Source organism: Synechococcus sp. M16.1, from assembly GCF_014279895.1.
In the GTDB taxonomy this organism is placed as follows: Bacteria; Cyanobacteriota; Cyanobacteriia; order PCC-6307; family Cyanobiaceae; genus Parasynechococcus.
The window spans coordinates 1-55243 of the sequence record NZ_CP047954.1; the positions used below are offsets into that span (position 1 = coordinate 1).

A 55243-nucleotide genomic window follows, 5' to 3' on the forward strand; every position below is an offset into this window, starting at 1 on the left:
CTGAGCTCCTTTCCCCCTTTTCCCCAGGCCCTACGACGGCTGTTTTTGTTTTTTATTTTTTAAATCCATAAGAACCAAACAGCCGAACAAAGGCTCCCGAAGCGTTGGCCATTGCACTTCCCCTCAGCCTGTGAAACCGTGGGACACCTCAGCGCGCTCAGGTCTTTAGGACGATGAAGGTGGTCTGTTCACAGTCCGAACTGAATAGCGCTCTGCAATTGGTGAGCCGTGCAGTCGCCACACGCCCCACGCACCCGGTTTTGGCCAATGTGTTGCTCACCGCCGATGCCGGCAGCAACCGCCTCAGCCTGACCGGTTTTGATCTGAGCCTGGGAATTCAGACCTCCCTCGCAGCCAGTGTGGAAACCAGCGGTGCCATCACACTGCCGGCCCGGCTGCTGGGAGAGATCGTGTCCCGCTTGTCCAGCGATTCTCCAGTCACCCTCGCCGTAGACGATTCCGGTGAGCAGGTTCAGCTCACCAGCCTCAGCGGCAGCTATCAGATGCGCGGCATGAGCGCTGACGACTACCCCGATCTTCCGATGGTGGAGAGCGGCATGACGCTCAAGCTGCAACCTGAAAGGTTGGTGCAGGCGCTCAAAGGCACCCTGTTTGCCAGCAGTGCTGATGAAGCGAAGCAACTGCTCACCGGCGTGCATCTCAAGTTCAACCAGCGAGCTCTGGAAGCGGCTGCCACCGATGGTCACCGCCTTGCCGTGCTCAATGTTGAAGATGCCCTGCAGGATGCGGCCGTGACCGATGCGGTGGACGACGAGGGGTTCGCCGTGACGCTTCCATCGCGCTCACTGCGGGAGGTGGAGAGGCTGATGGCGTCCTGGCGGTCCGATGAACCGGTCAGTTTGTTCTGTGATCGAGGCCAGGTGGTGTTTCTTGCGGCCGATCAAATGGTCACCAGCCGCACCTTGGAAGGCACCTATCCCAATTACGGCCAGCTGATCCCCGATGGTTTCACCCGCACCTTTGGAATGGACCGTCGCGCCCTGATCGCTGCTTTGGAGCGGATTGCTGTTCTCGCTGATCAACACAACAACGTTGTGAAATTCAGCAGTCAGCCTGAGGACGGTGTTGTCCAGATCAGTGCCGATGCGCAGGATGTGGGCAGTGGCTCTGAATCGCTTTCCTCCAACTTGGAGGGTGACGCCATGCAGATCGCCTTCAATGTTCGCTATCTGCTGGATGGCCTGAAAGCCATGGGCTCTGATCGGATTGTTCTGCACTGCAACGCGCCCACCACGCCGGCTGTGCTCCGTTCCGAGGAAGCGTCCGAAGCCTTCACCTATCTGGTGATGCCTGTTCAGATTCGTTCCTGATGTGTCGCTACCGGATCAGCTGCTTCTCAGTGATCTTCTGAGTCATACGGTTCGTTGTGATCTGGGTCTGGATCACGGGCCTGGGGTCATGGCCTGGATGCATCCGCCGGTGCATCGTCTTCTGGGCTGGGTCAGCCGTCCATCAGCCCTGCGCATGTCACGGGATGTCTGGCGTTTGAACCAGTGTTGTGGTTTGAGCGATCAACAGGTGTTTGTCCGTGGCGAGCCGGCGGTCACCGATCAGGTGACCCTGGAGCGCTTGCCCACGCTGATGGATGCAGCCTTGCTGGATCGTGACGGTGAGCGGATCGGCAGCGTTGTGGACCTTGATTTTCGACCTGCCGATGGCGCGATTCTTCACTACCTGATCGCCCGCAGCGACCCGCGGTTGCCGGGGAGTTCCCGATGGCGTTTGGCTCCCGATCGCATCCTTGATCAACAACCGGGTCAGATCCAAACCGGGCTGATGGGATTGGACGATCTGCCCATGGCCCGCGCCAGCGTTCGGCACGATCTGCTCCAACGCACCCAACACTGGCGGGACCAGTTGCGTTCCATGGGTGATCGGGCCAGCGATCGCCTGGAGGGTTGGTTGGACGACTCGCCCATCGATGAGCTGCGATCGGAAAGCGTGCGCTTCAGATCCGACGACGAGGACGAACCAAGAGAGGTGTCTGGACCTGAAGTCTGGGACGACGAAAGCTGGGATGAGCCCCCCTCTCGCCACCGTCGCGACGACGAAGATCCCTGGGTCTGACGGGCGGTCGGCAACACTGGGGGGAGGTGCTCCGCGATTCGTGGTTTCCTCCCCTGCGTACGACATAGCTGCAGCCCTGAAGCAGGAAGGGCTCAAGCCCAGTGACTGGGATGAGATCTGTCGGCGTCTCGGCCGCGAGCCGAATCGAGCCGAACTGGGCATGTTCGGTGTGATGTGGTCCGAACACTGCTGTTATCGCAATTCCCGGCCTTTGCTGAGTGGCTTCCCCACGGAGGGACCACGCATCCTTGTGGGACCCGGCGAAAACGCTGGTGTGGTGGATCTCGGTGGGGGCCATCGGTTGGCCTTCAAGATCGAAAGCCATAACCACCCCTCCGCCGTCGAACCCTTTCAGGGGGCAGCCACAGGGGTGGGCGGCATCCTGCGTGACATCTTCACGATGGGGGCCCGTCCGATCGCGCTGCTGAACGCTCTGCGCTTCGGCCCTCTTGAGGATCCCGCCAACGTTGGCTTGATGGAAGGCGTTGTGGCCGGCATTGCCCATTACGGCAACTGCGTTGGTGTCCCGACGGTGGGTGGCGAGGTGGCTTTTGATCCCTCCTATTCCGGCAATCCGTTAGTAAATGCCATGGCCCTTGGCCTGATGGAGACCGAGGAGATCGTCAAATCCGGTGCGATCGGCGTCGGCAATCCTGTGGTGTACGTGGGCAGCACCACCGGTCGGGACGGCATGGGGGGAGCCAGCTTTGCCAGTGCTGAGCTCAGTGCCGATTCCCTCGATGATCGCCCCGCCGTTCAGGTGGGTGATCCGTTTCTGGAGAAAGGGCTGATCGAAGCCTGCCTTGATGCCTTCGCCAGTGGTGATGTGGTGGCTGCTCAGGACATGGGCGCCGCTGGTCTCACCTGCAGCTGTTCGGAAATGGCTGCCAAAGGGGGCCTGGGGGTGGAACTGGATCTCGACCGTGTTCCGGCCCGTGAAACCGGGATGACGGCTTACGAGTTCCTGTTGTCGGAATCCCAGGAACGGATGTTGTTCGTGGTGAAGGCCGGCCGGGAGGACGCCTTGATGCAGCGCTTCCGTCGCTGGGGCCTGCAGGCGGCGGTTGTGGGCAAGGTGCTCCAGGAACCGATTGTGCGGGTGTTGCATCACGGTGCCGTCGCCGCTGAGGTGCCGGCCACGGCTCTTGCCGATGACACTCCAATCGAAAAACATGCCCTGTTGCAGGAGCCCCCGGCAGACCTTCAGGCGCTCTGGAGCTGGACCGAGCAGGAGCTTCCGGAGCTGAGTGATGCAGCGGCAGCCCTGCTTCAGCTTCTGGATGACCCCACCATTGCGAGTAAGCAGTGGGTTCACCGTCAGTACGACCAGCAGGTGCTGGCCAACACGGTGGTCTCGTCTGGAGCCGCTGATGCCGCCGTGGTGCGGTTGAGACCTCAGCAAGGCGATGGATCCATGGCCGGATCCAATCGTGGTGTTGCTGCCACGGTGGACTGCCCCAACCGTTGGGTTGCCCTGGATCCCGAACGCGGCGCTCAGGCGGCCGTTGCCGAAGCGGCACGCAACCTGAGTTGTGTGGGGGCGGAGCCCCTGGCGGTGACCGACAACCTCAATTTCCCGTCACCGGAAACACCCAAGGGCTTCTGGCAGCTGGCCATGGCCTGTCGCGGGATCTCCGATGCCTGCCGTGCCCTCAACACTCCCGTCACTGGAGGCAATGTCTCGCTCTACAACGAGACCAAACAGGACGACGGCACGATGCAACCGATCCACCCCACGCCGGTGATCGGCATGGTTGGTGGTGTGGATGACATCAGCCGTGTGACTGGCTTGGCCTGGCAACAGCCTGGCGATGCGATCTTCCTCATCGGTGTTCCCCCGGAGGATGGTGCCGATCCCAGCCTTGGTTTGGCCGGCAGTGCCTATCAGCAGCAGACCCTTGGCTCCTTGGCCGGACGACCGCCCAAGCCCGATCTTGCCCTCGAAGCAGCGGTGGGGCATTTGGTGCGTGAGGCCATTGCTCAAGGTTTGTTGGCCTCCGCCCACGATTGCAGTGATGGCGGCTTGGCCGTGGCGTTGGCCGAATCCTGCATCGCTTCTGATCTTGGCATCAGCGTGACCTTGTCCACAGGCTCAGCGCGCCTTGAGCGGGTTCTGTTCGCCGAAGGTGGCAGCCGGGTGATTGTGTCGGTGAATGCAGCATCCCTCCCTGCATGGGAGCAGTTGATCGGATCCAAGCCAGCGCTTTGCGTCACCCAGCTGGGCAGCGTGACTGCGGAGCCTCGATTGGTGATCCGATCCGAATCAGCCGTTCAGCTTGATCTTGAGGTGCAACGCTGTGCTGCTGTTTTCCGTGATGCGTTGCCCCGACGGATGCATTCGGAGTGATTGAGTCAGGCGTTGCCTGACGGTCGTTTCTCTTCCTTATCTCTCTGACTTCGGATTCATCATGTGCGGCATTATCGGAATGTTCTGTGTTGACTCGGTCAACCAACAGATCTACGACAATCTGCTTCTGCTTCAGCACCGCGGTCAGGACTCGGCAGGGATTGTCACGATGGACAATCACACCTTCCACGTGCACAAACAAAGGGGACGTGTGCGTGAAGCCTTTCGCACAAGAGACATGCGAAAGCTGCTGGGTAATGCTGGGATCGGTCACGTTCGTTATGCCACCCGTGGAGCTGCTGCGTCAGAAGAGGAAGTTCAGCCGTTCTATGTGAATGCCCCCTATGGCATCACTTTCGTTCACAATGGCAATCTCACCAACACCCTTCAGCTTGAGCAGGATCTGTTCAAGATTGATCGTCGTCACACCAATTCCACCAGCGATACGGAGATGCTGGTCAATGTGTTGGCCACGGAGATTCAATCCCAACTCACAGGACGTGATCTCACACCGGATCAGTTGTTTGATGCGGTGGCGTCACTTCATCACCGCGTTCAGGGCTCCTACGCGGCGATTGCTTTGATTGCGGGCCACGGAATGCTGGCCTTCCGGGATCCCTATGGAATTCGTCCCCTGATTCTCGGCAGGCGGTTGTCCGACCAGGGTCGTGAGGAGTGGATTGTCGCCAGCGAATCGCTTGTGATTGAAAACAGTGGTTACGAGATCGTTCGCGATGTTGATCCCGGCGAGGCGGTGTTCATCGACGCTGATTCGAACTTGCACCAGCGTCAGTGTGCTGAATCTCCTCGTTTGATTCCCTGTGCTTTTGAGTACGTGTATTTGGCGCGGCCGGATTCCGTTATGAACGGCATATCGGTGTACGAGTCGCGTCTACGGATGGGTGATCGTCTGGCTAAGACCATCGCTGAAACATTGCCGGCTGGTGATATTGATGTTGTGATGCCGATTCCTGATTCAGCCAGACCCTCGGCGATGCAGGTGGCCAAACAATTGGGTCTTGAGTATCGAGAAGGGTTTTATAAAAACCGCTATGTCGGCCGCACCTTCATCATGCCGGGTCAAGCTGAAAGGAAGAAGTCAGTGCGGCAGAAGCTCAATGCTCTCGGAACTGAATTCGCCGGGAAGAATGTTCTGATTGTCGACGATTCGATTGTTCGTGGAACAACATCCCGCGAGATTGTTCAGATGGCACGCAGCGCTGGTGCCAACAAGGTGACGTTCACTTCGGCTGCTCCACCGGTTCGCTATCCCAATGTTTATGGGATCAACATGCCAACCCGGGCGGAGCTCCTTGCCCACGGCCGAACCAGTGAGCAGATCTCAGATGTTCTCGGGGCTGATCATGTTGTTTATCAGACCGTTGAGAACCTGCTGGAAAGCATTGTGGAGAACACTGAGATCAAGGATCTCGAGATGTCTTGTTTTGATGGCCACTATGTGACCGGTGGAATCGACGAAGATTATTTCCAGTGGTTGGAGCAGAATTGCCGCTCCTGATCGGGGCTTAGGGATTCGGTTGAATGGCGTTGATCACATCAACGATGGTCTCTCCCATCTGAAGAGACGCCTGCTCCGTGGGTTTGTCTCTGGGTTTTGAGACGTTGATGTTGTCCGGATCCAAGCGCCCGTGACGATCCTTGCTGGTACGCACACCCACAAGACCGGGTCCAGTGCTGATGCCCACCAGGCGATCAGATTCCGCATCAATCTGCACCGCCATGCTGCCGAGATCGCCCCGCTGGTTGTAGCGCAGGCCTGAGCAGTCGATTCGCACGATTACTCCCTGCCTGGTGATCAGCATCAGTGGGGTCTGTTCCGTGCAGACGGCTCCAACGATCTGTTCCCCGGGGAGCAATCGCATGGTCATGGGTCCCTGTGCCAATCGACCCATCAACGGAAGTGAATCTTCAGTGACTCGCAGTCGCAGCAGGCGACCGATGTCGCTGATCAGCACCAGTGTTCCTTTATCGCGGCAGATCACTGCACTGTTGAGCTCGACTCCCTCTTTCAACTTGAGAACGCTGGTGGCCCGACCGGAAAGGTCCACTACTTCGCTGAGGGGGAGCCGCTTAAAGCGTCCATCGCTGCTGAGCAAGCCCAGACTCAGGTCGTCGATGTTTTGGCTGGGAAGCGACAGCAGCGAAACGATGGGGTCCCCGTCGAGGCCCGTGGGCAGGAATCGGTCAATCGGGCCGGGTTGCTGTCCAGCAAATTCCCAGCGCACCTGGGCGATGCGTCCCCCCGCACTTACTGCCAACAGTCGTGGTGGTGGCTCGATCGGCAGGATCACCCGTGCCGGAGATGGTGCATCACCAATGGGGCAAGGATCATTGAGGTGCAGTCGGCCCAGCACCTGGGGGGTGACGATCTTCACTTGGCCATCGGCCTGGATCAGTACCCGACCATCTCCGGGCAGTGCAGCTAGGGCCTGCTGACGCAGAAGTTCCGTGTTCGGCCGTTGGCTGGCCGCCCGTTCGGCCATCAGGGCATCACCGCCCTCCACCAGGCGGGTTCGCCGCGGGGTGCTGAAGCGTTTTTTCAACGCTTTGAGCTCTGTCACCATCGCGTCCAGCAGCTGATCCCGGTTGTCCAGGAGCAACTTCAGGCGTTGACGTTCCGCTCGAAGCTCATCCAGCTCCTGGCGCAGGCTTTCCTGCTCGAGTCCGGTCAGGCGCCTCAGGGGCATGGCCAACACCGCATCCGCCTGCCGCTCGCTGAGGTCGAGACGCACCATCAGGCTGGCGCGGGCTGAGGCGGCGTCATTCGCCTCCTGAATCATGGCGATCACAGCTTGAAGGTTGCTCAGGGCTGTGATCAGTCCTTCCACCACCTCAAGCCGGTCTTCGGTCTTGCGCAGGGCATGGCTGGTGCGCCGGATCAGGGTCAGTTCCCTGAAATCGAGGAAGGTCTGCAGCAGTTGGCGCAGCGACAGTTGCTGGGGTTGTCCATCCACCAAGGCGAGAAGGATGGCTCCGAAGTTGCTCTGCAGTGCCGTTCGCCGTTGCAGATCCTTCAGCACCTTCTCGGGATCTGCATCGCGACGAAGCTCCACCACCACACGCATGCCTTCGCGATCGCTTTCATCGCGGATGTCTGCAATTCCGCCGATTTTTCCGTCATTGACGGACTCCGCCAGTTTTTCGATCCAGCCGGCCTTGCTGAGCTGGTACGGCAGTTCGGTGACGACCACGGCATTGCGTTTGTGGCGCCCTTTGCCCGGTTGCACCTCTTCGGTGTGGGCCACGCCTCGCATCGGGATGCTGCCGCGTCCATGCAGGTAGGTGTCCCGCATGCCTGAGCTGATCAGCACTTCACCGCCTGTGGGGAAGTCGGGCCCTGGGATCAGCTCCAGCAGTTTTTCGTCACTCAGTTCCGGTTTGCGGATCAGGGCGATCAGGCCATCCACCACCTCTCCCAGGTTGTGCGGGGGAATGCTGGTGGCCATGCCAACGGCGATGCCGGAGCAGCCGTTCAGCAGCAGGAAGGGAAGCTGGGCTGGAAGAACGGTGGGTTCCTGTTGGGACCCATCGAAGTTCGGTGCGAAATCAACCGTGTCTTCACCGATCTCCTCCAGCATCGCCTGGTGAGAGATCGGCGCCAGGCGGGTTTCGGTGTACCGCATGGCCGCCGGTGGGTCGTCATCCACCGAGCCGAAATTGCCATGGCCGTCGAGCAGTGGATGACGGCTGGAGAAGCTCTGAACAAGCCGCACCAAGGCGTCGTAAACGGCCTGATCACCGTGGGGGTGGTATTTGCCGAGGACGTCACCGACAACCCTCGCGCATTTCCGATAGGGACGGTCTGGGGTGAGCCCCAGTTCCTGCATCGCGTACAGAATCCGCCTCTGGACGGGTTTGAGACCATCGCGGGCATCGGGCAACGCCCGACCCACGATCACGCTCATCGCGTATTCGAGGTAGGAGCGCTGCATCTCCTGATGCAGGGCGATCGGTTCAACGCGCTCCTCAGCCATTCGGTCTGTCGCTCTCCGACCGGAAGGCGCTCAGCCTACAGATGATCACTGGCTTTTCTTCCACGTTGCGTTGGCTTGGGCTCGTTCCACGCTGTTGGTGAGCTGCGGCTCGCTAAGCAATTCTGCCGTCGCCTCACGGATGCGCACACCCCAAAGCTGTTCGGCTTGATGCAGGGGCAGGACGTAGTTGGGGTTCTTGGCCAATGCTGTGGATGCCAGCTGGATCGCCTCGGTCTGCTCACCCTGTTGATGCAGCGCTGCGGCCAGGGCCAGCATCGGTTCTGCGTTGGTCTCCAGCTTCAACACCCGGCGCCAACGCCGCACGGCTTCCTGCCGCTGGCCCATCTCAAAAAGCACTAGGGCCTGGTTGTTCAGGGCTTCCCAGAACTCCGGCTTCAGGGCTGTGGCTTGTTCGAACGACTTCAGGGCCAGAGGGAGTTCGCCCTGCATGATCCTGGCGTTGCCGAGCTCGAAATAGGCCGAAGCGTCGTTCGGATCCAATTGGAGTCCGCGGGTAATCAAGGGAACGGCATCGTCCGGTCGCTCCGCCCGCAGGGCGATCGCTGCTTCGGCGAACCACAGGCCGGCTTTTTCAGGATTCAGCTGCTTGGCTCGGGCCAGAGATCGGCTTGCGTCCTTGAGGTCGTTGTTGCGCAGTTGAGCCTCCGCAAGGATCGACCAGAACCGTTCGTCATTGGGGTTGAGCCGCACCGCCAGAGCCGCCAGTCGTGCTGCGTCCTTGGCTTGCCCCAGCTGAAGCAGCTGTGCAGCAGTCCGACCGATGCCGATTGATGAGCCCTTGAGTTCCGCTTCGGTGGGCAGATAGACGTAGGGGATCAGGGCGTTGGCTGCTGGGGCGCCGAACCAACCCCCCAGAACGACCAGTGCAGCCGCCAGCGTTCGACGCAAGCCAATTCGACGCAGCACTGGAGCGAGGGTGGAGTCGCTAAAGCGTAGGTGTGGGATCCGGTTGTGCTGCAGCGGCGTTGCGACGCCACATCCAGGGTTTGATCCGTCGCAACGCCGATCCCCGCAGGTTTTGGTCCCAGACGCTGTCGTCCCAGCTCTGGATCTGCTCCTTCTGCAGATTCAGCAGCCATGGGCGTGGCTGCACCTCGGGATCACTGCTTTGGGGCAAGCTTCGGTGGTTCCAGGGGCAGACGTCCTGGCAGATGTCACAGCCCGCCACCCACGGTCCAAGGGCGGCGCGAATGTTTTCCGGTAAGTCGTCCTCACGGTTTTCGATCGTGTGAAAGGCCAGGCATCGCCTTGCATCCACCACAAAAGGTTCACGGATCGCATGCGTGGGGCAGGCATCGATGCAGGCGCTGCAGCGTCCACAGAGGCTGCGGGCTGGTGGGTCGGCGTTCAAGGGCTCCGTTGTCAGCAGATGGCCGATCACCATCCAGGAGCCCCGTTCGGGGTGAATCAGGTTGCTGTGCTTGCCGATCCAGCCCAGGCCGGCTTCCTCAGCCCAGGCCTTGTCCAGCAGCGGTGTGGCGTCAACACAGGCGCGCCAACCGCAGTCGGGCCGTTGTTCCGAAAGCCAACGACCGATCCGTCGCAGCCGTTGATCCACAACCCGGTGATAGTCACGCCCCCAGCCATAGCGGGCGACTTTGAGGGAGCCGGGGGAGGGTTCAGCGTCGACGTAATAGTTGAGGCCGACGGCGAGAAGGCTCTTGGCTCCGTCCAACAGCAGCCTGGGGTCTCGCCGACGGGGGGCGGCCATCCAGGCCATGTCAGCTTGATGACCATGGTCCAACCAGCGCTGCAGAGCTTTGGTGCGCAGCTGCAGCCGAGGACTTCCCGGGATTCTGGCAATGCCAACGGGATTGAACCCTTCCTCAGCGGCGCGGCGCTTCAGAGCCTCGCTTAAACGAGTTTGTTGATCGGTGACATGCCCTTGCATCGACCTTAAGGTTGGGCGCTTATCAGCATCTTCTCTGTGACCGGCACTGAGACAGGACGGCTTGCTCCCTTGCTGCGCTGGCTTGGTTTGACCCTCGTGGTGATCCTCGTCCTGCAGATGCTGGCTGTTCTTGTCGGTGTCGACTGGGGTGCGGATGCTCCACGCCCGCAGGTCACCGGACCGCTGGTGGCCCTTGCTCCTCTGGGATTTGGCGGTTTGTTGATCTGCCTGATCGGATCACGGCTGGATCACCCCCATCAGCAGCGCACTCCTTTGCGTCTGCTGATCGCCGTCCTTTCAGCGCTGTTGGCCCTCGGCATGGTGATTGCCGTGCCCATGTCCCTGGATGGGGGTGCGGGTGACGTGGCCCGTCAGCGCAATCTGGATCAGGGCCGCGAAGCGCTGAAGGATGCTCGAGCCTTCCGAGCCGATGCAGCGCAAGTCACCTCCCTTGGTGAGCAGCTGGCCCAGGCCGGTCAACTCGCTGCCGATGCTACCGAGGACGACAAGCTGCGGGCTGCACAAAAGATGGTGGACGATCAGATCGCCCAGATGGAGGCCCAGCTCAAGACCGTTGAGGCTGGCCAGGCCCGTGAATCCCAGCAGCGGTTCATCGGTGGAACCATCACGGCTGTGGTTCTTGCGATTGCCTTTGCGCTCCTTGCGTTCACGGCAGTGCTCTGACCGCTGGTTAGGTTGGTCAGACTTCACTCAAAGCTGGGCGCAGTAGCTCCTTGGTCCAGTCCAATCCCAGACCTGATCTGCCGCTGTCCGCAAGGCTTCGGCAGGATCTGAAAAACGACCTGATTGCAGGGTTGCTGGTGGTCATCCCGCTGGCGACAACGATTTGGCTGTCAACGATCGTCAGTCGCTTTGTTCTGGCGTTCCTGACCTCGATACCAAAGCAGTTCAATCCGTTCATCACCCTGAATCCACTGCTTCAGGATCTGATCAATCTGGCTCTCGGTCTCACGGTGCCTCTGATGGGCATCCTTCTGATCGGCCTGATGGCCCGAAACATCGTGGGTCGCTGGCTGTTGGAGTTCGGTGAAGGCACCTTGAGCCGGATTCCCCTGGCTGGATCGGTTTACAAGACGCTGAAGCAGCTGCTTGAGACCTTTTTCCGCGACAACTCCTCCCGCTTCCGTCGTGTTGTTCTCGTTGAGTACCCACGGGAGGGGTTGTTCAGCGTTGGTTTTGTCACCGGGGAGGTGGGGCCTTCACTTCAATCCGATCTGAAGGAGCCCCTGTTGAGTGTCTTCATTCCCACTGCTCCGAATCCCACCACCGGTTGGTACACCCTTGTTCCAGCTGGATCCGTCCGAGAGCTTGAGATCAGCGTTGAAGAAGCTTTCCGAACGATTATTTCGGCCGGCATCGTCAACCCCGATGATCGTGAAGCTCCTGTGAATCGGAGTTTCTCCAGCCTCATGGCCCAGTTACGGGCTTCTGCATCTCCTTCCAGCTGAGTCATGGCCACACGATCCCTTACACGCGAGCTGGCCTTGCTGGTGCTTGGTCAGGTGCCGGAACAGAAGTCAGCCTCAGTTGCTGACCTGGCCCTTGATTCGATCCTGGACCAGGCCCTCGACACCCTCACCCAGCACTGGCGTGAGTCCCTTGATGCCAGTGCTGCAGAGCTCGATCAGGCGCAGCAGTCCCTGCTGGACAGCGAGCTACAGCAGGGCGAACCAGGAACCCATGACACCGTCCGCACCCATCTGCGCGCCTCTTTGAGTTCCGCTGAACAGGTGCTGAATGGTTTGTCAGCCAGCCTTGAGTTGCCTCGGCTGTTGCTGCTTGGCGACCAGGAGCAGATTCGCCGCGGCGCCATGGAGCGGGTTCAGAAGGTGCTCACCCAGCGCGAGGGCATCGACAAACGGTTGGATCAGGTGATGGAGGGCTGGAGACTGACCCGGCTTCCGCGGATCGATCGAGACATCCTCCGGTTGGCTGTCGTTGACTTGGAAAGCCTGCGTACTCCCGCTCCGGTGGCGTTCAACGAGGCGGTTGAGCTGGCCAACCGTTACAGCGATGAGCAGGGTCGCCGGATGATCAATGGTGTGTTGCGTCGCTTCCATGACGCTCAATCGAAAGCATCGGCCTGATGGTGTTCAACTGGTTCGAACGACAGGCAGAGGAGTCACCGACGCCGGAGCCGACGCCCACCCCCGCGCCGACGCCTGAACCGATGGCTGGTGGGACTGATGCCCCCGTTTCAGCGGCGCCGGAGCCGACTCCAGCCCCTGCAGCCAGTGAGGAAGAGGATGAGGCTCTGGTTTGGGCCCGTGAGGCTTATGCCCGGCTGAAGGCTCAACAACAGGCCGCGGCCTCTGTCGCCAAAGCGGCCCCCCAGCCCACCCCTGCGCCCAGTCCAGAACCAGCGCCTACACCTTCACCAACCCCAACTCCAGGACCGGCACCGTTACCCACGCCGTCTCCATCACCTCTACCCACGCCGTCTCCAGCACCAGCCCCTGGACTGTCGCTGTTGGAGCAGGCCGCGGCTCAACGCCAGCAGCGTCAGCAGGATCTGGATGAAAGGGCTCTTGAGGCTCCCCCTGCACCCACGCCGGCTCCCACCCCTGCGCCAGCTGTCGACTCAGAAGAGCCGCAGTTGGGTGACTTTGATCAGGATTTCACCTGGTCTGCCGAAGTGCTTGCAGCCCAGGGCCGTCGCGTCGATCAGGTTTCCCTCGAGGAAATCGATTGGTTGGGTCGGCTTCGCCGCGGTCTTGAAAAGACCCGTCAGGGTTTTGTCACCAGCCTTCTGGAGAATCTCGGTGACGACCCGCTGACGCCGGAGGTTCTCGACGATCTCGAAACCCTCCTGCTGAGGGCGGACGCTGGCGTCCAGGCCACCGATCAGGTGCTGGATGCCCTGCGACAGCGGATGAATGAGGAGGTGGTGGATCCTGCGGAGGGGATTCGCTTCCTCAAGGATCAACTGCGTGGCCTGCTGGATGCCCCGATCCAGGCCAGTGGTGTTCCTCTTCTGGCGCCCGAACGGGATCGCCTCAACATCTGGTTGATGGTGGGGGTGAATGGGGTTGGTAAGACCACCACCCTTGGAAAACTTGCCAACCTTGCTGTTCGCAGCGGCTATTCAGCTCTGATCGCGGCCGCCGACACCTTCCGGGCTGCAGCTGTCCAGCAGGTTGAGGTCTGGGGAGAGCGCAGTGATGTTCCAGTGGTGTCCAACCCCAGCAGCAACGCCGACCCCGCTGCCGTTGTCTTCGATGCGATTGGTGCCGCTCGCTCGCGCAACTCTGATCTGCTGTTGGTGGACACCGCCGGACGCTTGCAGACCAAGCACAACCTGATGGAGGAACTCCAAAAAGTCAGAAAGATCATCGACCGTTTGGCGCCGGAGGCGAAGGTTGAATCCCTGCTGGTTCTTGATGCCAGCCAGGGTCAGAACGGGCTTCGCCAGGCCATGGCCTTTGCCCAGGCGGCAGGTCTTACCGGCGTTGTGATCACCAAACTCGATGGCACGGCCCGTGGCGGCGTCGCGCTGGCGGTGTCGTCTGAGGCTGGATTGCCGATTCGTTTCATCGGCGCTGGGGAAGGGATTCGCGATTTGCGCCCCTTCAACAGTTTTGAATTCGTTGAGGCTCTGCTGGCTGGACGCTGAAGCGTTGCTACCTTGCGGACCCTGGGGGTGCGAGGTTGAGCAGCAAGCCGCCCGGACGTCATCCCAGCTCTGCGCAGCGGACCGGGAACCCCTCGCCCGAGGCGATGGCCTCGTTGCGTCAGCTGTTTGACAGCCTCAGCAGCGAACAGCGCCGCAATCAGGATCTGTTGGTCTCCCTAGGGTTTGCCCTCCGCAGCTTCACCAACCTCCAGCGCTTTCTTGAGCTTGTGCCTGTGGTGGCCTCGCGTCTGGTGGGTGTTGAGGGGGCCTTGCTTGTTCCGTTTCAGTCGGATGGTCGCCTCTGGCGTGATCAGCTGCAGGGGACTCCAGCTGAGTCGTCCCAGGATCTGCTGCGGCGTTTGGCAGCCTTTGAACCCGGCTCTGCCGTGGGCTTCGGTAGCGACGATCAGCAGCTGCTGGCGCTCGACCGGCTGGTGCAACGCTGCCTTCCCAAAGCGGCTTTGTTTGCCACGTCTGTGACGGCTCGTGGTCGGACGCGGGGCCGCCTTTACGTGTACGCCCGTAACCGCTCGATGGTCTGGACCGAGGTGCACCGTCGGCACGTTCAGTTGGTGGCGGATCTTGCTGGCGTTGCGATCGAAAACGATCAGATGCTGCAGGACGCCCGCCGGCATGAGCGGGTGGATCGACAACTCAGTATCGGTGCAGAGATTCAGGCCCAGTTGTTGCCGGATCGTTGCCCCGTGATCGAGGGCGTTGATCTGGCCGCGCGCTGTCGGCCTGCATTTCAGGTGGGCGGTGACTACTACGACTTCATCCCCACCCGTCCGGAACTCATCGGTCGACGCCGTGAGCGGGGTCGCTGGGCCCTGGTGATGGGTGATGTCATGGGCAAGGGCGTGCCCGCTGGTTTGCTGATGACGATGCTGCGCGGGATGCTGCGTGCGGAGGTTCTCAGCGGTCTGCCACCGGATCGGATTCTTCACGACCTCAACCAGCTGGCGCAGGAAGACCTGGCGCAGTCGCACCGGTTTGTGACGCTGTTTTATTCCGACCTGGATCCGCGCACGCTGCGGCTGCGTTATGCCAATGCGGCCCACAATCCGCCCCTGCTTTGGCGCGCCGAGCGACGGGTGATCATGCGGCTCGATGCGGCTGGGCTGCTGATCGGTCTCCAACCCGAAGCTGAGTTCGCACTTGGCGAGATTCGCCTTGAACCGGGAGACGTGTTGCTCTACTACACCGATGGCGTCACCGAAGCACCGGGGATCACGGGCGATCGTTTCGACGAAGCGCGGCTGATTCGTGCCCTTGAAACGGCCTGTCGCAGTGGTCAGGGAGCGCAGGGAATTCTTGAAAGCCTGTTTGAACGCTTGGACCGTTTTGTTGGTCCGGATCGTCAGCTGGAGGACGACGCGTCGCTTGTGGTGCTGAAAGTTCCGGAGGCGGTCACGCTGCCGAGTGTGCAGGGACGGTCAATCGCCTGACAAGCTGAGGAAATCGACGGATGAATTGATGGCTGGTGGGGTGACCGGTGGTGCAGCAGGCACCTGGAGCGATCGTTTTGAGCAGGGTCTGCATCCCTTCATCGAGGCGTTCAACGCCTCCATCGGTTTTGACCTGACCCTTCTTCAGGAGGATCTTGATGGGTCGATCGCCCATGCCCGGATGCTCGCCAGTGTCGGAGTGATCACGGAAGCGGAAGCTGAGCAGCTGGTGGAGGGTCTGGAGACCGTTCGTGCTGAGGCGGCATCAGGCAGTTTCCAGCCCGGCCTGGCTGATGAGGACGTTCATTTCGCTGTGGAACGCCGGCTGATTGCCTTGCTCGGTCCCGTGGGCAAGAAGTTGCACACCGGACGCAGCCGCAACGATCAGGTTGGGACTGACCTCCGCCTCTGGCTGCGGCGACGGCTGGATGGCTTGGATCAGGATCTGCAGCGGTTGCAGGGGGCGTTGCTGACCCAGGCGGATCGCCATCGCCGCACCATGATTCCTGGGTACACCCACCTGCAGCGGGCTCAGCCGCTCTGTCTCGCCCATCACCTGCTCGCCTATGTCGAGATGCTGGAGCGCGACCGTGAGCGACTTCAGGATGTGCGGAAACGCGTGAACATCTGCCCGCTTGGCGCTGCCGCCCTGGCGGGTACGCCGGTTCCGATTGATCGCCAGCGCACCGCGAAGGAGCTCGGTTTTTCAGAGGTTTATGCCAACAGCCTCGATGCGGTCAGTGACCGCGATTTCTGCGTTGAGTTCTCCGCTGCCGCCTCCTTGGTGATGGTGCACCTCAGCCGTCTGGCGGAAGAGGTGATCGCCTGGGCGTCCGAGGAATTCGGCTTCGTGCGGCTCAGCGACCGCTGTGCCACGGGCAGCAGCCTGATGCCTCAGAAGAAGAATCCCGATGTGCCTGAGTTGGTTCGGGGCAAGACCGGACGGGTCTTCGGACATCTCCAGGGATTGCTGACCATGATCAAGGGTCTTCCTCTGGCCTACAACAAGGATTTTCAGGAAGACAAGGAGGCGCTGTTTGATGCTTTCCGCACAACACGTGATTGTGTTGAGGCGATGGCGATTTTGTTTGAGGAGGGCCTTGATTTCAGGGTCGAGCGCCTCAATGAAGCGGTGGAGCAGGATTTCTCCAACGCAACGGATGTTGCCGACTATCTGGTGTCTCGCGGTGTTCCATTTCGCGAGGCTTATCAATTGGTCGGTGCTGTCGTCCGGCGCTGTCTGGAGCAGGGATGTCTGTTGCGGGACCTTGATCTGAGTGCCTGGAAGGAACTCCACCCGGCCTTTGAGGCGGATCTGCACGACGCCTTGGCTCCCCGTGCTGTTGTGGCCGCCCGTCGCAGTGAAGGGGGGACAGGATTTGAGCGTGTTGATGAACAGCTTCAGCGCTGGTTACAGCGTTTCAACGGAACTCAGCCGGTGGGATGACTCTCACCCATAACCGGGTCTACGCTTAATCAGCCAGAGGTATGTCACTTCGTTCCGGAGTCATGGCCCGTTGGCAATGTTCAAGGCCTCATCGGTCCACTGTTTCGTACCCGTTCCACGCAAAACGTGAGCATTTTTGTCGGCAACCTTCCCTTCCGCGCTGAGCAGGAAGATGTGATCGAACTGTTTGCCCAGTTCGGTGAAGTCACCAACTGCGCGCTGCCCCTTGAGCGGGATACAGGCCGTAAGCGTGGTTTTGCCTTCATTGAGATGGCCGATGAGTCCACCGAAGAGGCAGCGATTGAGGGGCTGCAGGGTGCCGAACTGATGGGCCGTCCTCTGCGGATCAACAAAGCGGAGCCCCGCGGCAGCGCCCCCCGTCGTGGTGGCGGCGGCTATGGCGGCGGCGGTGGTGGCGGCGGCGGTGGTGGCTACGGCGGTGGTGGCTACGGCGGTGGCGGTGGCGGCTATCGCGGTGGTGGCGGTGGCGGTGGTTACGGCGGTGGCGGTGGTGATCGTCCCTCCGGTGCACGGGGCTGGGAAGACCGCAGCTATGGCGCCCGCGACAACGCTGGGGAGGGCAATGCCTACGACGAAGGGCGCAGCCGTCGTCGCCGTGGATCCTCCAGTGGCGGTGGCGAGGACTATTCCGGTTATGGCGGAGCTGAGGGCTGACCTCAGCCGTTGATCAGAGCCCTGCGTCCTTGAGCTGCTGCCCGGCATTGAGCAGCACATCCAGATCGGCCCCTGGGCGCTGGGCTTTCTCCCCCAGCTCCCGGCGCCAGTGCCGCGCTCCCCGGACGCCTTCCACTAGTTGCACCAGGTGACGGCAGAGGTCCCAGATTCGGCCTCCTCGCTCCAGATGGGCGGCCGCATGGGGAAGCAGTCCGTTCACAACGTCTGACGCCAGGGTCTGGCGTGATTCTTCCCCGAAAATGAGGGCATCGACGCTGGTCCAGCGCAGGGGATGGCTGTAGGCCGCTCGGCCCACCATGGCGCCATCGCACCCTTCCAGTGCCTGAAGGCAGTCTTCAGGGGATTCCAGCCCCCCGTTGAGTTCAATCACCAGGTTGGGGCGGCGTTGCTTAAGCGCCATTACGCGCTCATGCTGCAGCGGGGGAATCGTCCGGTTCTGCTTGGGATCGAGGCCTTCGAGCCAAGCCTTACGGGCGTGAACAGCGAAGCGGCTGGCCCCCGCCAGCGCCACCCGATCCACGAAGTTCGTCAGCAGCGCGTCGCTGTCCAGATCGTCAATGCCGATCCGATGCTTCACGGTCACGGGGAGTCCCCCTGCGTCCACCATGGCTTCCACGCAGCGGGCGACCAGATCCGGTTCCGCCATCAGGCAGGCTCCGAAATTCCCGGCCTGCACCTTCTGGCTGGGGCAACCCACATTGAGGTTGATCTCGTCGTAGCCCCAGTCCTGCGCCAGTCGTGCCGCCTCGGCGAGCAGGCTTGGGTCGTCCCCCCCCACCTGCAGGGCAATGGGATGCTCCACAGGATCGAAGTCCAGCAGCTTGTTGCGTCGCTTGCTGTGGTGCAGCGCTTGGGCCACCACCATTTCGCTGTAGAGCAGGGCCCTGCAGGTGATCTGCCGCATCAGCACCCGGAAGTGGCGGTCGGTGCAATCCAGCATTGGGGCCACACTGAAGCGGTAGGCAGCGGTGGATCCGGAGGCAGTCATCAATCCATTAGAACCGCCCGAGATTCCCGCTTCAGCACCGATGAGCTTGAGTGCCGCCGTTCTGTCACGTCGATCGCTGCTGTTGGCGGCAATGGCAGGGGTGTTTGGCAGTCTCTGGAGACCTCAGCCTGTGCTGGCGGCATCCAAAGCTGGCGATGCCTCGTGGGATCTCAATGCCGACCAGTGGCGTGAGCGGTTGTCTCCCCAGGCCTATGACGTGTTGCGCAATGAGGGAACGGAACGCCCCTTCACCAGTCCGCTCAATGGGGAGAAGCGTTCCGGCACCTATCACTGCGCTGGTTGTGATGCAGCCTTGTTTTCGTCGGAGGCCAAATTCGATAGCGGCACCGGCTGGCCCAGCTTCTGGCAGCCTCTGGATGGAGCCATCGCCACGAAAGTAGATTTCAAATTGATCCTGCCGCGCACGGAATACCACTGCAGCCGTTGTGGTGGGCACCAGGGCCACGTGTTCAATGACGGACCGCGACCCACCGGCAAGCGCTACTGCAACAACGGTGTCGCCCTCCGCTTCCAGCCCGCTTGATCTGATCGTTGTTGGCGGTGGTCCTGCCGGGTATATGGCGGCGATCACTGCCGCTGAGCAGGGGGTTCGGCGGGTGCTCGTGCTGGAAGGCACCCCTGAGCCCCTCCAGAAGGTGCGCATCAGCGGTGGCGGTCGCTGCAATGTGACCCATGCCTGCTGGGACCCCCGTGAACTAGCGACCCATTACCCCCGTGGCAGTCGACCCCTGCGGGGCCCCTTCAGTCGCTTCGCCTGTGGCGATGCGATCGCCTGGTTTGACGAGCATGGGCTCACGCTGGTGGAGGAACCTGATGGACGGATGTTCCCGCAGCAGAACCGTTCTGAGGCCGTGATTCAGTGCCTGCAGAAGGCGGCAAGGGCGTCGAGTGTCCAGCTGCGCACGAAGGCGATGGTCCAGCAGGTGCGCGTTCACCCTGAGGGGGGGTTTGTGCTCGAGGGCCGCGGCCTCGAGCCTCTGCATGGGGGCTGCTTGATGCTGGCAACGGGGGGGCATCCCAGTGGCCGAAACCTGGCGGCAGCCCTCGGCCACAAGGTGGTGCCGCCGGTGCCATCGCTGTTCAGCCTTGCCCTGCAGGCACCGGCCCTGTCGGCCTGCAGTGGCATTGCCATCGACGATGTGGGCCTTGATCTCAAGCTGGGCGATCAGCGCTTCCGCCAGACCGGGCGGGTGCTGATCACCCATCGCGGTCTGAGTGGACCCGCCACGTTGCGCCTCTCAGCCTTTGCCGCCAGGGCCCTGCATCAGAACCGCTACAAGGGTGAGCTGAAATTGGATTGGAGCGCTGGGTTGGGACGGTCGGGGCTGACCGAGCGGTTTCAGCAATGGCGACAGGAGCAGGCCCGGCGAAACATTGCAGCCGCGAAGCCCTTCGACCATCTGCCTCGGCGGTTGTGGCAAGCCTTTTTGACCATGGCTGGGGTGGAGCCAGAGCGCCGTTGGGCGGATCTGCCGATCAAGGCGGAGCGTCGATTGGTGGAGCTGCTCTGTGCGCAGCTTGTGCCGATCCAGGGACGAGGACCCTTTGGGGAGGAGTTCGTCACCGCCGGCGGTGTCGCCTTGGGGGAGGTCAACCTGGCCACGATGGAGAGCCGCCGCTGCCCCGGTCTCTACCTGGCGGGTGAACTGCTTGATGTGGACGGGGTGACCGGCGGTTTCAACTTTCAGGCTTGCTGGAGCGGCGGTTGGCTGGCGGGCCAGGCCATCGCTGCAGGGCTCACTGGATCTGATCAAACACGGTGAACATAGGCAGGTACATCGCCAGCAGGATGGATCCCACGATTCCGCCCACCACCACAATCATCGCGGGCTCGAGCATCGAGGTGAGCGCCTTGACCATGGCGCTGACTTCGTCTTCGTAGAAGTCCGCCACCTTGCTGAGCATTTTGTCCATCTCACCGGTCTCCTCGCCGATGGCCAGCATGTTCAGGGCCATGTCGGGCAGCACCTTCTGACGGATCAGCGCATTGCTCAGGAGCACCCCCTCCTGCACCATGCCGCGCGAGGCAAGGATGGCGTCGGAAATGATCGCGTTGCCGGCGGTTTCACTCGAGATCTCCATCGACATCAGGATCGGCACACCGGCCCGCGTGAGCGAACTGAAGATGCGGCAGAACTGAGCTGTCGCTGTCATCAGGATCAGTTCGCCGAACAGTGGCAGTTTCAGCATCAGGCGGTCGATCGTTCGACGACCGTTGTGCCCGTCATTGATCCGGGCTGACGTCCGGGAGGGCGTCGTTGAGCAGCTTGCGGCTTGCCAGCAGTTGCTCTGGGCCCGGAACCGGTTGCTGCAACAGCAATTCAAGGGCGAAACGCTGCCGTGAAGTGTCGCCGGCATCGGGGGTGGGCAGCGTCAGAGTCATGGATGTCGACTGAGGTGCGGGCTTCCGCAGCTTGTGGGAGGTAAGCGTTGCCCTTCAACATGTCTAGACAGCAATCCCTGAGCGGTCAGCATGAGCGGCGACGCCTCCACCCCAGAGCAGGACCAGACCGTTGAGTCCGGTGCTGTTCCAGCCACGCCGGAGTCAGCTACTGATGCGCCCGAGGCGACGTCTGAACAGGCTCCTGCAGCGGTGGATCCGGCCGATCGGATGCAGCAGCTCGAGCAGGAGTTGAGCGCGTTGAAGCAGGAGCACGAGACGCTCAACAGCCAATACATGCGCATTGCGGCGGATTTCGACAACTTCCGCAAGCGTCAGAGTCGCGACCAGGACGACATGCGTCAGCAGCTGGTCTGCTCGACCCTCACGGAGATTCTTCCCGTCGTCGACAACTTCGAGCGGGCCCGTCAGCAGCTGAATCCTGAAGGCGAGGAAGCCCAGGCGCTGCATCGCAGCTACCAGGGTCTGTACAAGCAACTGGTGGAGGTGCTGAAGCAGCAGGGGGTGGCCCGGATGGAAGTGGTTGGCCAGGAGTTTGACCCCAACCTGCATGAGGCCGTGCTGCGGGAGGAAAGCAGCGAGTTCGCTGAGGACGTGGTGTGTGAGGAGCTCCAGCGCGGCTACCACCGCGATGGGCGTGTGCTGCGCCACGCCATGGTGAAGGTGTCGATGGGTCCAGGACCATCCGATCAAGCGTCAGCGCCTGCTGAGGCCGCAGCGGCACCGGATCAGACGGCGGAGGAGGCCTGATGGCCGACTTCTACGACCTGCTCGGCGTCAGCCGGGATGTGGATCCCGACAGCCTCAAGCGGGCTTATCGGCGCATGGCGCGTCAGTACCACCCCGACATCAACAAGGATCCGGGAGCTGAAGATCGTTTCAAGGAAATCGGCCGCGCCTACGAGGTGCTCAGTGATCCCCAGACCAGGGCCCGTTATGACCAGTTCGGTGAAGCCGGACTTGGTGGTGCGGCCGGTGCTCCCGACATGGGGGACATGGGCGGATTCGCGGATCTGTTCGAGACGTTTTTTCAGGGCTTCGGTGGACCCGGGGGTGCTGGAGCTGGTCGGCCGCGGCGTCAGGGCCCTCAGCAGGGGGATGACCTGCGTTACGACCTGACCATCGATTTCGAGCAGGCGGTGTTTGGTCAGGAGCAGGAGATCAAGATCCCGCATCTGGAGACCTGCGACACCTGCGGCGGCAGCGGTGCCAAAGCGGGCAGTGGGCCCACCACCTGCGGCACCTGTGGCGGTGCCGGGCAGGTGCGCCGTGCCACCCGGACTCCCTTCGGCAGCTTCACCCAGGTCGCCGAGTGCCCCAACTGTGGAGGCACGGGCCAGGTGATTCCGGATCCCTGCGGGTCCTGTGGTGGCCAGGGTGTCAAACAGGTGCGCAAGAAGCTGCGGATCAACATTCCTGCCGGGGTCGACACCGGAACACGGCTTCGTGTGACCGGCGAAGGCAACGCCGGACCCCGGGGAGGCCCGTCCGGTGACCTTTACGTGTTCCTCACCGTTCGCAATCACCCGCGCTTGCAGCGGGATGGCCTGAACATCTTCTCGGAGGTCAAGGTCAGCTACCTCCAGGCGATTCTTGGCGACACCATTGAGGTGGAAACCGTGGATGGCAGCAAGGAGCTGGAGATCCCCGCCGGCACCCAGCCCGGCACGGTGCTCACCCTGCCGAATCTGGGCATTCCCAAGCTCGGAAATCCAGTGGCACGGGGCGATCAGCGCGTGACGGTCACCGTGGATCTGCCCAAGCGGATCAGTGATGTGGAGCGGGACCTCCTCGAGCAGTTGGCGGGTCACCATTCCGCCCGCGGCAAGCAACACCACCACCACAACAGTGGTCTGTTTGCTCGCTTGTTCGGTCAGAAGGGATGAGCAGGCGTTCCCTGGATCTGCGGGGAACGCCCTGTCCGGTGAATTTCATTCGCTGCAAGCTCACCCTCGAGCAGATGAGTAGCGGTGACTGTCTTGAGGTCTGCCTTGATCGGGGTGAGCCTGAGGCCATGGTTCTTCCAGGCCTGAGGGATGCAGGCCATCGTGTGGAGTGCATTGATCAAATGCCGGATGCCATCACCATCGAGGTGATCTGCGGTGGCTGACACCGCCCGTTCGGTGGCATCCGGGATGGTGGTGGCGCTCCAGGCCAACTACCTGGAGGTGGAGCTGGATGTCGCACCTGATGGATGCCCGGGGCGGCTGCTCTGCACCCGTCGCACCCGGCTCAGCCATCGGGGTGAAGCCGTTTACGTGGGCGATCGGGTTCGCGTTGAGGCCATTGATCCAGGCCAGGGGCGTGCCGTGGTGGCCGAGGTCGAACCACGCCACAGTTTTCTCACACGCCCACCGGTGGCCAACGTCTCCTTGGTGGCTGTGGTGTTGGCAGTGGAACAGCCCAGTTTTGACCCTGATCAGGCCAGTCGCTTTCTGTTGACGGCGGAACGGACCGGCCTGGAGGTGATCCTTCTGCTCACCAAGACAGACCTCCTCTCAGCTGCAGCGCTCGAGCGGCTTGTGACCCGGTTGCAGGGGTGGGGCTATGACCCGCTGGCGCTGTCCAGTGCAGCCGGAACCGGCATTGATGCTTTACGGCAGCGTTTGGCTGGTGCGCAGCTTTCGGTGCTGTGTGGGCCTTCTGGGGTGGGCAAGAGCAGCCTGCTGAACCAGTTGCGCCCTGACCTTCAACTGCGCACGGCTGCGGTGTCCGGTCGACTGCAGCGCGGGCGCCACACCACCCGCCACGTCGAGCTGTTTCCCCTGGGGCCGAGCGCGAGGGTGGCTGATACACCCGGGTTCAACCGCCCCGATCTGTCGGATGACCCCCAGGAACTGGGGGTTCTCTTTCCGGAGCTGCGGCAGCAACTTGATCCCTGGCCCTGTCGCTTCCGCGACTGCCTGCATCGCGGTGAGCCCGGCTGCGGTGTGTCCACGGACTGGGAACGCTATGCCCTCTACAAGGCCGCGTTGATCGAGCAGAGCAGCCTCAGCCGCCCATCCCGGGGAGGTTGAGATTCAGGCCACCGGTGAGTTCTTCCATCCGGCCCTTCATCGTGGCGGTGGATTGCTCATAGGCCGCCTGCAGGGCTTCAAGGGTGGCCGTTTCGCTGGCCTGTTGGCCCTCCTGCAGTAGGGCTGGGTCCAGTCGTACCCGCAGGGGTTGCTGGTTGCCCGACAGCCAAACGCTGGCGCGGCCATCGCTGCTCTTGCCTTCGATCTCCATCCCGTCCAGTTCGTCCTGCAGGGCCTGAGCGTTCTGCTGAATCTCCTGGGCCTTCTTGAAGGCTTCGGTGAGCTGACCGAAATTGGGGAGTCCGAACCCTGCCATGGCGATCCTGTGGGAGCCGGAAGGTTAAGCCGCCGAAGCGAATCCCAGCCGCTTCACTTCCGGGTGCAGACGGATTCCGTGCTCGGCTTCGATGCGGTTCTGCACCAGCTGGATCAACTGGGCGATGTCCTTTGCCTCGGCATCACCGGTGTTGACGATGAAATTGGCATGCACGGTTGAGATTTCGGCGCCGCCGATTCGGGTTCCCTTCAGCCCTTGCTCTTCGATCAGCCGTCCGGCCTTGAGCGGTTCGGGATTGCGGAAGACACTGCCGCAGCTGGGTTGTTGGTAGGGCTGCGTGGTGGTGCGGTGACTGAGGTTCGCCGTGGTGACCCGCTTCAGTTCATCCGGATCGTGACCGGGCTGCAAGCGGAATCGTGCCGACAACACCACGAGGTTGTCGTCTTGAAGACGGCTGTGCCGGTAGGCGAAGTCCAGTTGATCCCGCTGCAGCTCAAAGCAGTTGCCCCCTTCCATTGGCATGACCCGCACCGACTCCAGCCATTCCGCTGTGCAGCCTCCCTGGGCTCCTGCATTCATCACAGCCGCACCGCCAGCGGTTCCCGGGATGCCAACCGACCACTCCAGACCATGCAATCCAGCGCGGGCAGCGCGTCTTGCCAGTGACGGGATCGGTTCGCCGGCGAGAACCTCCACGGTCCCCGTGGTGGCATCAAGCTGCAGCCCCTGAAGTTTGCGCAGACAGAGCGAGAGCCCCGGCAGGCCGTCATCGTGAATCAGCAGGTTCGACCCAGCGCCGATGACGCGGCAGGGCATGCCCTGGTGAGCAGCCCATTCGATCCAGGCCTGGGTTTCCTCAAGGCTGGCGGGTTCGGCCAGCCATTCGGCCGCTCCTCCCACCCGCCAGGTGGTGTAGTCCGCCAGCTTGACTCGGGCCTGCGGTAGGCGGGCATCGCACTGCTGGGTCATGACGTCAGCCTTGACCACAGTCCATTCACGTCGCCAGCACCCATGGCCAGAACAAGATCGTTCTCGCGGCTGTGCTGGATCACAAGCTCGGTGAGTTGATCGAGGTTGTCTGCGACGGCGATTTCAAGATTCGGTTTCAGCTGGCGCACCCGATCCGCCAGGGCGTTGCTGCTGATGCCCTGCAGCGGTTGCTCGCCTGCGGGATAGACAGGAGCCAGCAGCAGCAGATCACAGTTCTGTAGGGCTTTGGCGAAGCCATCGAGGAACTGCCTGGTGCGGCTGTAGCGGTGCGGCTGGAACACCGCCAGGAGCCGTTGTGGTGCTGTGGGGAGCGGACTGCGTCCACTGCGCACCATCAGGCGTGCCATCTCCAGGGTTGCCTGCACCTCACTGGGATGGTGGGCGTAGTCATCAACGATGTGACGGCCCTTCCAGGTGCCCCGAAGATCAAATCGGCGGCCCGGTGCTTTCATGCCAGCGAGGCCCTCCACCAATTGGTCAAAGGGGAGACCTTCCATGCGACAGGCGGCCAAGGCGCCTGTCGCATTGCTCAGGTTGTGCAGCCCGGCCATCGGCAGGGTGAAGTCGCCGATGGGGTGGCCGGCTTCATAGAAACGGGCGACGCAGCGATCGCCTTCAAGGCTCAAGGGCAGGGCGGCGAAGTCAACGGATTCGGCGCTCTGGTTGGACCACCAGGCCGTTGGTTGGAAGTGCTCCTGAAGGATTGGGCAGTCGTGATTGGCCAGCACGCGATCGCAACCCCCTGCGAAGCGTTGCAGGGTTGAGATCAGCTCGTCGAGGCTGGAGTAGTGATCGGTGTGATCCAGCTCCAGGTTGGTGATCACCCCCAGGCTGGGGCTGAACTTCACCAGGGACCCGTCGGATTCATCCGCTTCGGCCACGAGCAGCTTCCCCTGGCCGGCGTGACCATTGCTGCCGAGGCTGGGGACGATGCCTCCAATCACAGCTGTTGGGTCCTGATCGGCCTCCAGCAGCAAGGTGGTGATCAAGGTGCTGGTGGTGGTCTTGCCGTGGCTGCCGGCGACCGCAATGGAGGGTTGCTGCTCGATCAGCGCTGCCAGGAGATCGGAGCGATGCCAGATCTCCAGCCCCTGCTGACGGGCCCGCTGCAGTTCCGGATTGCTCTCGGGGATGGCTGTGCTGATCACCACCACCGGCGAGCCAGCGGCTGTTGCTTCCGTGACGGCATCAATGCAGGTGGCGTCCTGCTGACGGAAGACCTTCACTCCGAGGGTCTTCAGCTGTTGCGTTGTTGCATTGTCACGCGGGTCTGAGCCGCTGACGGAGTGACCGCGGTCAACGAGAATCCGGGCCAAAGCCGACATACCAATTCCGCCGACACCGATGAAGTGGACTGGTGTCTGACGGTCGAGCAGGCGCGGCAACGGAGGGCTTCAGTCCAAAGAAAGATAAGTCAGTTGCCGCTGCTTGTCTGCCGTGCTCAGGGCCGGATCGAGCGGATTGGAGCGGGGTGGAACAAGGTATTTCTGCTGATTTCTGTATGATCGGCGGCCAAAACCCTTGCGCGGCTTTGCCGCTTCTGCCATGACCCTGCGCGTTGCGATCAATGGATTCGGCCGGATCGGTCGCAATGTTCTGCGGGGATGGATCAGCCGGGGTGCTGACACCGGCCTGGAAATCGTGGGGATGAACTCCACGTCCGACCCCGCCACCAGCGCTCACCTGCTGACCTATGACTCCATCCTTGGGCGTCTCGATCCCTCCGTGGACATCAAGACCACGGACAGCTCGATGTTCGTCAACGGTAAGGAGATCAAGTTCTTCGCTGACCGCAATCCCCTCAACTGCCCCTGGAAGGAGTGGGGCGTTGACCTGGTGATCGAGTCCACCGGTGTGTTCAACACCGATGAGAAAGCCAGCATGCACATTCAGGCTGGCGCCAAGAAGGTGATCCTCACCGCCCCTGGTAAGGGTGATCGCGTCGGCACCTTCGTTGTGGGCGTCAACGACGACCAGTACCGCCACGAAGACTGGGACATCCTCAGCAACGCCAGCTGCACCACCAACTGCCTGGCACCGATCGTCAAAGTTCTGGATCAGAACTTCGGCCTCGACTGGGGTCTGATGACCACCATTCACAGCTACACCGGTGACCAGCGGATCCTGGACAACAGCCACCGCGACCTGCGCCGCGCCCGTGCTGCAGCTCTGAACATGGTTCCCACCACCACCGGTGCAGCCAAAGCCGTTGCTCTGGTTTACCCCGAGGTGAAGGGCAAGCTCACCGGCTTCGCCATGCGCGTTCCCACCCCGAACGTCTCCGCTGTTGACCTCACCTTCGGCCCCTCCCGCGCCGCCAGCGTCGACGACATCAAGGCCGCCATCAAGTCGGCTTCCGAGAACGGCATGAAGGGGATCATCAAGTACAGCGATCTGCCCCTGGTGTCCACCGACTACGCCGGCACCAACGAGTCCACCATCTTCGATGCCGACCTCACCTACGCCATGGGTGACAAGGCTGTGAAGATCTTGGCCTGGTACGACAACGAGTGGGGCTACAGCCAGCGTGTTGTTGACCTCGCCGAGGTGGTGGCCAAGAACTGGAAGTGATCGCAAGTTGATCGTTTTTTTGATCCCTCCCGACCTGGGGGGGATTTTTTTGGTCAGGCTTGCTCGCTTAGGGGGTCGCTCAGGGCTGCTCAGGTCTGACCGAAGTGATCAAATCCGCTTGTCTCCACTGGCTCGTGGTTGTGGGCCCAGCGGATGATGCCCGCTTCAGCATTGATCTGGCCGATGCGCTGGCTTTTGGGGATGCGTCGCTGCCAGGCCTCGGCCCAGGTCTCGGGAAGGCTCAGCACCAACTCAAAGTCCTCTCCTCCGGCGAGGCACCAATCCGTCCATCGAGCACCCTCAGGCCAGCCTTCGGCCGTTGGAAGCTGATCGTTGTGCAGCACCGCTCCGCAGCCGCTGCTGCTGCAGAGACCTGCGACGGCAGAGAGCAGTCCGTCGCTGCTGTCGGTTCCCCCAGCCCGCCAGGGCAGCTGCTCCGGTTTGCAGGCCAGCAGCTGCTGGACGTCCTTCAGCCGAGGTGTCGGGCGTTGGTGGCGTGCGATCGCCTGGTCCCGCAGGGTTGAGCACACAGCGATGTCACGCACGCTTGGTTCGTCCTGCAGGAGGGCGAGGCCCAGTCGGCTGAGCCCATGGGGCCCACTGGTGACCAGCACATCGCCAGGGCGGGCTGCGTTGCGATGCAGACGCAGCGGTCCGAGACGGCCGAGGGCGGTGATCGAGAGCAGCCTCTGCTCTCCTTTGGAGCAGTCACCTCCCAGCAGAACGCCGCCGTGCTGCCCCAGGGCGGCACTGATGCCTTGATACACCCCGTCCACCCAGTCCCAACGGGTGTGGCCTGGGGCGACCAGGGCCACGGTGATTCCATCGATGTCGATGGCACCACTGGCGGCCAAGTCGGACAGGTTGGCGGCAACGGCGCGCCAGCCCACATCCATGGCGGTTGTGGTGGCATCGCTGAAATGGATGCCATCCACCAGAACGTCGGTGTTGATCAGCAGCGGCCGGGCGTCGGCGGCCAGGGCTGCTGTGTCGTCACTGAGCTGATCGGGCGGAGCGAAGCGAGCCAGCCGCCTGAGCAGCTCCGCTTCAGTCAGCTCCGCCAGGGTCGGGCTCATGCGTGGGCTTTGAGTTGCTCCGCTCCCTGGATCACCTTCACGGCGGTGATCCGGTCATCGACGCCCAATTCCTCCAGAACATCGAATCCATCCACCACGTAGCCGAAGGCTGCATTGCGGCCATCCACGAGGTTCAGACCAGCCGGGGTGAGCTCTGCTTCGTAGAGAAACATGAAGAACTGCGAGGATCCGTCGTCGAGCGCCTGGTCTGAATGGGCCCAGCCAAGGGTGCCCAGGGTTGCGAACGGAAGGGTTGGTGTGGCCATGAACAGGCCCACGTCTTCAAAGGTTTCGTTGTAGATCGTGTCGTCTTCGCCCGGCACGCGGATCTCCAGGGGCACATGGCGCTCCTGCTTGGTCTTTGGATCCACGTAGCCGATCTCCGGACCTTCCGGATCACCGCTCTGAAGCACGTAGAAGTCTTCGGCCCGGATGAAGGGCAGTCCGTCATAGAAGCCCTTGAGGGCCAGATCCACGAAGGCACCTGCGGTGAGTGGGGCGTTGTAGCCATCCACCACGGTGGTCAACTCCCCCTGGGTGGTGCTGATGTTGAGGGTGGCTCGTCCCTGCAGCCGTGGCAGGGCATCGAATTCTGCGGGGATCTCCCGTTCAAAGCCGTCGGGCACCAGCAGGGCCTCCACATCGCCGATGAAGCTCAGCGTCCGGCGTCGATCGGCGATGAAGCCTGGTTTGTCGGTGGCTTTGACCTTCTCTTTGAGGTCTTCAAGCCCCTGATCCACGCGCTCAAACAGTGCTTCAGCCGTACCGCGCTTGGCTTCAGGGACCGCGTTCAGGATGGTGTCGCGGCGGGTGTTGAGCAGCGATTCAGTGCGTGACACCGTCTTGCCGAGGGCTGTCCAGCGTTTGGCCCGCAGATCGTCACTGGTGAGTTCTAGCCGATGCTGCAGTTCGCGGATGTCGTCCTGATCGAAGGGAAGCGCGTCCCGAAGAATCGCGGCAGGGTCCTTCACAGCATTGCCCTGGGGTAATGCGGCCCAGGCAGGGGCGGCGATTGTGATCAGAGCAAAGCTGATCAGAACAGCGAGGACGGCGTTTAAACGCTGATGGACCAAGGGGGAACCCCAGTGCTGACGGGACTTTGGCACAGCCGTATAGTCCGATGAACCGTTCGGTGGGAATGATCTCCAGTAACGACTTCCGCACCGGCACCACGATTGAGATCGATGGGGCCGTCTGGCGTGTTGTCGAGTTCTTGCACGTCAAGCCCGGCAAGGGATCTGCCTTCGTGCGCACCAAGCTCAAGGCGGTGAAGTCCGGCAACGTGGTGGAGAAGACCTTCCGCGCCGGGGAAATGCTTCCCCAGGCGATGTTGGAGAAATCCTCGCTTCAGCACACCTACATGGAAGGTGAGGACTATGTCTTCATGGACATGGCCACCTACGAGGAGACCCGCCTCAGCGCCGATCAGATCGGCGAGAGCCGCAAATACCTCAAAGAGGGCATGGAGGTGAACGTGGTGTCCTGGAACGACACCCCCCTCGAGGTTGAACTGCCCAACTCCGTGGTTCTGGAGATCAAAGAAACCGACCCTGGCGTCAAAGGCGACACCGCCACCGGTGGCACCAAGCCCGCCATTCTTGAGACCGGTGCACAAGTGATGGTTCCGCTCTTTCTTTCTGTGGGAGAAAAGATCAAAGTGGATACCCGCAACGACAGTTACCTCGGGCGCGAAAACGGATGACCATGCAGCTGGATCACGAACAACTGCACCGCTTGCTGGAAGCGCTCGGCGAGAGTGACATCCAGGAGTTCCGATTGGAAGGGGACGACTTCCGTCTGGAAATCCGTCGCAACTTGCCGGCCCAAGCCGTCATGGCCCCGGTCATGCCCGCTCCCGTTGCTGCTGCACCAGCGCCCGTTGCGCCCGCCGAGCCTGCAGCTGCACCGCCTGCATCCACCGCAACCCGCAGTGACCTGCTCGAAGTCACGGCTCCGATGGTGGGCACCTTCTACCGCGCTCCCGCTCCGGGCGAACCTGCCTTTGTTGAGGTGGGCAGCCGGATCAACGTCGGCCAGACCGTCTGCATCCTTGAGGCGATGAAGCTGATGAACGAGCTGGAGTCTGAGGTTGGCGGTGAAGTGGTGGAGATCCTGGTGGACAACGGCACGCCCGTTGAATTCGGTCAGGTTCTGATGCGGGTCAAGCCGGCCTGAGTCAGCTCAGGTCCCAGGCGGCCTGAAGGGCTGCCGTCGTGCTCTCAGGGCTTGCGATCCCTTGGCCTGCAATGTCGAAGGCGGTGCCGTGGTCGGGGGAGGTGCGTAGGAACGGCAGTTCCAAAGTGGTATTCACCGCTGCGTCGAAGGCCAGCAGCTTCACGGGAATGAGCCCCTGGTCGTGATACAGGGCCAGGATCCCGTCAGGACCAGGCTGGTTTGGCGACTGCCAAGCGCGAGCAGCGCTGATCCAGCAGGTGTCCGGAGGAACGGGACCCACCAGCTGCACCTGAGGATGGTCCTTCCGCCATTGATCCAGCAGCGGCAGCAGCCATTCGGCTTCTTCGTGGCCCAGTTGACCGGCTTCACCGGCATGGGGATTCAGACCGGCAATGCGCAGATGGGGTGTGCTCGTGAAGCGTCGACAGAACTCCTCCAGCACGTTCAGTTTGTGGTGTACCAGGTCTGGTGTCAGCGCTTCAGGGACCTGGCTGAGGGGGATGTGGGTGGTGGCCAGCAAGGTGTTCAGGCGCCATCCGCTGGTTGGAGAGACGGCCGTGAACAGCATTGAGGAGCGCTGGCGTCCAGCCAACTCAGCCAGGCGTTCGGTCTGCCCGGGATAGCGGTGGCCGGCCGCATGCCAGAGGTGTTTGGCGATGGGCGCGGTGACCAGGGCGCGGGACCCTCGTTCCTGCAGCAGTTCGACGGCGCGGGTCAGCCAGCGAAACCCCGCATCGGCTCCGCTGGTGGTGGGCTGTCCTGGCTGAACGCTGGCCTCCAGCGGTTGGTCGTCGATCCTGAGGGCTGCGGGGTTGGCAAGGGGGTGGCTCGTTTGCCGCTGCAGTCGCGCGTGGGTGCTGATCAGCGTGCGTCGGCAACCCACCAGCAGGGGCTGGAGCTCTGGGGGGAGCGTGGGTGAGGCGAGGGCTTTGAGCACCACTTCCATGCCGATGCCCGCGGGATCGCCGAGAGCGATCACCAGCTCATGCCTAGGGTTCGTGGAATCGTGGGGGCCCATCGCTGTGCTGCGTTTGCTGCTGCTGGGGTGTCTGTTGGTGGGATTGGCCGCTGGCCTGAGCAATGGCTGGATCGAACTGCATCTCTCCCGTTTCCTTGAGGATGTGGAGCTATCCCTGCCTGAGGACGGCGAGGGTTTCGATTTCAACCGTTGGCTGATTGAGGGGGAGAACGCAGGTCAGACGGATTGAGTTTGTCCTGGTTCAGGCAATCCTGCAGCCCAACGCGGTAGTTCGGATGCAGCAACGGGTAACCGAGCTCATGGCAGAGCCTGTGGTTGCTGACGCGGCGGTTCTCGCTCCAGAACGACTGCGCCATTGGACTCATGCTGTCCACGATCTGGTCGAACGGCTCCAGCGGCGGCAGGGCACAACCCAACAGGTCTGCCGCATACCGCATTAGTTCGGCGGTGGGAGCCGGGAGGTCATCCACCACATTCACGATGCTTCCATTGCCCGGGCTTGCCGGAGCGTCCTGTCCGGCGCGATGCATCAGGTGCCAGCAGGCCCCTGCGATGTCTTCCACATGGATGCGGCAGAACACCTGGCCAGGCTTGTCGATCAAGCGGGCCCGCCCTTGCTGCAAGCCGTTGAGTACTGACCGGCCCGGTCCATAAATGCCTGGCAGACGCAGAATCTGGATCGGCAGACCTGAGCGCAACCAAGCTTGTTCGCAGTTGAGGCGGCGCATGCTGCGGTCCAGCGCTGGTGCCGGGTCGTCCTGTTCCGACACCCAACCGCCCTGACGATCGCCGTAAACCCCTGTGGTGGAGAGATAGCCCGCCCAGCGCAGCGGCAGGCTTCTGAGCGTTGGCAGCAGCTTCAACAAGACCGGATCGTTGCCTTCGCGATCCGGGGGGATGGTGGACAGCAGATGGGTCACGCCCTCCAGGGCGGCAGGGTCGAGCTGGTCCTGACCATTGCTGTCGAAGAGCAGATCCGCCTCGGCAGAGTCGAGGGAACGGCGGGTGCAGAGCACCGGTGTTCCCAGGGCTCGAGCCAGCCCGGCCAGACAACGTCCGCTGTATCCGCCGCCCAGCACCAGCAGCTTGGTGTCAGCCGCCAGCGGCTGCGACCGCTTGACAAGATCAGCAAGCATCAGTACACCTGTATTAGATCAAATGTACTGTCGTGACGTCGTCGTCTCTCCATCTTTCCCGTTCCGGGCCCATCGTGCTCCGGGCCATCCTGACGGCTGCCCTGCTCGCCGGTGCTGTGGTGCTGGCGCCTGAAGACCCAGGCGTTCAGGCCTCCATCTGCCAGCGTCACCACTCCTCGGATGTCTGTCGGGTTTGGTGAGCCTCAGGCCGCCTGAGCCGCGATTGAGATGTCGTCCGGCTCGTTGATGGGCTGATCCGGTTGGGCCCACTGCAGCAGGCGAACGGCGAGCCGAAGGTCGCCATCCATCCAGGCCCGAATCGCCATGGCGCGGCGTGGGTCATAGAAGCGCTGTCGCCGGTACCAGTCGAAAACGTCGGCGTCCGATTTGCGGCCATTGCAGGACAAGCAGGCCGGTACGCAGTTTTCAGTAACGCTTGAACCCCCTTTAGCCTGGGGGTGAATGTGATCAATTGATTCGGAAGGTTTTCCGCAATAAATACAACTTTTGCCGGTAAAAGTGTGAAGAGACTGTCGCCATCTTCGAACGCGTAATTTGGGACAGAGTTCGTCGAGAAAAACCGCGTCCCTGCTATGCATCCGAATGCATCGGTTGAGGGAATTCTGCCTTGAACGAAAAGCCCGTCAATGTGTCGAGCGCTGCATTTTCGATAATTTTTCAGCCTGTGATGTGAATCTTGATCTCAATGCTTGCGCGCTGATTTGGTTTCACTAAAGTGATTGTTTGTGGGGGCCTGTTGGTGGCGTCAAAACCCACATTGACCTGTTGCCTGGATCTGTCCCCAGCGGGTCTGATTCGCGTGGTCAGCCCCTTTGATGCGGTGACCCAGTCCCAGTTGCGTCGGATCAAGCCACGCGGGCGTTGGAACGGTGCTGGCCAGGGGTGGGATTTCCCCTTGGCTGCAGCCGATGCGCTTCAGCAGGCCCTGGGGCGTCGTTTCCCCGTCACCTCCTCATTGCAGCAGTGGCTCGACTGGTGTCAGCAGCCGCTGCCGCCGCTGCCACCGCACCGGACCCTTGTTGCTGCAGCGGATCTCGACGAAGTCCTGCAGGATGGTCGTCGGCCTCTGCGCCATCAACGCTCCGGGGTCCGCTGGCTCCTGGCCCGTCGCGGCGCCGTTCTGGCCGATGAGATGGGGCTGGGGAAGACCCTCACAGCTCTGTTGGCGGCCCGTGCCCTGATGCGCTGCGCTGAGCTGCGGTTGCTGGTGGTGGCTCCCGTTGGCCTGCATCCCCACTGGCGCCGGGAATCAGAGGCTCTCGGGGTTGAGCTTGAGTTGGCGAGCTGGGCTCGGCTTCCCGACACCCTGCCACCAGCGGGAACGCTCCTGGTGGTGGATGAAGCGCACTACGCCCAGTCGCTTCAGGCGCAGCGCACGGCCGCTTTGCTGCGTCTGGCCCGTCATCCCCGTCTGCGGGCGATCTGGATGCTCACGGGAACCCCGATGAAGAACGGTCGCCCGTCCCAGCTGTATCCCCTGCTGGCGGCGATGGATCATCCGATTGCTCGGGATCAACGCCAGTTCGAAGAGCGGTATTGCCAGGGGCACTGGCGGGAGGGTCGAACCGGTAAACGCTGGCAGGCGTCCGGCGCCAGTCAGCTGGAGGAGCTGCGGCGCTTGACGCGACCGTTGATCCTGCATCGCCGCAAGCAGCAGGTGGTAGACCTTCCTCCCAAGCAGCGACGGCTTCACCCCGTGGAGCTGTCGGAGGCTGAGCTCACAGGTTTCGACCATCGTGTCGAGCTGGTGCTGGATGACTACCGGCGTCGGGTTCAGCTCGGAGAGGTGCGACGGGATGCCGAGCACCTGGCTCTGCTCACCTCCATGCGCCAGATCGCTGCGGAATTCAAATTGCCGGCGGCCCGGCAGCTGGTGGAGTCACTGCGCCGGCAAGGCGAGGCTGTGGTGCTGTTCAGTGGCTTTGTGGCTCCATTGCAGCTGTTGCAGCAAACCCTTGGCGGCGAGTTGTTAACCGGTCGCCAGCGCCCTGCTGAACGCCAGGAGAGTGTTGATCGGTTTCAGCAGGGTCAGAACGATTGTCTGCTGGCCACCTTCGGCACCGGTGCCCTTGGTTTCACCCTGCACCGGGCCCGTCATGTGGTGTTGCTGGAACGCCCCTGGACGCCAGGCGATCTCGACCAAGCCGAAGATCGCTGTCATCGTCTGGGAATGGGAGATGGCCTGACCTGCCATTGGCTGCAACTCGGCGCAGCCGACCAGCTGGTGGATGGCTTGTTGGCGAGCAAGGCGGAACGGATCGAGTTGTTGCTGGGGCCCCGGCGCTTGTCGCTGCAACGTCAATCACTCCCCGCCATGGTGCGGGATTGTTTGCAGCTGCTCTGACGCACCTGGAGTTCGTGCTGCAACATCGGGTCGACCGGCTGGCTTGACCGCTTCAGCAGCGACACTGCCGTTGTGACGTCGTCGCAGGCTTTGGCTTGATCGCCAAGCAGGGTCAAGACAAGGGCGCGGTCGCGATGCATATCGGCCTGATCCGGTGTCTGCTCGATGGCCTCATCACAGCGTTTGACCATCAGCTCAAGGTCATCAATGCGGAACCCGCTGAGGCAACTGGAGACGAGCGGCGTCGGTGTGTTGGCAGGCGTCGCGGGTTGCTTGCTCTGGCAGCCCGCCATCAACACGGCAGCCAGAAGCATCAGCCCCAGAAGCCCTGAGGGCTCAGTAGCTGTAGCGCGTGGTGTCGTCGCTGCTCTCGATGCTGCTTTCGGAGTCGGATGAGGAGTTTGCAAGGGCGGCAGCGGTGGCTGGTTGAGAGTTCCCGCCGAACAGATCACCAAGGAACTGGCCACAGTCGGGGAAATTGCCGGGGTCCTGGACGACGGCTTCCGTAATCATCACCGAGGCATGCTCCGGGGATGTTTTGAACACGCCGCTGCGCTGCCGCTTGATCACGGCGTATGCGGCGTTCCAGCTCACCTCGTGGTCATTGCCGCTGGACCGCATGAAGCAATAGATCTTGGCCCCCTTCTCTTCTGTGGCTTCGGCCGCTTGCAGGGGGGAGGTCATGGTGCTGAAAGCGCCGATCAGGGCCGCGGCGGAGAGAACCAGCGATGACCTGATGGGACCCATGACGTCAGTTGTGGATGGCACCAAGGTATCGATCAGCTTCCAGCTGTCGAGGGCACGATCAGCCGCACCACCAACGGCAGCACCAGCAGCACGGTGATCAGCCGCACGGCATGGAGGGCGGCCACCGCGGCACCAACGCCGAATTCGGCACCGACCAGGCTCATGCCACTGATGCCACCTGGGGCAGCGCCAAGCAAGGCCACGACTGGATCAATGCCGAGCAAGCGGCTGGTCCAGAGGCCGACGACCAGTCCTGTCAGCACCAGCGCCAGGGTGATCAGAACCGCTGGTTTCCAGAGAAGTTGCAGTTGCTCCAAGGACGCTCGGGTCAGGCCAGTTCCGATCACGGTGCCGATGCCGATCTCCAGAACCGTGCGCGTTCCCGCTGGCCATGTGGCTGGTTCCAGTTGGCCGCTCATGCTGACGATGCCAGCACCCAGCAAGGCTCCCGCCAGAGGTGCGGCGGGTATGCCACTGAACAGAGCCAGCAGTCCGATGGCGGTTCCAGCCAGCAGGTACAGCGCCAGCGTTGCCAAGGAAGGCATCGGTCTCGATCGCGTCATGTCAGCTTGATCTTGAGACAGCGGCGCTCCTGTGTTGTCATCAGCGCAACCATCAGCTTTCGGTGATGACGTCCTCCGTGTCCTTTCGGATCACCCGCACTGCGGAAGATCTCGCGCAAACCATCACGGCTCTGTCGCAGCGCTTGGTGAAACTGGAACAGCGTCAGGAAGCGATTGAGCTGCAACTGCGCCAGCAGCAGCAGAATCTGAATGCTGTCCCAGACGAAGAGATCTCCACTCTCGAGGGCGTAGAAGCTCTGCTGCGGGAAACGCGGGAGCTGTTGGAGAGCACAGCTCCGATGCCAGAGCCTGAAATGGCTGAGGAGTCCTCCCAGAACCATGCCTGGGGTCAGGAGGCCGAAACAGAAGCGGGCCGCGATGTCGCGTAGGGGTGGCGTGCGGTGCCAAAATAAAAAGAAAGGCAACTATGGCGACCACCATCCCTGCCTCCAATGCTTGTGCCTCTCGCACCTTGCATGGCATGACCATCTGGACCCGGTCAGGTTTCCTCGAAGGTGGTCATCAGCTCGAGAAGCTGGAATTCGCGCTTGCCCTCGCTGAGGCCAAAGGTGATCAGCGCCGTTGCTCGCAGTTGCGCGACCGAATTGCCGATCTGGGGGGCAATGCAGAGGAACCGGGTACTTGATCGGAATCCAAGCAATCGACGGGGTTGATCGGCAATCGTGCAGATCGCGTGTGGGATGGTCTAAATATCAATTAGAGCTAATCTTTTGTTGATAAGGGAATTCGAACGTTGACCCTGACGCTTACGAAAACAAAACAATCGGAGACGGCTGCTCAACAACGTCAGGACCATGAAACAGCAGCTCGGGCTCTGTTTATCAAGGCCCGCCACTGCGCAGAAGATGGACGCATCAATGAGGCGGGCTCGTTGATCTTGCAGGCCCTGGAACACGAGCGCCGTGCTGGATCTGCCGGGCCTCAGGTTCTTCAGCTTGTCAAGTCTCGTTCTTGATGAGCGTTTGAAATTTGTTCAAGCGGGTGACCGGACTCGAACCGGCGACGTTCAGCTTGGGAAGCTGACATTCTACCACTGAATTACACCCGCAAAGGGGCGAGATCGCTCTCGCCACCTATGTTTTAGCTAAGAGCAGCGGAGGCTGCAGCAACCCCTGCTCCCATGCTGCCTTTGTGCAGACCAAGGGACTGAAGGGTGGATTCGATCGCAGCGACGGCGGTCAGAACATCCCGGTCGCAGACGTAGCCGAGATGGCCGATGCGGAACACCTGACCTTTCAGGTGGTCTTGTCCTCCAGCCAGAAGAATGTCGAACTTCTCCTTCACGGCTTTGCGCAACTTTTCGGCATCGATGCCTTCAGGGGCCACTGCGGTGATGGCCGGGCTGCCGCAACCCTCGGCGGCAAACAGGGGCAGGCCTATTGCCTTCATGCCTGCCTGGGCGGCGGCGCGATGGCGGGAGTGGCGGGCAAAGATTGCGTCCAGGCCTTCCTTCTGCATCATGTCCAGAGCAGCCTCCAGGCCGAAGTAGAGGTTCACGGCCGGGGTGAAGGGGTTGCTGTCCTTCGCTGCTGTTTTCCGATAAGGGCCCAGATCCAGATAGAACTTGGGCAGATCGGAGCGCTCATAGGCCTCCCAGGCCCGTGCACTCATGGCCACAAAACTCAGGCCCGGTGGAAGCATGTAGCCCTTCTGAGCGCCTGATGCCACCACATCCAGTCCCCACTCATCCATCGGAACGTTGGTGGCGCCAAGACTGGTGACGCAGTCCGCCAGGGTCAGTGCCGTGCCGTGGGCCTTCACGTGACGGGCAATGCTCTCCAGGTCATTGATCACCCCTGTCGAGGTTTCCGAGTGGGTGAGGATCACGGCCTTGATGGCTTTAGCGCTGTCGGCTTCCAACGCTGAGCGGAAGGCCTCTGGATCGAGGGGTTGGCCCCACTCCGCCTTGATCACCTCAACATCGAGTCCGTAGGCGCGGGCCACCTTGACCCAGCGTTCGCCGAACTTGCCGTTGTCACCGCAGAGCACCTTGTCGCCGCGGCTGAGGGTGTTGATGATCCCCGCTTCCATGGCGGCGGTTCCGCTGCCGGTGATCACCAGTACATCGCTTGTCGTCTGGTGCAGCCACTTGAGCTGTTCGGTGGTGCGCCGCACGATGGCCTGGAACTCCCCGCTGCGGTGGCCGATGGGGTGACGACCCATGGCCTTCAGCACCGTTTCCGGCACCGGGGTGGGGCCCGGAATCATCAGGGTGAGCTTGTCCTGCATGGCGCGGGGGATGCCAATCGGCGACTCTAGAAAACAGCTTGTCCGGTTCCATCGCCCCCTCCAGTTCTGGATTGACCCTGCCGGTGTGGGTGGCGGCGGCGGCCAAGGCGGCCCTGCAGGTGTTGCTTGGTGAGCCGTTTGAGCCTGAGCAGCAGTTGAGTCAGGGCTCAGATCAACCGTCTCTGCAGGTGCCGGTCTGCTCAGCGGCTCCTCTGGCCCCAGGAGAGGCCCTGGGCATCAGCCGTTGTGATCCAGGGCCTGGCCTTGATCTGACGCGGGATCTTGAGGTCTGGGTGCGGGTGGCCTGGATCGCTGCAACCCAGCCGGTGCTCGAGCTGCAGGCCGGAGAAGGGGTGGGTCGTTTTGGCGCTGAGGGGGACGTTTGCCTCTCCGGTTTTGCCCGTGAGCTGTTGGAGCGGAATCTGTTGCCCCTGCTGCCGCCGGGTCGGGGCTTGCTGGTGCAGCCGATTCTTCCGAGGGGCCGCGTCCTGGCCGAACGCACCAGCAATGCCGCCTTCGGTGTTGTTGATGGTCTGGCGTTGATCGGCACCCAGGCGGAGGTGCAGCGCAGTGCCGCACCGGATCAACTGCAGCAGGTGTTGGCAGACCTGAGGGCGCTTGCTGCGGATGCGGCGTTTCAGGGACGCCTCGTTCTGGTGATCGGTGAGAACGGCTTGGATCTGGCCCGCCAGCAGGGTCTGGGGTCCGTGCTGAAGGTGGGGAACTGGGTGGGGCCCGTACTGGTGGCCGCGGCGGAGGCCGGTGTTCGCGATCTGCTGCTGCTCGGCTACCACGGCAAATTGATCAAGCTGGCCGGCGGCATCTTTCACACCCATCACCACCTGGCCGATGGCCGTCTGGAGGTGCTTGTGGCCCTGGGCCTTGATGCCGGTCTGACGGTTGCCCAGTTGCTGCAACTGCGGGGTGCTGCATCCGTTGAGGACGCCTTTCAGGCCCTGGAGGCCGATCAAGCCACGGCCCTCGGGCAACATCTGGCCGCGATCGTGGAGCGGCGCAGCCAGTCCTATGTGGATCGCTACGGCGCCTGGTCGATGCGGATTGGTGCTGCTCTGTTCGACCGAAGCCGCACCCTGCGCTGGTGGGGACCGGAGGGGGAGAAGCGCTTCTTTACATTGAGGGATTGACGCTCGTCCGCGAGCGATACCTCCCAGGAACGATGTCCCAGCCCTCGTCCGACGGTCAGCGTCAGCCGGCCATCGTCATCCTTGATTTCGGCTCCCAGTATTCGGAGCTGATCGCCCGGCGCGTGCGCGAGACCGAAGTCTTCTCGGTCGTCCTCGGTTACAGCACGTCGGCCGAGGAGCTGCGACGCATGGCTCCGAAGGGAATCATCCTCAGCGGTGGCCCAAGTTCCGTGTATGCAGAGCATGCTCCGCTCTGCGATCCCGGCATCTGGGATCTGGGCATTCCCGTGCTGGGGGTTTGCTATGGGATGCAGCTGATGGTGCAGCAGCTCGGGGGCGTTGTGGAAGCCGCCACGGGCAAGGCCGAGTACGGCAAAGCGCCCCTGGAAGTGGACGACCCCACGGACCTGCTCACCAATGTCGACAACGGTTCGACGATGTGGATGAGCCATGGCGACTCAGTGAAGGCTCTGCCCGATGGGTTTGTGCGCCTGGCCCACACCGCCAACACGCCGGAGGCGGCGGTGGCGCACCTGCAACGCAAGCTCTACGGGGTGCAATTCCACCCCGAGGTGGTCCATTCCACCTGCGGCATGGCCCTGATCCGCAATTTCGTTTATCACGTTTGCGGTTGTGATCCCGATTGGACCACCGCGGCCTTCATTGATGAGGCCGTTGGTCTGGTGCGGGAGCAGGTGGGTGACAAGCGCGTCCTGTTGGCGCTCTCCGGTGGCGTGGATTCGTCCACCCTCGCCTTCCTGCTCAAAAAGGCGATTGGTGATCAGCTCACCTGCATGTTCATCGACCAGGGCTTCATGCGGAAGGGTGAGCCCGAGTTCCTCATGGACTTCTTCGATCGGAAGTTCAACATCCATGTGGAATACATCAATGCCCGTCAGCGCTTCATCGGCAAGCTGAAGGGCATCACCGATCCGGAGGAGAAGCGCAAGATCATCGGCACCGAGTTCATCCGTGTTTTCGAAGAGGAGAGCAAACGGCTCGGACCTTTTGATTACCTGGCCCAGGGCACGCTCTATCCCGATGTGATCGAAAGCGCTGGCACCAACGTGGACCCCAAGACGGGCGAGAGGGTTGCCGTGAAGATCAAGAGTCACCACAACGTGGGCGGTCTTCCCAAAGACCTGCAGTTCAAGTTGGTGGAGCCCTTGCGCAAGCTGTTCAAGGATGAAGTGCGCAAGGTGGGACGCAGCCTTGGCCTCCCCGAGGAGATCGTGCGCCGGCATCCCTTCCCGGGGCCTGGTCTGGCCATCCGCATCTTGGGTGAAGTCACCGACGAGAAGCTGGACTGCCTGCGTGATGCCGACCTGATCGTTCGCCAGGAAATCAAGGAAGCAGGGCTGTATCACGACATCTGGCAGGCCTTCGCGGTGCTGCTGCCGGTGCGTTCGGTTGGGGTGATGGGGGACAAACGCACCTATGCCTGGCCGATCGTGCTGCGTTGTGTGTCCAGTGAGGACGGCATGACCGCCGATTGGTCCCGCCTTCCTTACGACCTGATGGAGACCCTCTCCAATCGGATCGTGAATGAGGTGAAGGGGGTGAACCGGGTGGTGCTCGACATCACCAGCAAGCCCCCCGGCACGATCGAGTGGGAATAACTCGCGGCTGACGCAGGCTGAATCACAGCTGGCGACGGCCCTGCATCACCGATACCTTGGGCCACCGGCCTTTGGGATATGACGGCGACACAACAGCAGGATGTTCAGCTGCAGCGTCGGCTGCAGCAGGACAGCATTCAGCTGGGTGGCCGCACGATCTATCTGAACCCTTTCCTCTATTGGCGGCGGTTCGACAGCAACACCGATCGCTGGCTGCGGGAGCCCGGTCAGCTGACGGAGGATCAGATCACGGCCAATCGCAGCCGTTTTTACCCCGAACTCGACTGGGGACAGCTGGATGATCACGCCACCGCAGTCCACGATGGCGCTGTGGAGATGTTCCTCAAGAGCCTGGAGCTGATCAGCACCTTCCATCCCGAACTGGGTTCCGGGCAGATGCTCGAGGTGGAACGCAAGATGACGATCACCAAGAAGCGGGCCTTCGAGCGTTGGGTGGACAAGGCGATCCGGCGGCGTCAGCGCGACGAAACCCGTGAGCACCGCCGCTTTGAGCGCAGCCGCTTCTGGCGTGCCTGGCGGGAGTGGATCCTGCTGGACACCACCCAGAAAGCCCTGGTGCCTGTGGTGATGCTGATGGTGCTCAGCGGGGTGATGGGCTGGTCCCTGGCGGTGGACCGTGCTGCTTGTCCGACATTGGCGCTTCCTTCAGGACAGACTGGGGTTCGTTGATCTGGCCCTATGGCCGCTGATTCCAACTCCGACAACCCGCTCGACCAGTTGCGTCTGTCCTTGATGCAGGACGTGCTGCCTGTGGGGCTGGCCGTGCTGGAACGGGCCCGGCAGGGCGGGCCCGGCAAGGTGGTGGAGGCGTTCATAGCCGGCTCGGAGGACCCCATCGCTGATTTGCGTCAGGAGGGTGAGCCCGTGGCGCGTGATGTGCGGGAACAGCTGGATGCCGTAAGCCCCGGGCTGGGCAATCCGGTGATGCCTGTCTCGGTTTCTGTTGATGAACCGGCAACGGTTGAACAGGACGGCCCCGATGACTTGTTGCCGACCTTGCGGCGGATCGAAGAGCGCCTCGAGGAGTTGCGCCGCCGTTTGCCAGCGCAGCAACAGGAATGACCCGTTCCGCCCAGCAGCGTCAGACCGGTCTGCGTCAGCAACCCCTGGTGCTGCTGGTGTTGGTGCTGCTGTTCTGCAGCGCCATGGTCAGCCGCCTGGTCTGGATGCAGCTGCTGGAAGGGTCGCGCTTTCGTGAATTGGCGGATGAAAATCGCATCCGTCTGGTGCCCCGCTCGCCCATTCGCGGTCGCTTGCTTGATCGCAAAGGCCGGGTGCTGGCCACCAGCAAACTCACTTACTCCCTGTACCTCGAGCCGCGTCTGGTCAGCGATGACAACTGGCCTGATCTGCGGAAACGCTTGGCACGGCTGTTGGGCCTGAAGCCTGATTTGCTCGACCAGCGCCGGAAAAAGGGCCTGGATCGGGATGGTTACCGCACCACATTGGCCCTCGATCTCAAGCCGGAACAGGTGCTGCGCTTCCGGGAACAGGCCTTGGGGTTGCGGGGTGCCCAGGTGGATGTCGACATCCTGCGCTCCTATCCCAATGGAACCCTGGCGGCCCACGCCCTCGGCTACACCCAGCCGATCACGGAAAGCGAATTTGAAATCCTGGCGGAGAAGGGATACAAGATCCGCGACCGCATTGGTCGCACCGGTGTTGAAGCGGCTTACGAGCGCCATCTGCGCGGGAAGTGGGGCGGCCAGATGCTCGAGGTGAATGCCATGGGCGAGGTCCAGCGCAACCTGGGCGATCGCCCCTCTCAAGCAGGAAAGGATCTGGTGCTCACCCTCGACCTGGATCTGCAGCGGGTGGCGGAGCAGGCGCTGGCCGACAAGCCCGGTGGCGCCGTGGTGGCGTTGGAGGCTGCAACGGGTGCCGTGTTGGCTTTGGCCAGCCGTCCCAGTTTTGATCCGAATTTCTTCTCCAAGCTGATCACCACCCAGAAGGAGTACGACGCCCTCTTCTCCAATCCGAAGAAGCCGTTGCTGTCCCGGGCCATGAATCCCTATGACCCCGGTAGCACCTGGAAGCCGGTGACGGCGATGGCGGGCATGGAGTCGGGCCAATTCCCGCCCGACACCAAGCTCCACACCAAGGCCTGCATCACCTACGGCGGCCACTGCTTCCCGGACCACAATGGCAAGGGTTTCGGCACCATCGGCTATGCCGATGCCCTGCGCCACTCGAGCAACACGTTCTTCTATCAGGTGGGCGTCGGGGTTGGGTCCCTGGCGTTGAAGCAGGCTGCTGATCAGCTTGGGTTTCAGCAGAAAACCGGCATTGAGATCGGGTGGGAAGAGAGTGTCGGGTTGGTGGGAGATGAGCCCTGGGCTGATCGTGGCCGGGGTTGGGCGGAGCCCGGAACGGTGCCCTGGATCCCTGAGGACATGGCCAGTGCCTCCATCGGCCAGTCCGTGGTGCAGATCACTCCCTTGCAGTTGGCCCGTGCCTATGCGGTGTTCGCCAATGGCGGTTGGTTGGTGACGCCGCATCTTGCCGCCGGTGACATCGACTGGCTGAGTCCGGAGCACCGCACCAAGGTGGCGATGAAGCCATCAACGTTGCAGACGATCCGGGAGGGCCTGCGCAAAGTGGTGGAGGCTGGAACTGGTGCCGGTCTCAATGGTCCGGGTATTCCTCCAGCAGCCGGCAAAACCGGGACGGCTGAAGACAGCACCGGGGGCCCTGATCATGCCTGGTTTGGCTGCTATGCCCCGTATCCCGACGGCAAGATCGTCGTGGTGGCCTTTGCCCAGAACACCCCTGGAGGGGGATCGGTTCACGCGCTGCCCATGGCTAAGAAGGTGCTGGCGGAGTGGGAGCGGACTAGGCAGCGCTAGGCAGCCGTGAGTTGAGGTGCTGACAGCACCGTGCGGTAGTAGGTCCGCAGTTGTTCGGTGGCGCCTGCCCAGCCCCAGCGCTCGGCTTCGGCGCGGGCAGCGCTGCGCAGGGCCTGGCGTTCTAGGTCGTTGCCCAGCAGGCGGCGGGTGGCTTCGATCAGGCTTGCAGCGCCACCATCGGCGCCGTCGGGTTCATAGAGGCAGCCGTTGACGCCGTCGGTGATGATGTCCGGTATGCCGCCACGGTTGGCGCCGACCACTGGACAGCCGGCTGCCATGGCTTCCAGCAGCACCAACCCCAGCGTCTCCGTGCTGGAGGGGAAGAGGAAGGCATCGCCGCTGGCGTAGGCCCCTGCCAGGTCGTCCCCGGCGAGATAGCCGATGAAGGTGGTGGCGGTTCCCTCGAAGTGCTTCTCCAGTTGTTGGCGGTGGGGACCATCGCCCACCAGGGCCAGCCGTGCATCGGGCAGGGCCTCCAGCACAGGGCGGATCCGTTCGATCTGCTTCTCCGCGGAGAGGCGGCCGACGTAGAGCAGCAGCGCACCACGGTCGTCATGGCTGCCGAGAAGCCGCTGGCGCAACTCCGCGCTGCGCAGCTCGGGACGGAACAACTCCGTGTCCACACCCCGCTGCCACAGATCAGTGTGCTGAATGCCTTTGTCGCTGAGCTCCTTCACCATGGCGGTGGAGGTGCACAGATTCAGCAGGGCCTGGTTGTGGGCGGCCTTGAGCATCTCCCAAAGGAGTGGCTCCAGCATTCCCAAGCCGTAGTGCTCGAGGTACTTGGGCAGGTGAGTGTGATAGCTCGCCACCAGAGGGATGCCTTTGTTCTTCGCGAGCCAGATGCCGCCAAGACCCAGCACCGCCGGGTTCACAACGTGGATCAGATCGGGTTGAAACACATCGATCGCTTCGGACACGGCCGGGCGAGGCAAGGCCAGTTTGAGCTCGGGATAGAGCGGCAGCGGCATCGCCGGCACGCCGATCAGGCGTGCCCCCATGTACTCCTCCGGACAGCCTTCCGGGCAGAAGACAACAACCTCATCGCCGGCGTCCACCAGATGCTTCACCGTCTTGGTCAGACGGGTGACGATGCCATCGACCTTCGGCAGGAAGGTTTCGGTGAAGAAGGCGACTTTCAAGGATCAAGCTCGATCAGGACGCGGTGCCGATGGCCTGGGCCTGGGTTTTGGTCCAGGCGGAGGTGCAGAGGATGCGATTGCGGTCGCAACGGTCGGCGTAGCGGGTGGCAATCTCCACCACTTCCTTCAGCAGGCCGTCATCGAGGGTGGTGGGGTTGAGGCCCAGCTCGATGAAGCAGCGGTTGTCCACGATTAGGTCGTTTTCAACGGCCTCGTTGCGGGGGTTGGGCAGGTTGTTGACTTGAGCGCCGGTGAGGGCGGCCACCTTCTTGGCCAGTTCACCTACTTGATGGCTTTCGGTCATCTGGTTGAAGATCTTCACCCGCTCCCCTTGTTCCGGAGGGTTCTCCAGCGCCAGCTGAACGCAGCGCACGGAATCGCGGATGTGGATGAAGGCGCGGGTCTGGCCCCCGGTTCCATGAACGGTGAGCGGATAGCCGATGGCGGCTTGCATCAGGAAGCGGTTCAGCACCGTGCCGTAATCGCCGTCGTAATCGAAGCGATTGGTGAGCCGCGGGTCACGGTCGGTGGCATCGGTGTTGGTTCCCCAAACGATGCCTTGGTGCAGGTCGGTGATGCGGACCTTGTCGTTCTTGTTGTAGTAGAGGAAGAGCAGCTGGTCGAGCGTCTTCGTCATGTGATAGACGCTGCCGGGGCTAGCCGGGTGAAGGATTTCCTCTTCGAAGCGGCTGCCGTCGGGCTGGGGCACTTCCACTTTGAGGTATCCCTCGGGGATGGTGGCGCCGCGGTGGGAGCCATAGCCGTAGACGCCCATGGTGCCCAGATGCACCACGTGGATGTCTTGACCGCTTTCAACGATGGCAGCCAGCAGGTTGTGGGTTCCGTTGACGTTGTTATCGACGGTGTAGCGCTTGGTGGCGCTGCTCTTCATCGAATAGGGGGCAGCCCGCTGTTCCGCGAAGTGCACCACGGAATCGGGGCGTTCGTCCTGAAGCAGATCCAGCAACCGCTGGTACTCATGCGCGATGTCCATGTGGACAAACCGCATCGGCTTGCCGCCAGTCTCTTCCCAGGCTTTGAGGCGCTCGCCGATGCTCACGATCGGTGTCAGCGACTCAACTTCAAGGTCAATATCGATCTTGCGGCGGCTGAGGTTGTCCACGATCAGAACTTCGTGGCCCTGATCCGCCAGGTTCACCGCACAGGGCCAGCCGCAGAAGCCGTCACCGCCGAGAACGAGAACTTTCACCCCAAACTCCTGCTGGAACGAGCATGATGCTCAGTCCTGGCAAGCTACTACAGGGATTTTCAGTGTGAACCGTCTCAGCTGATGGCAACGGTCACCGCCACCATCGCGGCAACGATCAATCCACCGCTCACCAACATCATCATTGAGCTGCGGTTGCGGCTCTGGCTGGTGGCGACGTCCATCACCTCCATGCGTGGCTCCTTGGCAAAGGCGTTGAGACGACCGCCGTCTTCCGTGGTGACCGACATGGGTCCAATGCGACTGGTCGGACCTTATGAGTCCAAATGCTCATTGCCTTCCTTTGTGAAGCAGGCTTCACCTCACTTCACGTCTCTTCACTTCATTGGGGTGACTGCACCAGGCCCGTGGTCGGTGAACTGGCAGAGGCCTGATCCCTCCGCGGCAAGCGCCCGGAGAGGTGGGCGGTCCGCCCGGCCATCACCGCCTGGCCCATGGCCTCGGCCATGGCGGCGGGGTCGCCCGCCAGGGCGATGGCGCTGTTGACCAGCACGGCATCGGCGCCCATTTCGAGGGCCTGTGCCGCCTCGCTTGGAACACCGATGCCGGCATCCACCACCACCGGAACCCCGGCGTTTTCGATGATCAAACCGATGTTGGCGGCATTGTTGAGTCCTTGACCCGAGCCGATCGGAGAGCCCAGAGGCATCACCGTGGCGCATCCGACCTCCTCCAGCCGTTTGGCCAGCAGGGGATCGGCATTGATGTAAGGCAGAACTGTGAACCCTTCCTTCACCAGTTGTTCTGCGGCGTTCAGGGTGCCGATCGGATCGGGCAGAAGATGCCGGGAGTCAGGAATCACCTCCAGCTTCACGAAGGTGTTGTCCTCCTGTCCCGCCAGCTTGGCCAGCTCCCGTCCAAGCCGTGCCACGCGCACTGCTTCTTCGGCATCGGTGCAGCCCGCAGTGTTGGGCAGCATCCAGATCCGCTGCCAATCAATGGCTTCCATCAGGCCCTCATGGCCTGCGGCCACGGTCTGTACCCGGCGCACGGCCACCGTGACCATGTCGCAGCCGGATCGTTCGATGCTCTGCTGCATCGCCGTCATGGATGGATATTTGCCGGTGCCCGTGAACAGACGGCTGTTGAACTGACGCCCGCCAATGGTCAGGGGGTCGGAGTTGGGGGAGGGCGAATCCATGACGCGTCTGAGCAAAAGGGCCTACCGTTCCTCCATCATCCATCGTCTTCCATGCCGTTCCTGCTTGCCATGGATCTCCCGGCTGGCAGCCAGGTGCCGTTCCAGACCAATCCCCAGTTGCCTCTGGATCCGATTCAGTTGGCGGTTCCACTGGAGCTCAAGGAACTCGATGTGGAGAGTTTCGATCCAGTCGCGCGCGCTGCAGAGCTGGCGGAATCCCTGCCCCGTCAATGGTGTGGCACATTTGAGCCCTTCGATGGCAATCCCACCGTCGATGTCACGTTGGACATCACCCAGATGACGGCGATGGGCCAGATGGTGGATCTTCGGGGAACGATGACCCTTGGTTCCGTCACCACACCGGTTCAAGGCAATCTCCATGCCAAGTCAGATCAGCTGGATCTCATCCCTTTGGCGGAATCTCTGATTGCGGGAGTTGAACCTGGCGGCGTCTTCCTCGGCTTGCAAATGTTCAGTCCCACCAGCTGGCAGGCGCCTCGATTGATCAACGTGGCCGACCCCAGCACAGGAGTGGGTGGACGCTTGGCGATAGTCGCAAGCTGCCAGGAAGAACCACCGGTTCAGCCGCTTTGGTGACCACAATTTTTTGAAGTGGCTAATTCATCTGAAAGAACTCAGCCGTTTCGACGTTTGAGTTTTTTCAGTCCTTTCTTTGCGGTGGTGTTGTCGGGTTCCAGTTGAAGTGTCTGTTCGTAGAGGGAAATCGCTTCAGCGTCCTTCTGCAGCTTCTCCTGAGCAAAAGCCAGGTTGTTGAGGGCGACGGGGTAGTCCGCTTTCGCCTTCAGAGCAAGTCTGTAGTGCTTGGTGGCACCGGAGTAATCCTTTTGTGCTGCCAAAGCAAAGCCGAGCGCGTTTTCGATCAGCGCACGGGCTTCATCCGGCTCACCACTCAGGCGTTTCAGTGCCTGCTTCAAGGTGGCAGCCGCCTGCGGGTACAACCGCTTGCGCAACTGAACGGATCCGAGTTCGTAGAGGTCTGACGCCTGTCGTGACGAGGCCGTTTCGGATTTCTCGAGCTCGATCAGGCGTGCTTCATCGCGACGCACACGAAAAAATTGTCGGCCCACCACTACCGCAACGATGGCAAGCAGGCCGACCAGGCCCAGCAGGTAGGTCTGGGGCAGCAGGTTCACGGTTGGGAAATTCAGCTCTTGGCTGCAGCCACGACGTTGGTGAAGCTGCCGGGGTCAACAACTGCCAGCTGAGCCAGCATCTTGCGGTTCAGGCGCACATCGGCCTTCTTGAGACCACCCATCAGACGGCTGTAGCTCACACCATTGAGGCGGGCAGCGGCGTTGATGCGGGCAATCCAGAGGCGACGGAAATCGCGCTTGCGACGACGACGATCCCGGTAGGCATTGCAGAGGGCTTTCATCACCCGCTGGTTTGCTGTACGGAACAGGGTTCCGTTGCCACCACGGAAGCCACGGGCCAGCCGCAGGATCTTGTTGCGGCGTTTACGGGCGACGTTGCCTCTCTTGACGCGGGCCATGAGGTTGGAAGGGTTGGATCAGGTCTTGTTGAACGGTCTCGTCTGAGCAGCTGTGCTCAGGCGTAGGGCATCATCAGGGTCACGCGCTCTTCATCGGTGCGGTCCACCACGGCCTTGGTGGCCAGATGACGCTTCTGCTTGGGCGTTTTGTGGTCCAGCAGGTGGTTCCGGAAAGCGCGTCGACGCAGAAATTTGCCAGTGCCGGTCGCTTTGAACCGCTTCGCGGCAGCTTTGCGGGTCTTCAGCTTGGGCATTGGTCTGCTCGTTCGGACACAAACGACAACAATACGTCCCGACGTGCCCCCCCCTGAATGATTCGGTTCCTGACGCTCACATTGCTGCTTTGCGTGGGCCTGGGCTGCCGCGCCCGTGAGCAGGGTGATGGCCTGCAATCCGCCGTGTCTGAGCCCCCGGTGGTGGAACCGGTTCAGCGGGCGACGCACCGTTCCGTCGCTGACCCACCGCGGGTTGAAGGTCATGAACCGGTGCTTTGGGTGGCCTTGGCGGATCATCTCGGTGCTGCGGAAACAGCAGCTCCTTTGAATCTGCGTGCCTTTGCTGGCTCGCTCAGCCTTCGCGATGCCACCGGGGAGCAAGGCATTGATTCAGGGTTCGTGATCAGCTGGCGCAGTGTTGCCAAGGCCCGTCCGCTCAAGTTGGCCCGCCGGATTGCAGGTCCCTACGCCAGCTTTGAGTCGGCGGACCGTGTCGCCTCCCGTTGGCGTGCTTTGGGGGTTGCGGCCGAGGTCGCCCATCCCAAGGAGTGGGAGGTGTGGGCGCCGGAGGGTTCGCCTGTTCCCGACGGTCTGGCCGTGCGCGATTGGCAAGGCACCGTCACCAGCACCGTCGAACCGGTGTTGCAGACGTCGGCGAGGGGACGCCCCCTGCATGGACCTGTCTTGATTGAGGCCTCGGATGGGTTGCTCTGGGCTGGTGGACGTTTTGAGGGGCCCTTCCGCTTGCAACGGGATGCCTACGGCAGCTGGACGCTGGTGGAGCAGGTGCCGGTGGAGCGCTACCTCGAGGGGGTGGTGCCCCACGAGATCGGTGCGGGTTCACCGATGGCGGCGTTGCAGGCCCAGACCGTTCTGGCGCGCACCTGGGCTCTGGCTAACAGCCATCGCTTCAGCATTGATGGCTATCACCTCTGCAGCGACACCCAGTGTCAGGTCTACAGCGATCCCCGCCATGCGGGATCTGCTGTGCGCGAGGCGATTGCATCCACCCAGGGCAAGTTGCTCAGCCTGAACAACCGGCCAATCAGCGCGGTGTATCACGCCACCAATGGCGGGGTGATGGCTGCCGGGCCGGAAGCCTGGGCCATGCAGCCCACCACCTATCTGCGTGCGAAGCCGGATGGGGATGAGCGCTGGCGCAACCGTCATCCCTTGCCCCTGCAGCAGCGCAAGGCGGTGGAAGCGTTGCTGGCGGATCGCAGCGGGGCCTTTGGCCAGCGCCACCCCCGCTTCCGCTGGACTCGAATCCTTTCGGGTCCGACCTTGCGTCAGGCCCTCGGAGCCGCCGCAGACCCGCTGGTTTCGCCTTTGCAATTGAAGGTGCTGGAGCGGGGTGCCAGCGGCCGGGTGCTGGCCTTGCAGATCTCAGGCAGCAGCGACGCCGCTCCGGTCATCCTCAGGTTGGATGCCATTCGTCGCACCCTTCGCACCCTGCCCAGCACTTTGTTCGTCTTGGAGCCTCAGGGGGCCGAACGGTGGTTGGTGGTGGGCGGTGGCTTCGGCCATGGGGCCGGTTTGTCGCAGGCTGGAGCCATTGATCTGGCCTGGCGAGGCTGGCCTGTGGAGCGGATCCTGAGCCATTACTACCCAGGGACTGTCTACGGCCCACTCTCAACACTGGTGCAGTCCCCTTAAAGTCCTTCCCACCTGGGCAGCTGGATGAGCTCGAACGCCACATCGGGTGATCACCGTCGGGTGAAATCGGCAGCGTTCCTGTTCGCCTGTGGATGTGCTGGTGCCGCTCCCCACTGGCTCGACCCCGCCCGTTCACTCTGGCCCGCCATCAGCCTTGCCTTGATGCTTGGAGGCTATGGCCTCCGTTCCGTCATGCGTGGGCAGCTGACGCGTGGGTCATCGGAGTCCGTACCAGCGATCGATCCGGCCAAACTTCCCAGCCTTGATGTGGTGGTGGCGGCCCGCGATGAAGAGGCGGTGGTGCCCCGTTTGGTGGAACGGCTCACATCTCTTCGTTATCCGTCCGGCCAACTCACCACCTGGGTGATCGACGACGGCAGTCTTGATCGAACCTCTGAGCTGCTGGACGATCTGGCCAGCCAGCACCCTGAGCTGAACGTGATCCATCGCCAGCGCAATGCCGGTGGGGGCAAGTCGGGTGCGCTCAACACCGCTTTGGGCTGCCTCAAAGGTGAGTGGCTGCTGGTGCTTGATGCGGATGCTCAGTTGCAGGATGACTTGCTCGAGCGCCTTGTTCCCTACGCCGTGGAGGGTGGCTGGTCGGCGGTGCAGCTGCGCAAGGCCGTGATTGATGCCGATCGCAATTGGTTGACCCGATCCCAGGCGATGGAGATGGCTCTGGATGCGGTGATCCAGTCGGGCCGACTGGCCAATGGAGGCTTGGCCGAACTGCGGGGGAACGGACAGCTGATCAAGCGCTCCGTGCTCGAGTCCAGTGGTGGTTTCAACGAAGACACCGTCACCGATGACCTGGATCTCAGCTTCCGCCTGCTGACCCATGGGGCCTTGGTGGGATTGTTGTGGGACCCTCCGGTCCAGGAAGAGGCTGTTCCTGGTCTCCATGCCCTGTGGAAACAACGGCAGCGCTGGGCGGAAGGCGGATTGCAGCGCTTCTTTGATTACTGGCCGGTGCTGACCTCGGCCCAGCTCAGTCTTCGCCAGCGTTGGGATTTGACGGCCTTTTTTCTGCTCCAGTACGCCCTGCCGGTGGTGTCCTTCGCCGATCTGAGCACGGCTCTGATCACCCAAAGCCTGCCGGTCTACTGGCCCTTGTCTGTGGTGGCCTTCAGCGTTTCGGGTCTGGCTTACTGGCGCGGCTGTCGTGGTGGCAGCGAAGGGCCGGAGATCCCCTCAGCGAGCCTGGCCAATCTCCTTGTGGCGATCGCCTACCTCGGCCACTGGTTTGTGGTGATTCCCTGGGTGACTCTGCGGATGTCACTGCTCCCCAAACGCTTGGTCTGGGCCAAAACCAGCCATGGTCAGGAGCATCCGGTTCAGGCCTGAGGTTGTTGCCTGTTGAACGGCATGACCGGGGCGAGGGTCGTTGAATCGACGTTCACTCAGTTGACGTCGTCAACGTCGAGCACCTGACCGTTGAAGAAGTCCGCCAGGTTGCGGGCCTGACGATCCAGGCCTGAGGGAGGACTGGGTTGAGGGTTGGGTTCTGCTGGTGCAGCTGCCGGGTTGGCGTCCAATGGTTTGGCTTGGGTGTGCGGCAGTTCTGGCGCTGGCACCGGAGCTGACGCTGGTGTTGCTGAGGGTGCCGGCGTTGGGGCCGGTGCGGGAGTTGGGGGCTCGACCGCTGCTGGGGCTGTTGCGACCGGGGCAGTCCCGACCGGCGTGGTTGTGATGGCCGGTGCGATCGGGGGGGTGGTGGTCGGTGGAGTGATTGATGGGGGTGTGACCGGGGCTGTTGCCAGCGGAGGTGGCATGGCGCTGTTGCTGGCCTCCAGCACCAGCTGCCGCGAGCCTCCAAGCGCTTTGGCCACGGCCTGTTCCAGCAGGGATGCTCGGCTCTGCACCATCCCCATCCAGTTGCCTGCCACCTGCACAACGGCACGGTTGGCATCAAGGCGCACCAGTTGGGCCTGCTGCGACAGCAGCATCCGGGTGGAGGGCAATTCGAGGCTGCCCAGGATCTGCTGCCAGAGCTCGGGCAGGTTGGTGCTGGCTGCCGGTGCAGGGGTGGACACCGTTGGCAGTTCTGGTGATGGCGCAGGGGCAGGTTTTGGGCTGGGGGCGGGCGCCTCGATTGCAGGGGTTGCTGCAGGGGCTGCGGTGGAAGGCGTGGGCGCAGGAGGGGCGACTGGTGTTGTCGGTGGGCTTGCTGTTGCTGCCGGTTGCGTTGTTGCTGGTTCCGCCAGCAACCCCAAAAGCAGCACTTCCAGCCAGAGGCGCGGCTGCACGCTTTGGCGCAGCTGTTGCTCGGTGCCGCGCAGTTGCGCCTGCCATTGCAGCAAGCGGGCCCTGCCGATGGTCTTGGCGAGGGCGGGCAGCTGCTCGCGGAACTGGGGCGACACACTGGTGAGTTCCAGTCGCTCCGGAGCGGCGGCCATCAGCACCAGATCGCGCAGCATTCCGGCAAGACCCTGCAGCACGGCCCCGGGATCCCGGCCCCGGTCCAGCAGGTTGCGGGTGGCCTCCAGCAGCTGCACAGGTTCGGCGCTGCTCATGGCCCCCACCAGTTCCAACAGCTCCTGTTCGGGGACTGCCCCCAGCAGATCCCACACCGCAGCGGCTTCGATCGGCGGCGGCAGCAGGCTCAGCTGATCCAGCAGGCTTTCCGCATCCCGCAGGCCTCCCTGGGACCGCTGGGCCACCACATGAATGGCCTCAGGCTTGATTTCGATCGCTTCCTGTTCGGCGATCCAGCTCAGATGATTGTTGAGGGCATCCAGAGGAATGCGCCTGAAATCAAAGCGTTGACAACGGCTCAGGATCGTCGGTAGCACCCGTTGCGGGTCAGTGGTGGCGAGCACGAACACCACCTGCGGCGGCGGCTCCTCCAGGGTTTTCAGCAGGGCGTTGAAGGCTGCGGTGGAGAGCATGTGGCACTCGTCTACCACGTACACCTTCCAGCGGGCCTGCACCGGTGCGAAGCGGGAGCGTTCGATCAGCTCTCGGATGTTGTCGACGCCGGTGTTGGAGGCCGCATCGATCTCGATCACATCGAGGGCGGTGCCGGCGGCGATTGTGGTGCAGAGCTCGCAGGTGCCGCAGGGTTCTGGGGTGGGCCCTTCGCTGTTCAGGCAATTGAGCGAGCGGGCCAGGATGCGAGCGCTGGAGGTTTTGCCGGTGCCGCGGGGGCCACTGAACAGATAGGCCGGTGCAATCCGGTTGCTGGTGAGGGCGTGGCCCAGGGTGGCGGCGATCGCCTCCTGCCCCACCAGCTGATCAAAGCGCTGGGGCCGGTATTTGTGATGCAGCGGCTGGTAGGCCGAACTCATGCGCCGCGAGCGTTGAGAGGAGATTACTCAGATGATTCGGAGCCTGGAAGGGCGGGGTGCTGCTGGAGCAGGGCATCAATCCGCTGTTTCAGGTCTTCGACGGCGGCCAGTTCATCGGCCAGGCTCTGGCCCGTGAGCAACAGCCGGCGATCGGTTCCCTCTCCCGCCCGTTCCAGCAGACCCTCCAACTTGTGCAGCAGCGAGAGGCGCAGGCGTTCCAGCTTCTCCACACCCCGCCTGGCCATGGCACGGCCGTCGTCATCGAGCAGGCCCCGTTGCACCAGGAGCTCCAGGCCCCGCATCAGCG

Annotated in this window: 59 protein-coding genes, 1 tRNA gene and 1 pseudogene (1 of these 61 cut by a window edge); 33 read left to right on the forward strand and 28 right to left on the reverse strand. The window is 62.3% G+C overall.

Annotation, left to right across the window (positions count from 1 at the left end; translation table 11 throughout):
- Positions 1-173 precede the first annotated feature (173 nt).
- The 4 genes from dnaN to purF all read left to right on the forward strand — a co-directional run bounded on the left by dnaN (position 174) and on the right by purF (position 5954).
- Positions 174-1331 (forward strand): DNA polymerase III subunit beta, encoded by a 1158-nt coding sequence (gene dnaN / locus SynM161_RS00005; protein WP_186541586.1) that lies wholly within the window; start codon positions 174-176, stop codon positions 1329-1331.
- A 1-nt stretch (position 1332) separates the two neighbouring features.
- A complete protein-coding gene (locus SynM161_RS00010; RefSeq protein ID WP_186541587.1) occupies positions 1333-2088 on the forward strand; it encodes an RNA methyltransferase in 756 nt (251 codons plus the stop codon).
- A 40-nt stretch (positions 2089-2128) separates the two neighbouring features.
- Positions 2129-4435, forward strand: a complete 2307-nt coding sequence (gene purL / locus SynM161_RS00015; RefSeq protein WP_186541588.1) for a phosphoribosylformylglycinamidine synthase subunit PurL — start codon at positions 2129-2131, stop codon at positions 4433-4435.
- Between the two features lie 61 nt (positions 4436-4496).
- Positions 4497-5954, forward strand: coding sequence for an amidophosphoribosyltransferase (purF, locus tag SynM161_RS00020; protein ID WP_186541589.1), 1458 nt, complete (start codon positions 4497-4499; stop codon positions 5952-5954).
- 7 nt (positions 5955-5961) lie between these two features.
- Here the strand turns inward: purF and SynM161_RS00025 are convergent, their stop codons facing one another.
- From SynM161_RS00025 to queG, 3 genes are read right to left on the reverse strand one after another with little or no spacing between them, the layout of a single operon-like run.
- Positions 5962-8430 (reverse strand): DNA topoisomerase (ATP-hydrolyzing) subunit A, encoded by a 2469-nt coding sequence (locus SynM161_RS00025; protein WP_186541590.1) that lies wholly within the window; start codon positions 8428-8430, stop codon positions 5962-5964.
- Between the two features lie 45 nt (positions 8431-8475).
- Positions 8476-9339: a tetratricopeptide repeat protein gene (locus tag SynM161_RS00030; protein ID WP_255441812.1), complete on the reverse strand. Its 864-nt coding sequence runs from the start codon at positions 9337-9339 to the stop codon at positions 8476-8478.
- A 37-nt stretch (positions 9340-9376) separates the two neighbouring features.
- Positions 9377-10342 (reverse strand): tRNA epoxyqueuosine(34) reductase QueG, encoded by a 966-nt coding sequence (queG, locus tag SynM161_RS00035; RefSeq protein ID WP_186541592.1) that lies wholly within the window; start codon positions 10340-10342, stop codon positions 9377-9379.
- 36 nt (positions 10343-10378) lie between these two features.
- On the opposite strand from queG, the gene SynM161_RS00040 reads away from it, so the two are divergent.
- From SynM161_RS00040 to SynM161_RS00070, 7 genes are all read left to right on the forward strand, one after another.
- Positions 10379-11026: an HpsJ family protein gene (locus SynM161_RS00040; RefSeq protein WP_186541593.1), complete on the forward strand. Its 648-nt coding sequence runs from the start codon at positions 10379-10381 to the stop codon at positions 11024-11026.
- Between the two features lie 50 nt (positions 11027-11076).
- Positions 11077-11811 carry a DUF502 domain-containing protein gene (locus SynM161_RS00045; RefSeq protein WP_006849770.1) on the forward strand — a complete coding sequence of 245 codons (735 nt, stop codon included), beginning with the start codon at positions 11077-11079 and terminating at the stop codon, positions 11809-11811.
- A gap of 3 nt (positions 11812-11814) precedes the next feature.
- Complete coding sequence (nusB, locus tag SynM161_RS00050; RefSeq protein ID WP_186541594.1) at positions 11815-12450, forward strand: transcription antitermination factor NusB; 636 nt, start codon at positions 11815-11817, stop codon at positions 12448-12450.
- Positions 12450-13976 (forward strand): signal recognition particle-docking protein FtsY, encoded by a 1527-nt coding sequence (gene ftsY, locus SynM161_RS00055; protein WP_186541595.1) that lies wholly within the window; start codon positions 12450-12452, stop codon positions 13974-13976. The genes nusB and ftsY overlap by 1 nt, the downstream gene beginning before the upstream one ends.
- Before the next feature lie 35 nt (positions 13977-14011).
- Positions 14012-15424, forward strand: coding sequence for a PP2C family protein-serine/threonine phosphatase (locus SynM161_RS00060; RefSeq protein WP_186541596.1), 1413 nt, complete (start codon positions 14012-14014; stop codon positions 15422-15424).
- Between the two features lie 28 nt (positions 15425-15452).
- Complete coding sequence (gene argH / locus SynM161_RS00065) at positions 15453-16871, forward strand: argininosuccinate lyase (RefSeq protein WP_186541597.1); 1419 nt, start codon at positions 15453-15455, stop codon at positions 16869-16871.
- Between the two features lie 126 nt (positions 16872-16997).
- A complete protein-coding gene (locus SynM161_RS00070; protein WP_186541598.1) occupies positions 16998-17546 on the forward strand; it encodes an RNA-binding protein in 549 nt (182 codons plus the stop codon).
- A gap of 13 nt (positions 17547-17559) precedes the next feature.
- On the opposite strand, the gene dusA is transcribed toward SynM161_RS00070, so the two are convergent.
- Positions 17560-18555, reverse strand: a complete 996-nt coding sequence (dusA, locus tag SynM161_RS00075; RefSeq protein WP_186541599.1) for a tRNA dihydrouridine(20/20a) synthase DusA — start codon at positions 18553-18555, stop codon at positions 17560-17562.
- Positions 18556-18595: 40 nt separating this feature from the next.
- Here dusA and msrB point away from each other — a divergent pair, with 40 nt between their 5' ends.
- Both msrB and SynM161_RS00085 read left to right on the forward strand, forming a co-directional pair.
- Positions 18596-19099: a peptide-methionine (R)-S-oxide reductase MsrB gene (gene msrB / locus SynM161_RS00080; protein WP_186541600.1), complete on the forward strand. Its 504-nt coding sequence runs from the start codon at positions 18596-18598 to the stop codon at positions 19097-19099.
- Positions 19071-20339 carry an NAD(P)/FAD-dependent oxidoreductase gene (locus SynM161_RS00085; RefSeq protein WP_186541601.1) on the forward strand — a complete coding sequence of 423 codons (1269 nt, stop codon included), beginning with the start codon at positions 19071-19073 and terminating at the stop codon, positions 20337-20339. The genes msrB and SynM161_RS00085 overlap by 29 nt, the downstream gene beginning before the upstream one ends.
- Here SynM161_RS00085 and SynM161_RS00090 read toward each other — a convergent pair.
- A pseudogene (locus SynM161_RS00090) lies at positions 20314-20796 on the reverse strand (type II secretion system F family protein); the annotation flags it as partial. The gene SynM161_RS00085 and the pseudogene SynM161_RS00090 sit on opposite strands and share 26 nt — an antisense overlap.
- 4 nt (positions 20797-20800) lie before the next feature.
- The gene (locus tag SynM161_RS00095; RefSeq protein ID WP_186541602.1) at positions 20801-20959 is read right to left on the reverse strand and encodes a general secretion pathway protein GspE; all 159 of its coding nucleotides are present in this window, start codon (positions 20957-20959) and stop codon (positions 20801-20803) included.
- Positions 20960-21049: 90 nt separating this feature from the next.
- Here SynM161_RS00095 and grpE point away from each other — a divergent pair, with 90 nt between their 5' ends.
- The 4 genes from grpE to rsgA are packed head-to-tail and all read left to right on the forward strand — an operon-like array spanning position 21050 to position 23994.
- Positions 21050-21727 (forward strand): nucleotide exchange factor GrpE, encoded by a 678-nt coding sequence (gene grpE / locus SynM161_RS00100; protein WP_186541603.1) that lies wholly within the window; start codon positions 21050-21052, stop codon positions 21725-21727.
- A complete protein-coding gene (gene dnaJ / locus SynM161_RS00105; RefSeq protein ID WP_186541604.1) occupies positions 21727-22863 on the forward strand; it encodes a molecular chaperone DnaJ in 1137 nt (378 codons plus the stop codon). Before grpE ends, dnaJ begins: the two co-directional genes overlap by 1 nt.
- A complete protein-coding gene (locus SynM161_RS00110) occupies positions 22860-23087 on the forward strand; it encodes a sulfurtransferase TusA family protein (protein WP_186541605.1) in 228 nt (75 codons plus the stop codon). Before dnaJ ends, SynM161_RS00110 begins: the two co-directional genes overlap by 4 nt.
- Before the next feature lie 25 nt (positions 23088-23112).
- On the forward strand, positions 23113-23994 hold the full coding sequence (rsgA, locus tag SynM161_RS00115; RefSeq protein WP_186542303.1) for a ribosome small subunit-dependent GTPase A: 882 nt from the start codon (positions 23113-23115) through the stop codon (positions 23992-23994).
- On the opposite strand, the gene SynM161_RS00120 is transcribed toward rsgA, so the two are convergent.
- Genes SynM161_RS00120 through murC form a run of 3 tightly spaced genes read right to left on the reverse strand, consistent with a single transcriptional unit; the run spans position 23969 to position 26646 of the window.
- A complete protein-coding gene (locus SynM161_RS00120) occupies positions 23969-24310 on the reverse strand; it encodes a YbaB/EbfC family nucleoid-associated protein (protein ID WP_011363068.1) in 342 nt (113 codons plus the stop codon). The genes rsgA and SynM161_RS00120 overlap by 26 nt on opposite strands.
- A gap of 24 nt (positions 24311-24334) precedes the next feature.
- Entirely contained in the window at positions 24335-25240 is a 906-nt protein-coding gene (gene murB / locus SynM161_RS00125; protein ID WP_186541606.1) for a UDP-N-acetylmuramate dehydrogenase, read from the reverse strand.
- Positions 25237-26646, reverse strand: a complete 1410-nt coding sequence (gene murC, locus SynM161_RS00130; protein ID WP_186541607.1) for a UDP-N-acetylmuramate--L-alanine ligase — start codon at positions 26644-26646, stop codon at positions 25237-25239. The genes murB and murC overlap by 4 nt, the downstream gene beginning before the upstream one ends.
- A 160-nt stretch (positions 26647-26806) precedes the next feature.
- Between murC and gap the strand changes: the two genes are divergently transcribed.
- A complete protein-coding gene (gene gap / locus SynM161_RS00135) occupies positions 26807-27832 on the forward strand; it encodes a type I glyceraldehyde-3-phosphate dehydrogenase (protein WP_038556735.1) in 1026 nt (341 codons plus the stop codon).
- Between the two features lie 89 nt (positions 27833-27921).
- Here gap and thiL read toward each other — a convergent pair whose 3' ends face one another.
- On the reverse strand, positions 27922-28908 hold the full coding sequence (gene thiL / locus SynM161_RS00140) for a thiamine-phosphate kinase (RefSeq protein ID WP_186541608.1): 987 nt from the start codon (positions 28906-28908) through the stop codon (positions 27922-27924).
- The gene (locus SynM161_RS00145; protein WP_186541609.1) at positions 28905-29981 is read right to left on the reverse strand and encodes a peptidylprolyl isomerase; all 1077 of its coding nucleotides are present in this window, start codon (positions 29979-29981) and stop codon (positions 28905-28907) included. The genes thiL and SynM161_RS00145 overlap by 4 nt, the downstream gene beginning before the upstream one ends.
- Before the next feature lie 65 nt (positions 29982-30046).
- On the opposite strand from SynM161_RS00145, the gene efp reads away from it, so the two are divergent.
- Both efp and accB read left to right on the forward strand, forming a co-directional pair.
- Positions 30047-30610, forward strand: coding sequence for an elongation factor P (gene efp / locus SynM161_RS00150; RefSeq protein WP_011363074.1), 564 nt, complete (start codon positions 30047-30049; stop codon positions 30608-30610).
- Positions 30607-31083 carry an acetyl-CoA carboxylase biotin carboxyl carrier protein gene (accB, locus tag SynM161_RS00155; RefSeq protein WP_114988838.1) on the forward strand — a complete coding sequence of 159 codons (477 nt, stop codon included), beginning with the start codon at positions 30607-30609 and terminating at the stop codon, positions 31081-31083. The genes efp and accB overlap by 4 nt, the downstream gene beginning before the upstream one ends.
- Before the next feature lies 1 nt (position 31084).
- On the opposite strand, the gene pdxA is transcribed toward accB, so the two are convergent.
- Positions 31085-32101, reverse strand: a complete 1017-nt coding sequence (gene pdxA / locus SynM161_RS00160; protein WP_186541610.1) for a 4-hydroxythreonine-4-phosphate dehydrogenase PdxA — start codon at positions 32099-32101, stop codon at positions 31085-31087.
- On the opposite strand from pdxA, the gene SynM161_RS00165 reads away from it, so the two are divergent.
- Complete coding sequence (locus tag SynM161_RS00165; protein WP_255441815.1) at positions 32082-32291, forward strand: hypothetical protein; 210 nt, start codon at positions 32082-32084, stop codon at positions 32289-32291. The two genes, pdxA and SynM161_RS00165, sit on opposite strands and share 20 nt — an antisense overlap.
- Here SynM161_RS00165 and SynM161_RS00170 read toward each other — a convergent pair.
- Positions 32245-33198 (reverse strand): SDR family oxidoreductase, encoded by a 954-nt coding sequence (locus SynM161_RS00170; RefSeq protein ID WP_186541611.1) that lies wholly within the window; start codon positions 33196-33198, stop codon positions 32245-32247. The two genes, SynM161_RS00165 and SynM161_RS00170, sit on opposite strands and share 47 nt — an antisense overlap.
- Positions 33199-33230: 32 nt before the next feature.
- On the opposite strand from SynM161_RS00170, the gene SynM161_RS00175 reads away from it, so the two are divergent.
- A complete protein-coding gene (locus tag SynM161_RS00175) occupies positions 33231-33398 on the forward strand; it encodes a hypothetical protein (protein ID WP_255441816.1) in 168 nt (55 codons plus the stop codon).
- 3 nt (positions 33399-33401) lie between these two features.
- On the opposite strand, the gene SynM161_RS00180 is transcribed toward SynM161_RS00175, so the two are convergent.
- Positions 33402-33797: an HNH endonuclease gene (locus tag SynM161_RS00180; protein ID WP_114988841.1), complete on the reverse strand. Its 396-nt coding sequence runs from the start codon at positions 33795-33797 to the stop codon at positions 33402-33404.
- Between the two features lie 161 nt (positions 33798-33958).
- Here SynM161_RS00180 and SynM161_RS00185 point away from each other — a divergent pair, with 161 nt between their 5' ends.
- Positions 33959-35563 carry a DEAD/DEAH box helicase gene (locus SynM161_RS00185; RefSeq protein ID WP_255441817.1) on the forward strand — a complete coding sequence of 535 codons (1605 nt, stop codon included), beginning with the start codon at positions 33959-33961 and terminating at the stop codon, positions 35561-35563.
- Here the strand turns inward: SynM161_RS00185 and SynM161_RS00190 are convergent.
- The 3 genes from SynM161_RS00190 to SynM161_RS00200 are packed head-to-tail and all read right to left on the reverse strand — an operon-like array spanning position 35518 to position 36855.
- The gene (locus SynM161_RS00190; RefSeq protein ID WP_255441818.1) at positions 35518-35877 is read right to left on the reverse strand and encodes a hypothetical protein; all 360 of its coding nucleotides are present in this window, start codon (positions 35875-35877) and stop codon (positions 35518-35520) included. The genes SynM161_RS00185 and SynM161_RS00190 overlap by 46 nt on opposite strands.
- A gap of 22 nt (positions 35878-35899) precedes the next feature.
- Entirely contained in the window at positions 35900-36310 is a 411-nt protein-coding gene (locus tag SynM161_RS00195; protein ID WP_186541612.1) for a DUF6554 family protein, read from the reverse strand.
- Between the two features lie 32 nt (positions 36311-36342).
- Positions 36343-36855 (reverse strand): AbrB family transcriptional regulator, encoded by a 513-nt coding sequence (locus tag SynM161_RS00200; RefSeq protein WP_114988843.1) that lies wholly within the window; start codon positions 36853-36855, stop codon positions 36343-36345.
- Between the two features lie 83 nt (positions 36856-36938).
- Between SynM161_RS00200 and SynM161_RS00205 the strand changes: the two genes are divergently transcribed.
- The gene (locus SynM161_RS00205) at positions 36939-37262 is read left to right on the forward strand and encodes a chemotaxis protein (RefSeq protein ID WP_186541613.1); all 324 of its coding nucleotides are present in this window, start codon (positions 36939-36941) and stop codon (positions 37260-37262) included.
- Between the two features lie 38 nt (positions 37263-37300).
- Complete coding sequence (locus SynM161_RS00210; RefSeq protein ID WP_038551887.1) at positions 37301-37519, forward strand: hypothetical protein; 219 nt, start codon at positions 37301-37303, stop codon at positions 37517-37519.
- 351 nt (positions 37520-37870) lie between these two features.
- Here the strand turns inward: SynM161_RS00210 and SynM161_RS00215 are convergent.
- Together SynM161_RS00215 and SynM161_RS00220 are read right to left on the reverse strand one after the other, a co-directional pair.
- Positions 37871-37942, reverse strand: a tRNA-Gly gene (locus tag SynM161_RS00215).
- Positions 37943-37974: 32 nt separating this feature from the next.
- Positions 37975-39123, reverse strand: a complete 1149-nt coding sequence (locus tag SynM161_RS00220) for an alanine--glyoxylate aminotransferase family protein (RefSeq protein ID WP_186541614.1) — start codon at positions 39121-39123, stop codon at positions 37975-37977.
- Positions 39124-39161: 38 nt separating this feature from the next.
- On the opposite strand from SynM161_RS00220, the gene cbiD reads away from it, so the two are divergent.
- The 5 genes from cbiD (at position 39162) to mrdA (ending at position 44754) form a co-directional block, all read left to right on the forward strand.
- The gene (gene cbiD, locus SynM161_RS00225) at positions 39162-40268 is read left to right on the forward strand and encodes a cobalt-precorrin-5B (C(1))-methyltransferase CbiD (RefSeq protein WP_186541615.1); all 1107 of its coding nucleotides are present in this window, start codon (positions 39162-39164) and stop codon (positions 40266-40268) included.
- 32 nt (positions 40269-40300) lie between these two features.
- The gene (gene guaA, locus SynM161_RS00230) at positions 40301-41887 is read left to right on the forward strand and encodes a glutamine-hydrolyzing GMP synthase (protein WP_186541616.1); all 1587 of its coding nucleotides are present in this window, start codon (positions 40301-40303) and stop codon (positions 41885-41887) included.
- Positions 41888-41965: 78 nt separating this feature from the next.
- Positions 41966-42577 carry a hypothetical protein gene (locus SynM161_RS00235; RefSeq protein WP_186541617.1) on the forward strand — a complete coding sequence of 204 codons (612 nt, stop codon included), beginning with the start codon at positions 41966-41968 and terminating at the stop codon, positions 42575-42577.
- A gap of 9 nt (positions 42578-42586) precedes the next feature.
- Entirely contained in the window at positions 42587-42970 is a 384-nt protein-coding gene (locus tag SynM161_RS00240) for a hypothetical protein (RefSeq protein WP_186541618.1), read from the forward strand.
- Entirely contained in the window at positions 42967-44754 is a 1788-nt protein-coding gene (gene mrdA / locus SynM161_RS00245) for a penicillin-binding protein 2 (protein ID WP_186541619.1), read from the forward strand. Before SynM161_RS00240 ends, mrdA begins: the two co-directional genes overlap by 4 nt.
- Here the strand turns inward: mrdA and SynM161_RS00250 are convergent.
- The 4 genes from SynM161_RS00250 to SynM161_RS00265 all read right to left on the reverse strand — a co-directional run bounded on the left by SynM161_RS00250 (position 44751) and on the right by SynM161_RS00265 (position 48265).
- Positions 44751-45896: a glycosyltransferase family 1 protein gene (locus SynM161_RS00250; protein WP_186541620.1), complete on the reverse strand. Its 1146-nt coding sequence runs from the start codon at positions 45894-45896 to the stop codon at positions 44751-44753. The genes mrdA and SynM161_RS00250 overlap by 4 nt on opposite strands.
- 13 nt (positions 45897-45909) lie before the next feature.
- On the reverse strand, positions 45910-47106 hold the full coding sequence (locus tag SynM161_RS00255; protein ID WP_186541621.1) for an NAD-dependent epimerase/dehydratase family protein: 1197 nt from the start codon (positions 47104-47106) through the stop codon (positions 45910-45912).
- Positions 47107-47180: 74 nt separating this feature from the next.
- On the reverse strand, positions 47181-47354 hold the full coding sequence (gene psb34 / locus SynM161_RS00260; RefSeq protein WP_114988853.1) for a photosystem II assembly protein Psb34: 174 nt from the start codon (positions 47352-47354) through the stop codon (positions 47181-47183).
- 92 nt (positions 47355-47446) lie between these two features.
- The gene (locus SynM161_RS00265) at positions 47447-48265 is read right to left on the reverse strand and encodes a thiazole synthase (protein WP_186541622.1); all 819 of its coding nucleotides are present in this window, start codon (positions 48263-48265) and stop codon (positions 47447-47449) included.
- A 51-nt stretch (positions 48266-48316) separates the two neighbouring features.
- Here SynM161_RS00265 and SynM161_RS00270 point away from each other — a divergent pair, with 51 nt between their 5' ends.
- Positions 48317-48862, forward strand: coding sequence for a hypothetical protein (locus SynM161_RS00270; RefSeq protein WP_186541623.1), 546 nt, complete (start codon positions 48317-48319; stop codon positions 48860-48862).
- 38 nt (positions 48863-48900) lie between these two features.
- On the opposite strand, the gene SynM161_RS00275 is transcribed toward SynM161_RS00270, so the two are convergent.
- The 3 genes from SynM161_RS00275 to rpmI are packed head-to-tail and all read right to left on the reverse strand — an operon-like array spanning position 48901 to position 50032.
- Entirely contained in the window at positions 48901-49419 is a 519-nt protein-coding gene (locus SynM161_RS00275) for a tetratricopeptide repeat protein (RefSeq protein ID WP_186541624.1), read from the reverse strand.
- Between the two features lie 11 nt (positions 49420-49430).
- Entirely contained in the window at positions 49431-49778 is a 348-nt protein-coding gene (gene rplT, locus SynM161_RS00280; protein WP_011363098.1) for a 50S ribosomal protein L20, read from the reverse strand.
- Positions 49779-49834: 56 nt separating this feature from the next.
- Positions 49835-50032, reverse strand: a complete 198-nt coding sequence (gene rpmI, locus SynM161_RS00285) for a 50S ribosomal protein L35 (RefSeq protein WP_006852081.1) — start codon at positions 50030-50032, stop codon at positions 49835-49837.
- 57 nt (positions 50033-50089) lie between these two features.
- Between rpmI and SynM161_RS00290 the strand changes: the two genes are divergently transcribed.
- Together SynM161_RS00290 and SynM161_RS00295 are read left to right on the forward strand one after the other, a co-directional pair.
- Positions 50090-51649 carry a SpoIID/LytB domain-containing protein gene (locus SynM161_RS00290; RefSeq protein WP_186541625.1) on the forward strand — a complete coding sequence of 520 codons (1560 nt, stop codon included), beginning with the start codon at positions 50090-50092 and terminating at the stop codon, positions 51647-51649.
- 24 nt (positions 51650-51673) lie between these two features.
- Positions 51674-52993, forward strand: coding sequence for a glycosyltransferase family 2 protein (locus SynM161_RS00295; RefSeq protein WP_186541626.1), 1320 nt, complete (start codon positions 51674-51676; stop codon positions 52991-52993).
- Positions 52994-53049: 56 nt separating this feature from the next.
- On the opposite strand, the gene SynM161_RS00300 is transcribed toward SynM161_RS00295, so the two are convergent.
- Both SynM161_RS00300 and SynM161_RS00305 read right to left on the reverse strand, forming a co-directional pair.
- Positions 53050-54936 (reverse strand): DNA polymerase III subunit gamma/tau, encoded by a 1887-nt coding sequence (locus SynM161_RS00300; RefSeq protein ID WP_186541627.1) that lies wholly within the window; start codon positions 54934-54936, stop codon positions 53050-53052.
- A 23-nt stretch (positions 54937-54959) separates the two neighbouring features.
- Positions 54960-55243, reverse strand: partial view of a lecithin retinol acyltransferase family protein gene (locus tag SynM161_RS00305; RefSeq protein WP_186541628.1) — the 3' portion only. It continues 355 nt past the right edge of the window; 284 of the gene's 639 nt are visible here — the last part of the coding sequence; its start codon lies beyond the right edge, outside the window; its stop codon occupies positions 54960-54962.

Bases quoted from the DNA above. Each gene is read 5' to 3' on its own strand.
- grpE (WP_186541603.1), top strand. From the start codon at position 21,050: ATGAGCGGCGACGCCTCCACCCCAGAGCAGGACCAGACCGTTGAGTCC.
- SynM161_RS00220 (WP_186541614.1), bottom strand. From the start codon at position 39,123: ATGCAGGACAAGCTCACCCTGATGATTCCGGGCCCCACCCCGGTGCCG.
- purF (WP_186541589.1), top strand. From the start codon at position 4,497: ATGTGCGGCATTATCGGAATGTTCTGTGTTGACTCGGTCAACCAACAG.
- argH (WP_186541597.1), top strand. From the start codon at position 15,453: ATGGCTGGTGGGGTGACCGGTGGTGCAGCAGGCACCTGGAGCGATCGT.
- SynM161_RS00200 (WP_114988843.1), bottom strand. From the start codon at position 36,855: ATGCCTTCCTTGGCAACGCTGGCGCTGTACCTGCTGGCTGGAACCGCC.
- ftsY (WP_186541595.1), top strand. From the start codon at position 12,450: ATGGTGTTCAACTGGTTCGAACGACAGGCAGAGGAGTCACCGACGCCG.
- dnaN (WP_186541586.1), top strand. From the start codon at position 174: ATGAAGGTGGTCTGTTCACAGTCCGAACTGAATAGCGCTCTGCAATTG.
- SynM161_RS00295 (WP_186541626.1), top strand. From the start codon at position 51,674: ATGAGCTCGAACGCCACATCGGGTGATCACCGTCGGGTGAAATCGGCA.
- SynM161_RS00265 (WP_186541622.1), bottom strand. From the start codon at position 48,265: ATGGATTCGCCCTCCCCCAACTCCGACCCCCTGACCATTGGCGGGCGT.
- accB (WP_114988838.1), top strand. From the start codon at position 30,607: ATGACCATGCAGCTGGATCACGAACAACTGCACCGCTTGCTGGAAGCG.
- murB (WP_186541606.1), bottom strand. From the start codon at position 25,240: ATGACCCAGCAGTGCGATGCCCGCCTACCGCAGGCCCGAGTCAAGCTG.
- guaA (WP_186541616.1), top strand. From the start codon at position 40,301: ATGTCCCAGCCCTCGTCCGACGGTCAGCGTCAGCCGGCCATCGTCATC.
- SynM161_RS00235 (WP_186541617.1), top strand. From the start codon at position 41,966: ATGACGGCGACACAACAGCAGGATGTTCAGCTGCAGCGTCGGCTGCAG.
- SynM161_RS00290 (WP_186541625.1), top strand. From the start codon at position 50,090: ATGATTCGGTTCCTGACGCTCACATTGCTGCTTTGCGTGGGCCTGGGC.
- mrdA (WP_186541619.1), top strand. From the start codon at position 42,967: ATGACCCGTTCCGCCCAGCAGCGTCAGACCGGTCTGCGTCAGCAACCC.
- dusA (WP_186541599.1), bottom strand. From the start codon at position 18,555: ATGACTGCCTCCGGATCCACCGCTGCCTACCGCTTCAGTGTGGCCCCA.
- SynM161_RS00095 (WP_186541602.1), bottom strand. From the start codon at position 20,959: ATGACTCTGACGCTGCCCACCCCCGATGCCGGCGACACTTCACGGCAG.
- msrB (WP_186541600.1), top strand. From the start codon at position 18,596: ATGAGCTTGAGTGCCGCCGTTCTGTCACGTCGATCGCTGCTGTTGGCG.
- SynM161_RS00300 (WP_186541627.1), bottom strand. From the start codon at position 54,936: ATGAGTTCGGCCTACCAGCCGCTGCATCACAAATACCGGCCCCAGCGC.
- SynM161_RS00205 (WP_186541613.1), top strand. From the start codon at position 36,939: ATGACGTCCTCCGTGTCCTTTCGGATCACCCGCACTGCGGAAGATCTC.
- nusB (WP_186541594.1), top strand. From the start codon at position 11,815: ATGGCCACACGATCCCTTACACGCGAGCTGGCCTTGCTGGTGCTTGGT.
- rplT (WP_011363098.1), bottom strand. From the start codon at position 49,778: ATGGCCCGCGTCAAGAGAGGCAACGTCGCCCGTAAACGCCGCAACAAG.
- dnaJ (WP_186541604.1), top strand. From the start codon at position 21,727: ATGGCCGACTTCTACGACCTGCTCGGCGTCAGCCGGGATGTGGATCCC.
- SynM161_RS00180 (WP_114988841.1), bottom strand. From the start codon at position 33,797: ATGCATAGCAGGGACGCGGTTTTTCTCGACGAACTCTGTCCCAAATTA.
- SynM161_RS00270 (WP_186541623.1), top strand. From the start codon at position 48,317: ATGCCGTTCCTGCTTGCCATGGATCTCCCGGCTGGCAGCCAGGTGCCG.
- psb34 (WP_114988853.1), bottom strand. From the start codon at position 47,354: ATGTCGGTCACCACGGAAGACGGCGGTCGTCTCAACGCCTTTGCCAAG.
- SynM161_RS00240 (WP_186541618.1), top strand. From the start codon at position 42,587: ATGGCCGCTGATTCCAACTCCGACAACCCGCTCGACCAGTTGCGTCTG.
- SynM161_RS00025 (WP_186541590.1), bottom strand. From the start codon at position 8,430: ATGGCTGAGGAGCGCGTTGAACCGATCGCCCTGCATCAGGAGATGCAG.
- gap (WP_038556735.1), top strand. From the start codon at position 26,807: ATGACCCTGCGCGTTGCGATCAATGGATTCGGCCGGATCGGTCGCAAT.
- rsgA (WP_186542303.1), top strand. From the start codon at position 23,113: ATGGTGGTGGCGCTCCAGGCCAACTACCTGGAGGTGGAGCTGGATGTC.
- SynM161_RS00210 (WP_038551887.1), top strand. From the start codon at position 37,301: ATGGCGACCACCATCCCTGCCTCCAATGCTTGTGCCTCTCGCACCTTG.
- SynM161_RS00120 (WP_011363068.1), bottom strand. From the start codon at position 24,310: ATGGCAGGGTTCGGACTCCCCAATTTCGGTCAGCTCACCGAAGCCTTC.
- queG (WP_186541592.1), bottom strand. From the start codon at position 10,342: ATGCAAGGGCATGTCACCGATCAACAAACTCGTTTAAGCGAGGCTCTG.
- SynM161_RS00195 (WP_186541612.1), bottom strand. From the start codon at position 36,310: ATGGGTCCCATCAGGTCATCGCTGGTTCTCTCCGCCGCGGCCCTGATC.
- SynM161_RS00110 (WP_186541605.1), top strand. From the start codon at position 22,860: ATGAGCAGGCGTTCCCTGGATCTGCGGGGAACGCCCTGTCCGGTGAAT.
- SynM161_RS00190 (WP_255441818.1), bottom strand. From the start codon at position 35,877: ATGCTTCTGGCTGCCGTGTTGATGGCGGGCTGCCAGAGCAAGCAACCC.
- rpmI (WP_006852081.1), bottom strand. From the start codon at position 50,032: ATGCCCAAGCTGAAGACCCGCAAAGCTGCCGCGAAGCGGTTCAAAGCG.
- thiL (WP_186541608.1), bottom strand. From the start codon at position 28,908: ATGAGCCCGACCCTGGCGGAGCTGACTGAAGCGGAGCTGCTCAGGCGG.
- pdxA (WP_186541610.1), bottom strand. From the start codon at position 32,101: ATGGGCCCCCACGATTCCACGAACCCTAGGCATGAGCTGGTGATCGCT.
- efp (WP_011363074.1), top strand. From the start codon at position 30,047: ATGATCTCCAGTAACGACTTCCGCACCGGCACCACGATTGAGATCGAT.
- SynM161_RS00170 (WP_186541611.1), bottom strand. From the start codon at position 33,198: ATGCTTGCTGATCTTGTCAAGCGGTCGCAGCCGCTGGCGGCTGACACC.